We start from the raw sequence: 56,597 nt of genomic DNA, 5'->3' as shown, positions 1-56,597 counted from the left end.
CGAGCCGTCGACCTGGGCCAGCGTGTAGCTGACCTGGTCGCCGGCCTTGCGCACGTCGAGGCCCTCGCCGACGCACACGATCGGGGTCATCCCTGCCGCCAGCGCCTTGTGCGCCTTGGCGTTGACGACCTCGTCGGTCTCGGCGTGGTACTCACGCCGCTCCGAGTGCCCCACGACGACGTAGGAGCAGCCGAGCTTCGAGAGCATGCCCGCCGAGATCTCGCCCGTGTAGGCGCCACTGTCGTGGAAGGAGACGTCCTGCGCGCCGTAGCCGATCGAGAGCCGGTCGCCGTCCACCAGGGTCTGCACCGAGCGGATGTCGGTGAACGGCGGCAGGACGACGACCTCGACCTTGCCGTAGTCGTGCCGCTTGTCGGACAGCGTCCACGCGAGCTTCTGGACCAGCACCACCGCTTCCTGGTGGTTGAGGTTCATCTTCCAGTTGCCCGCCATCAGCGGCGTGCGGGTCGAACCCATGGATCAGTCCCTTTCGAGTACGGCGATGCCGGGCAGTTCCTTGCCCTCGAGGTATTCCAGCGACGCGCCGCCGCCCGTGGAGATGTGGCCGAAGGCCGACTCCTCGAAGCCGAGCTGGCGCACCGCGGCAGCGGAGTCGCCACCACCCACGACCGAGAGGCCGTCGACCTTGGTCAGCGCCTCGGCGACGACGCGGGTGCCGCCGGCGAACGCCGGGACCTCGAAGACGCCCATCGGACCGTTCCAGAAGACCGTGCGGGCATCCGCGAGCGCTGCCGCGAAGGCCTGCGCCGACTCGGGCCCGATGTCGAGGCCCAGGGCCTCGGCCGGGATCTCCGAGGCAGGTACGACGCGGGCCGAGGCCTCGTCGCCGAAGCTGTCGGCCACCACGATGTCGGTGGGCAGCACGATCTCCACGCCCCGCTCCTTCGCCTCGGCGACGTAGCGGGTGCAGGTCTCGAGCTGGTCTTCCTCGAGCAGGCTCTTCCCGACCTCGAGGCCCTGGGCCTTGAGGAAGGTGAACACCATGCCGCCGCCGATGAGCAGCTTGTCGGCCTTCTCCAGCAGGTTGTCGATCACGCCGAGCTTGTCGGAGACCTTCGAGCCGCCGAGCACGACCACGTAGGGCCGGTCGGGGTCCACGGTCAGCCGACGGAGCACGTCGATCTCGGTGGCCACGAGGCCGCCCATCGCGCTCGGCAGCCTCAGCGCCACGTCGTACACGCTGGCCTGCTTGCGGTGGACGACGCCGAAGCCGTCGGAGACGAAGGCGTCCGCGAGCTGCGCGAGCTGGTCGGCGAAGGAGGCGCGCACCGCGTCGTCCTTGCTCGTCTCGCCGGAGTTGAAGCGGACGTTCTCCAGCACGGCGACGTCGCCCTCACCCAGGCCCTCGACCGTCGCCGAGGCGCTCTCCCCCACCGTGTCGGTGGCGAACGCGACGTCCCGGCCGAGCAGCTCGCCGAGGCGCGCGGCCACCGGGGCCAGGCTGTACGCCGGGTCCGGCGCGCCGTCGGGACGGCCCAGGTGGGCGGTCACGACGACGCGGGCGCCGGCCTCGGAGAGCTGCCTGATCGTCGGGACGCTCGCACGGATGCGGCCGTCATCAGTGATCACGGGGGTGCCGGCGTCCCATTCGAGGGGCACGTTGAGGTCCGAGCGGACCAGGACGCGCTTGCCCTTCAGGTCGCCCAGCGACTCGATGGTGCTCATCGAGCTCAGAGCGTCGTGCCGATGTGGTTGATCAGGTCGGCGAGGCGGTTGGAGTAGCCCCACTCGTTGTCGTACCAGCCGACGACCTTGACCTGGTTGCCGATGACCTTGGTCAGCGGCGCGTCGAAGATGCACGAGGCCGGGTCGGTGACGATGTCGGAGGACACGATCGGGTCCTCGGAGTAGCGCAGGAAGCGGCCGTCGGCAGCCGCCTTGATCGCCGCGTTGACCTCCTCGACGCTGGTCTCGCGGCCCGCCTCGAAGGTCAGGTCGGTGGCGGAGCCGGTCGGCACCGGGACGCGCAGGGCGTAGCCGTCGAGCTTGCCCTTGAGCTCCGGCAGCACCAGGCCGATGGCCTTGGCCGCGCCGGTCGAGGTGGGCACGATGTTGAGCGCGGCCGCGCGGGCACGACGCAGATCCTTGTGGATGTTGTCCTGGAGGTTCTGGTCGGCGGTGTAGGCGTGGATGGTGGTCATCAGGCCCTTGACGATGCCGAACTCGTCGTTGAGCGCCTTGGCCATCGGAGCAAGGCAGTTGGTCGTGCACGACGCGTTGGAGATCACGGTGTGCGCGGCCGCGTCGTAGAGCTCGTGGTTGACGCCCATGACGATGGTGATGTCCTCGTTGGAGGCGGGCGCGGAGATGATGACCTTCTTGGCGCCGGCGTCCACGTGGGCGCGCGCCTTGGTGGCGTCGGTGAAGAAGCCGGTGGACTCGACGACGACGTCGACGCCGAGGTCGCCCCACTTGAGGGCCGACGGGTCACGCTCGGCGAACGCGGCGATCGTCTGGTCGCCGACCTGGATCGAGGTCTCGTCCGAGCTCACCTCGGCGTCGAGGCGGCCGAGGATCGAGTCGAACTTCAGCAGGTGGGCGAGCGAGGCGTTGTCGGTCAGGTCGTTGACGCCGACGATCTCGATGTCGGCGCCCGACGCGCGCACGGCGCGGAAGAAGTTGCGGCCGATGCGGCCGAAGCCGTTGATACCTACGCGAACGGTCACTGCAGCTCCTGAGGTGATGGGCGGATACGTGGGCGACCCTACCCCGTGGCCGTTTGGCCCTCCCAGCGCGTCCCGAGGTACGTGCAGGTAACCCTTGAACGTTCCAAGAACGCTCGGGTCAGGCGTCCTCGGCCAGCATGTCCGGCGTCAGCGAGGCCTCGGTGTCGGGGATGCCGAGCTCCTCGGCGCGCTTGTCGGCCATCGCCAGCAGGCGGCGGATGCGGCCCGCGATCGCGTCCTTGGTCAGCACCGGGTCGTGCAGCTGGCCGAGCTCCTCGAGCGAGGCCTGCTTGTGCTCGAGGCGCAGGTCGCCGGCGAGGCGGAGGTGGTCGGGGACCTCGTCGCCGAGGATCTCCAGGGCGCGCTCGACGCGCGCCCCTGCCGCCACGGCGGCGCGGGCGGAACGGCGGAGGTTGGCGTCGTCGAAGTTGGCCAGCCGGTTGGCCGTGGCCCGGACCTCGCGGCGCATCCGCCGCTCCTCCCAGGCCATCAGCGACTCATGGGCGCCGAGACGCGTCAACAGGGCGCCGATGGCGTCGCCGTCGCGGATGACGACGCGGTCGACGCCGCGCACCTCACGCGCCTTGGCCGAGATGCCGAGGCGCCGGGCGACGCCGACCAGGGCCAGCGCGGCCTCGGGACCGGGGCAGGTCACCTCCATGGCGGAGGAGCGACCAGGCTCGGTGAGCGAGCCGTGGGCGAGGAAGGCGCCCCGCCAGGCGGCGACGGCATCGCAGCCGCCGCCCGAGACGACGGCCGGCGGAAGGCCGCGCACGGGTCGGCCGCGGTTGTCCAGCAGGCCGGTCTGACGGGCCAGCGCCTCGCCGTCCTTGATGACGCGCACGATGTAGCGGCTGCCCTTACGGATGCCGTTGCCCTGCACCATGACCACGTCGCACTGGTGGCCGTAGACCTCGGCGATGTCCTTGCGCAGGCGACGCGCCGCGGCCCCGGTGTCGAGCTCGGCTTCGACCACGATGCGGCCGCTCACGATGTGAAGACCACCCGCGAAGCGCAGCATCGAGGCGACCTCGGCCTTGCGGCAGCAGGTCTTGGTGATCTGGGTGTTGGCGAGCTCCGCCTTCACCTGAGCCGTCATCGCCATGCGGCTGATCCTGCCATGGGGGTCAACAACGCCTGTAGGGCTGGGGTATCTCGACGCCGCGGCCTCAGGCGCCCAGCATGATCCGGCGGAAGGCGTCGGCGAGCAGGTCGGCGTCGTGCCGCGCCGAGTCGCCGCTGGCCGCGACGTCACAGACCAGGAGCTCGGCGCCGGCGGAGGCCACCACCTGGTGGAGGAGGTCGCGGTCGCGCACCGTGCCGGAGTCGGCCAGCACCGTGTGCACCTTCAGGTCGGGCGCGTGCTCGAACAGTGCACCGAGGTGGTCCTCCGGGCCGTAGCCCATGGTCTCCCCCGCCTGCGGCTCGAGGTTGAGGACCACGACCAGCCGGGCTTGTGTGGCCTCCAGGGCGCGACGCAGCCGCGGCACCATCAGGTGCGGGATCACGGAGGTGAACCACGACCCCGGACCGAGCACCACCCAGTCGGCCGACGCGAGCGCCTCGAGCGCCTCGGCGCACGGCTCGGGGTCCGCCGGGTCCAGGCTCACCGACACGATCTCGCCGTCGGTCGTCGCGACCTCCACCTGCCCGCGCACGGAGGTCAGCCGGGCAGGATCGGCCGGGTCGAGGCCGCGCACCTCGGCCGTGATGTCCATCGGCGTCACCGCCATGGGGAGGACCCGGCCCTGGGCGCCGAGCAGGCGGCCGACCCAGTCGAGCGCCCGGACGTGGTCGCCCATCAGCTCCCACAGGCCGACGATGAGCAGGTTGCCGACGACGTGGCCCCGCATCTCGCCGTCCCCGTCGAAGCGGTGCTGCAGCACCTGGGCCCAGGTCTGGCCCCACTCGTCGTCGCCACACAGCGCGGCGAGCGCCATCCGGAGGTCTCCGGGCGGCAGCACCCCGAACTCGCCGCGCAGGCGGCCGGAGGAACCGCCGTTGTCGGCGACCGTGACCACCGCCGTGACGTCGGAGGCCACCTGGCGCAGGGCGCTGAGCGAGGCGTGCAGCCCGTGCCCTCCACCGAGGGCGACGACCCGCACGCTCACTCCCTTCCCAGGTCGCGATGGGTGGCCCGGGTGTCGTAGCCACGGGCGCGCAGCCGCGCCGCGATCTCCTCGGTCATCGCCACGCTGCGGTGCTTGCCTCCCGTGCACCCGACGGCGACGGTGAGGAACCGCTTGCCCTCGTTGAGGTAGCCCTTGGCCGCCGTCTCCAGGACAGGGAGGTACTGGTCGAGGAAGTCCTGGGCGCCAGGGCGCTCCTTGACGTACGACGCGACCTCCTCGTCGCGTCCGGTCATGGGACGAAGCTCGGGGACCCAGTGGGGGTTGGGCAGGAAGCGCATGTCGGCCACGAAGTCGGAGTCGACCGGGATGCCGTACTTGAAGCCGAAGCTCACCACGGTGACCTTGAGCCGTGTGGTCTGCGGCGTGCCGAAGTTTTCGGCGATCCGGTCCGTCAACTGGTGCACGTTGAGGTTGGAGGTGTCGATCACCACGTCGGCGTCGCCGCGCAGGTCGGCCAGCACCTCGCGCTCGCGCTGGAGTCCGTGCAGCAGCCGGCCACTGCCCTGGAGCGGGTGCGGCCGCCGCGCGGCCTCCTGGCGGCGTACGAGAACGTCGTCGACCGCCTCGAGGAAGAGCAGCGTCGTGGGACGCCCGGTCACCCCCTGGTGCCGGTTGGCCTGCAGGGAGTCGAAGAACGAGCCCGAGCGCACGTCGACGACCACGGCGATCGGCTGGTTGACACCGCGGCTGTCGTCGACGAGCCGCACCACGTCGCGGACCAGGGTGGGCGGGAGGTTGTCGACCACGAAGAAGCCGAGGTCCTCGAGCTCCTTGGCGGCAGTGCTGCGGCCGGCGCCCGTCATGCCCGTCACGATCACGAGCTCAGCCGGCTGGGACGGCTCGACTGGCATCGCCTGGTCCATCAGTCCTCCTCGATGATCTCGCCGGTCGCGGTGTTGACCCGCGGGGAGACAGTCTTGCGCGTCGCGTCCGACGCCGCGACGGCCTGCTTGATCGCGGCCGCCGTGCGCGGACCGATCCCAGGCACCAGCGCGATCTCCTCCACCTCCGCCGCGCGCAGCTTGCGCAGCGACCCGAAGTGCTTCATCAGGGTCTTGCGGCGCACCTCGCCGAGCCCGGGCACGTCGTCGAGGAGGCTCTCGACCATCGACTTCGACCTCCGGGAACGGTGGTGCGCGATGGCGAAGCGGTGGGCCTCGTCGCGGACCCTCTGGAGGAGGTAGAGGCCCTCTGAGGTGCGCGGCAGGATCACCGGGTCCTCCTGCCGCGGCAGCCACACCTCCTCGAGGCGCTTCGCCAGCCCGCAGACCGGGATGTCGTCGATGCCGAGCTCGTCGAGCGCCTGCTGTGCGGCGGCGACCTGCGGCGGGCCGCCGTCGACCACCACGAGTCCGGGCGAGTAGGCGAACTTCCGGGGCCGTCCTGTCTCCGGATCGACGAGCATCGGACCGTCCTCGGTGACCCGCTGCTCGGAGCGGGCCTGCTCGTCGAGCAGGCGGCGGAACCGCCGGGTGATCACCTCGTGCATGGACGCGACGTCGTTCTGGCCGTCGACACCACGGATCACGAAGCGCCGGTATTCGCCCTTGCGGGCCAGCCCGTCCTCGAAGACCACCATCGAGGCGACCACCTCGGTGCCCTGCAGGTTGGAGATGTCATAGCACTCGATGCGCAGCGGCACCTCGTCGAGGCCGAGCGCCTGCTGGATCTCCTCGAGCGCCCGGTTGCGGGTGGTGAGGTCGCTGGCCCGCTTGGTCTTGTGCAGCGCCAGCGCCTGGCCGGCGTTGTTGGCCACCGTCTGCTGGAGGTCGAGCTTGGCGCCGCGCTGCGGCACTCGGATCGTCACCCTGCTCCCCCGCAGGTCGCCGAGCAGCTCTTCCAGGACGTCGGCGTCCGGCGGCAGCGCCGGGACGAGGACCTCGCGCGGGATGGACTCGGGGTCCCCGGCGTACATCTGGAGCACGAAGTCCTGCACCAGCTCGGGCGTGCCGCCCTCGTCGGTGCGGTCGGCGACCCAGCCGCGCTGGCCGCGGATGCGTCCACCGCGGACGTGGAAGATCTGGACGGCGACCTCGAGCGGGTCCTCCGCGAGGGCGATGATGTCGGCGTCGGTGCCGTCGGGCAGGACGACGGCCTGCTTCTCGAGTGCCTTGTGCATGGCGGCCAGGTCATCGCGCAGCCGGGCGGCCTTCTCGAAGTCGAGCGCCTCGGAGGCGGCGTACATCTCCCGCTCGATGCGCTTGACGAAGGCGCTGGTGTTGCCGGCCATGAAGTCGCAGAAGTCGTCGACGATGCGGCGGTGCTCCTCGGCCGTCACGTTGCCGACGCAGGGGGCGACACACTTGTCGATGTAGCCCAGCAGGCACGGCCGGCCGATCTGGCGGGAGCGGGTGAAGACGCCGTTGCTGCACGAGCGCATCGGGAACACGCGCAGCAGCAGGTCGACGGTCTCCCGGATCGCCCAGGCGTGGCTGTAGGGCCCGAAGTAGCGGGTGCCGCGCTTCTTCGCGCCGCGGCCCACCATGACCCGGGGAAACTCCTCCCCCACGGTCACCGCGAGCCAGGGGTAGGACTTGTCGTCGCGGTACTTCACGTTGAACCGCGGGTCGAACTCCTTGATCCAGCTGTACTCCAGCTGGAGCGCCTCGACCTCCGTCTTCACCACGGTCCACTCGACGCTTGCACCGGTGGTCACCATCGAGGCGGTGCGCGGGTGCAGGCCGCCGACGTCCTGGAAGTAGGACGACAGCCGGGCTCGCAGGTTCTTCGCCTTGCCGACGTAGATGACCCGGCCCTTGGCGTCGCGGAAGCGGTAGACCCCGGGCTGCGTGGGGATCGACCCGGGCGCGGGTCGATAGCTGCTCGGTGACGCCACGTCCCCACCCTACGGGCGGCCGGGGACAGCGTCCCCGCCGGTGAGGCGCCGGGCGAGCACAGCTCAGGCGAGGGTGATGCTCTCGCCCCTCACCTTGATCGCGACCTCGCCGAGCGGCGAGGTCGCCGGGCCTGTGATCACCGAGCCGTCCACGAGCGAGAAGCGGCTGCCGTGGCAGTTGCACGGGATGTCGCCGTCGCTGGAGGAGCTCACCGAGCACCCCTGGTGCGTGCACGTGGCGCTGAACGCCTTGAAGTCGCCCTCGGTCGGCTGGGTGACGACGACGCTCTCGCCCTCGAAGACGGCGCAGCCGCCGACCGGGATGTCGGCCGTGCTCGCCAGGGCCGCGCCCGCGGACCCGCCGCTCCCGGTCCCGCCGGTCCGGGAGGAGGACGGGCTCCTCGTGCCGGTCGCGGTGTCAGCACCGTTGCCGGACGAGTCGCTGCCGCAGGCGGCCACTACCGGAAGCCCGAGGGTGACGGCGGCGGCCCCGGTCAGGGCCCGGCGGCGGCCGAGAGATGCGCTCATGCGAGGAGACTAGCCAACCACCGGGTGTTGTTGGGCTGCTCGCGGTCGCGGCGGGCCGTGGCTTCGCAGCGCCCCCAGCTCCGCGAGGGGAGGACATGGAGACCGGGAGCACTGCGAGCCACCCACCTCCCCGCGTCGACGCGCGCGGTGCGTCCGCGTGGGGAGCCGCCGCCCTGGGCGACCGCGGGTCTAGGAGCCTCCTCCTCTGCCGGCCGAGAAGTGCGTGGCCACCGTGCTGGCCGAGGGTGCGTGCGGGTACACCGCCACCTCGTCGATGCTGCCGTTGAAGTAGCCCGTCGCGCTGCCACCGGCGCGCCCGATGCCCAGGATCGCGGTCGTGGTGTTGAGGGTTCCCGGCGCGGTCGAGGTGGCCACGAGGGCTCCGTTGACGAACATCGACAGGGTGCTTCCGCTGCGGGTGAAGACCAGGTGCGTCCAGGTGCCGAGGGCTGCAGACCCTGGTGCAGTCACCGCGTAGGCGCTGCTGCCGACGAACACCGTCCCTCGCCACTGCCCGCCCGACGTCATGGCGAGCCGGTACTGCCACACGCTGTAGCCGCTGGACCCGCCCTTGTGCACCACGACCCCGCTCTGCGAGGCGTTGGCCTTGGCCCACGCCTCGACGGTGAGGTCACCGGTGACGTTGAGCCCGGTCGAGCTCGGGATCGAGAGGTAGCCGGTCGAGCCGTCGAAGGCCCGGGCTGCATCGGTGTCGCCGACGAGCGCCCCGGCCGTGGAGGTCACCCCGCCCACTGCGTTGCCCGTAGGTCCCGCGACCGCGGAGACCGCCGTGCCGGAGTCACCGAGCCGCCAGTAGCCGACGGGAGCGTCCGCGGTCACGGTGTCCTGGTAGGCGCCGGCGGGCGGTGGGGGCTCCGAGGAACCGACCGTGATCAGCCCGGCGCGGCTCTCGGTGTCGCTGCCGTTGGCATTGGTCACCGTCAGCGACACGTCGTAGGTGCCCGGGGCGGCGTAGGTGTGGCTCGGGTTCTGCGCCGTCGACGTCGCGCCGTCTCCGAACGTCCACGCCCATGACGTGGGCGAACCGGTCGACTCGTCGGTGAAGGTCACCGGCAGCGGTGCCTCACCCGACCTCGGCGTGGCCGAGAAGGCCGCCACCGGCCCCGCCGGCGGCGGTGGTGGTGGTGAGCCCAGGGACATCGTGTTGTGGACGTAGCGTCCGGTCACCTGGTCAGACGCGAGGACGACCAGGCCGCTGGCTGCGGTGAGGTTCTGCTTCGTCGAGGTCGGGTTGTTGATGTTCTTGTCCGAGGCGAGGCGGATGAAGGGCTCGCCGCGCCCGTCACCGAAGGAGATGCTGCCCATCGGGGTGGCCTTCATGTAGATGACTCCACCGGTGTTCGGCCCAGCGGCGAAGACGCGGAGCATGCTGTTCTGGTTGTCGACCAGCACGATGGGTCTCGTCAGCCCGTCCCGCACCCGACTGTGCACGTACTGCCGCCACACCTCGTCCGTACCGAGGACGAGCAGCCTGATCAGCGGTGCGCTCGCATTGTCGGAGACGTCGTCCTGGCCGGTCTTGACAGCTACGAAGAGCTTGCCGGCGGCATTGCCCGCGACGCTCGCGATGTTGATGTGGTCGTCGGCCTCGTTTGGACCGGCGATCACCTTCTTCGCCCCGACCCACGTCGCGGGGGGCGACGAGTCGAGGTGGGTGGCGGCATAGACCGAGTCGTCGATCTGGTTGCTCCAGACCACGCTGATCCGCCCGTCGTACGCCGCCACGCTGGAGATGTCGTCCGTCGTGACTGACACACCGGGGACGGTCGGGCTGAACGGTGTGCCCCAGCTCAGGCCACCCGGCTGGCCGACGACCACTTGCACCTTGTTGCTCTGCGTGAAGGTGACCCAGAGCTTTCCCGTGCTGTCCCTGGCGATGACCGCGGCCTCCACACCACCGCTGTTGATGGTGACCGGGAAGCCTGCGTCCCGACTCCAGGAGCCGTTGTCGAAGCTGTAGCGCGTCACCTGGACGCCGCTGCTGACCGACGAGCCGGACGCGAGGTGCGAGGCGACATACAGGTTGGAACCGTCCCACAGTGTGTCGGCCCGGCTGCCGTTGCGGGAGTCGACCAGCACTCCGGTGTCGGCCCATCGCTGGGTGGACGTGTCGAGCGCGTGGATGCGGAAGTCGTTGGAGGCCGGGTCGTTGAGCACGCCCCACCACCGGCCGTGGGCGAACCACAGCTTGCTCTGCGGCTTGGACGCGGTGGGCGACAGGTCGGGGTCGACCCAACCCGACCCCGCCCCCGACCCGTAGGCGAAGCCGCGATAGCCGACGTCACCTTCCGCCGCCACCGCTGCTCGAGGGACGAGCAGCAGCGCCATCAGGATCGCTGCCAAGCACATGAAGTGCATGGCCAGGGAACCCTCCGATGCAAGAGTGCGAGTCTTGCTTGTCATGGGGCGTCTTTCTGCCTGATGCCTGTCGGGAGAGCCGGCCCTGACTCCGGTGCTGGGGCCGGGGCCGGCTCGTCTGGTCTGCCTACCTGCGGGAGACGGCGATGCCGTCGATGATCACTGGCCTGTGCCGGGACACGACCACGACGCGGTAGCGCGCGGTGGTGACCCGTTTGTGGGAAGCGATCGTGATGCGCTGCATGGTCCGGGTCTCCTTGCTGCTCAGCGAGACCCTCTTGACCAGGCGGTCGCCCTCGAACACCAGCACCCGCCCGCCGCCCGGGCGCCGGGTGACGAAGAGGGCCACCCGCTTTCCGGTGACGGTCCGGGCGAGCGTCGCGCCATGGTCACGCGTCGTCAGGGCCCTGTCCATGTAGTGCTGCTCGCCGGCGACTCCGCGCCACGCCCCGCTGCGCGACATCTTGCTGTCGTCGAGCGGCACCGCTGTGCAACGTGCCTTCGACCATGCCCCCTTCACACCGGCGACGTTGGTCGCCCGAACCCGGAGGCAGTACGTGAAGCCGCCACGACCCGGCACCCGGAGGCTGGTGTCCTGGTGGTCGAGCATGAGCCTGCTCGCCCACTTTGCACCACGGGCGGAGCTGATCTTCCGCACCAGCACGTCGTAGTCGTCCACCTCACCGGCGGGTGTCGTGGTGTGCCACGCGGCATCAACGTAGGGCGAGGTCGCGAAGGCGGTGGCCGGCTTGTCCACCACCACCACCGGGACCTTGGGCACCACGAGAGGCACCGCCGGGACCTCGGTCACCACGGGAAGCGCGGCGACCGTGATCGTGGCCGTCTTGATGCTCGACCCGGAGACGTTCGACGCGGTCAGCTTGACCGCGTAGCTCCCGGCCTTCGCGAAGACGTGCGTCGGGTGCTGGAGGGTCGATGTCCCGCCGTCCCCGAAGTCCCACGTCCAGCTCGACGGTGGCCCCGTCGACGTGTCGGTGAACTTCACCGCCAGCGGCGCAATCCCGGTCTGCGGGGTGAACGTGAAGTCCGCCACAGGCTTGGACGGATTCACCGTCACGTTGAGCGTCTTCGTGCTCGACCCGGAGACGTTCGACGCGGTCAGCTTGACCGCATAGATCCCGCCCTTCGCGAAGACGTGCGTCGGGTGCTGGAGGGTCGATGTCCCGCCGTCCCCGAAGTCCCACGCCCAGCTCGACGGCGGTCCTGTCGACGTGTCGGTGAACGCCACCGTCAACGGCGCAGGCCCGGTCTGCGGGGTGAACGTGAAGCCCGCCTCGGGCTTGGCCGGATTCACCGTCACGTTGAGCGTCTTCGTGCTCGACCCAGAGACGTTCGACGCGGTCAGCTTGACCGCATAGGTCCCGCCCTTCGTGAAGACGTGCGTCGGGTGCTGGAGGGTCGATGTCCCGCCGTCCCCGAAGTCCCACGCCCAGCTCGACGGCGGCCCCGTCGACGTGTCGGTGAACGTCACCTCCAGGGGTGAAGGTCCGGTCGGCGGATTGAACGTGAAGTTCGCGACAGGCTTGGCCGGGTGGACTGTGACGCTGACTGTCTTGGGGCTCGACGACCCGACGACGTTCGTCGCCGTGAGCGTGACCGTGTAGGTCCCCGGCGTCGCGAAGATGTGCGTCGGGTTCCGCTCGGCCGACGTGCCGCCGTCCCCGAAGTCCCACGCCCAGCTCGAGGGTGACTTCGTCGACGTGTCGGTGAACGTCACCGCCAGCGGAGCCGGCCCGGTCTGCGGGGTGAACGTGAAGTTCGCCGTCGGCACGGTGCCAGGCACGTAGTTGTGGACGTAGTGGCCCGTCTTCTGGTCCGACGCGAGCACGAGGATGCCTGAGTCGGCAGTCACGTTCTGCTTCATCGAAGTGGCGTTGTTGACGAAGCTGTGAGCAGCCAGCTTGATGAACGGCTCGCCCTTGCCGGTGGGGAAGGAAGGGCTGGCCATGGACGTGGTCTTGCGGTAGACGACTCCCCCCGCGACCGGGCTCGTGGCGAACACGTGGACCAGTCCCTTGCTCGGCTCCAGCAGGATGATGGGTCGGGTCATGTCGTCCCCGACGGTGCTGTGCACGTAGTTCTCCCAGACGCCGCTGGGCCGCAGCACCAGCAGTCGCACGAGGCCTTCGCTGTCGGGGGTGGGCTGGTTGTCCTGCGCCTCCTTGATCACCATGAAGACACTCCCGGACGCACTGCCCTCCACGCCGGACAGGCTGATGTGGTCGTCGGCGGCGTTGACCCCGGTGAAGATCTTCTGGGAGGTGCTCCAGCCATCCAGGGGTCCCGCCGTGTCAGGGTGCTGGGCAGCGTAGACGGCCGTGTGACCGGCCAGGTCGGCGTTCTGGTTGCTCCACACGACCGATACCTTGCCGTCGTGGGCGACAATCGTGGCGATGTCGTCGGCCGTGACGGCCGTCCCCTCCACGGGCGGGCTGAACGGCGTCCCGAAGGCCGTCGAGCCGGTGACCGCTGAACCGTTGCTGACTACGAGCCGCACATTCCGCCCGATGGCTGCGCTGGCGGTGTACGCGACCCACAGGCGACCGGTGGTGTCCTTGGCGATCACGGCTGCCTCGACACCCCCGCTGTTGAGCGCACCCGTAGCCAGACCGTCTGGGACGTACTTCCTCTGGGCCGTGTCGTAACGGAACCGCGACACGCGGATCCCGCTGGAGGTGCCGTCCCGGCCGGCGGACGCGACGAAGAGCTTGCCGTTGGCGGCGTCCCAGAGCACGTCGGCGTGGGTGGGCGCCGCTCGGTTGTCGATGACCACGCCGGTGTTGGTCCACTGGTGTGTGCTCTCGTTGAAGGAGTGGATGGTGGTCGTCGTCGTGTTGGGGACCTGGAGGACCCCCCACCACTGCCCCTGGGCGAACCAGAGCTTGCTCTGTGGCTTGGACGCCGTGGGTGACTTGTCCGGGTCGATGAAGTCGCCCGTCAGTCCCGCGCCGTACTTGAAGTCGGCGTAGCCGACGTCTCCGGGCGCGGCGTGCGCGGTGCCCGCTGTGGTGACAGGCATCAGCCCAGCGCCGATCACGGCCAGGACCAGGGTGACCAGGCGCGCGAGCGCGCCCTTCGAGTGTCGTGTCATCTCGTTTCTCTTTCCTGAATGAGCGTGGTCGCGAGAACCACGACGTTGTTCCTGACCCAACGTGGGTTGTGGGCGTGACCGGGCTCGCGGATCATGCGGTCGACATGGCGGAGCCAGTACCAGAGCAGCGCATCGCGCTCGGTCACGCCGACGTCGCAGAGGACCTCGTGGACTCCACTCCTCCGAAGAGCCGCGCGGAGCTCCGTCGCGTCATCACGGTCGGTGAGCAGACGCCGGAGGAGCAGCCCGAGGTCCTCCTTGCGCTCTTGGCTGAGCGGGTAGAGCGTGAGGTGCAGCAGGTCGTGCAGGGCCGCGTCGTGAAAGGACGCCTGGTCCCAGTCGATGATCCCTGGGACGGTGCCTGGTCGCAGGAGGATGTTGCCGGGCCACAGGTCGCCGTGCACCAGGACCACCCGGCACACGCTGCCCTCGATCGACATCGCGACATCGAAGGCCCACTGCGTGACCGCTTCAGCCGCCGGACGCTGGCCCCAGCGCCCGAGCAGGGTCGCCACCGTGGCCGAGGGGCCGAAGAACCACGGGTACAGCCAGTCGTCGGCCTCGACCTCGTGCGCCGTAGCGTGACGCATCTGCGCCACCTCGCCACGCACGCGCGCCATCACCCTCTCGTCGTGTGCCAGGGCCACCAGGGAGGGGCCGGGAAGCCGCTCCTCGACGACGGCGAAGCGGTCCAGGCTGTGGTACTCCCCCAGGGTGCCGGCAACCATCGGCCGCCAGGACGCCCAGGCCGGTCGTGCGTGGATGCAGGTGCGTACCGACAGGTCGCGGCGCAGTGCCGACTCGCCGTACGACGAGCGGGAGACCTTCACCACGCAGTCCTTGCGCACCCACGTCACCCGGTGCGCGTTCCAGACCCACTCGCCGCCGGTCGGTGACCGGCCACCCGCGGCCAGGTACGCCTCGCGGGCGGTCTGCACGATCTCCTCGCGCTCCGTACGTCGCCGCGGATGCTCCCGGATCCGCTCCAGGACGAAGGAGCCCGTGTCCAGGGCGCTCGATGCGGTTCTCATGGCTTCCCTCCAGTGTTCTTGCCCTGCAGTCGTTCGGCCGCCATCCCCCAGATGGCTGCCACGACCTCGTCGGCGACGGCGGACGGGCGCTGGGTCGCATCGACGACGAGCACTCGGGGACGGCCGGTGCGGCGGTGCACCGCCTGAACGTGGCGGGCGATCGCGTCCCGGTTGTCGTCGAGGACCTGGGGGCTCATCTCGCCCTTGCGCGCATAGAGCACCTCACCCGGGGCCTCAAGGAGCACCGCCACGTCCGGTGCGGGCACGCAGCGCAGCAGGATCCCGAAGTACAGGCGCTTGAGGCCCTGCAACCGCCCTCGGGGTGGCGCCGCCGCGTCGTACACGTAGCGGTCGAACAGCACCAGGCGGCCCCGCGCCCCGCCGAGCCAGCCGATGCCGTAGCGGCGGACGGCCCGGAGAGGGCGACGGAGCGGCCAGAGCGTCTTCACCACCGCCGACGAGCCGTACGCGTCGGGCCAGAGGCCGAAGTAGATGCGCTCGTGCGGCCAGGGCCAGGCGCGGCCGATGGCCTCGAGGAGCGTGGACTTGCCCGCGCCGTCAGGCCCGAGCACCGCCACCAGCAGGCCCCGCCGTCCACGCCACTGACGGAGCCGCTCCGTCGCCCGGAGCATGACCAGGGAGACGATCGGCCGCGCCGCACCTGCGTCGAGCACCTCCCGCAGGCACCGCCGGCGCACACCGGGCCGGAGAGTCCAGAGCGCCTCAGCCAACGCGCTCGAGTCGTGACGGGCACACGTACGGACGACGTCGAGGGGGCTGACCGAGCGGGGTAGCAGCGGCGACACCACGCGGTGCCAGGCCTCCACCGGGTCCTCCGCCACGGCCTCGGCGAGACCGGCGAGCCGGACGAGACGGTGCGATCCCCGCGGCTCGGTGCCGTCGTCGGCGAGCAGGTGCAGCAGCGTGACCCAGAACTCGTCGCGTGGGTCGAGCCGCGGCACGTCCTCGGCGCTCGCAGCGGCCCGGGCGAGGCAGGCCTGCGCCATCCCGGAGGACCACACCGACAGCGGCCCGAAGTCGAGCGACGTGACGAGGTCGAGCCGGACGAAGCTCCCGCCCTCGAGACCGACCAGGAACCGGTGGGTGCCGCGCCCGAAGGCCGGCTCCTCGACAAGCCCGCGGGATCGCAGCAGGCCGAGAGCCGGCTCCAGGTCATCCGCAGCGACCAGCACGTCGAGATCGTCACCGGCGCCGTGCGGCGGCCGCAGGACGGCGTAGCTGAGGCCGTGGCCATGCAGCACACCGAGGCTCTCGATACCCGGGGCGGTGCTCGCGCCGTGCGCTTCCGCGATCGTCACGCGATCACCCCCGCCCCCATGAGGACCGGGGCCGCGAGACCGAAGGCGACACCCCAGTGCGCGCACAGGGAGGCCTGCCAGCCGCCCCCGACCCGGACGTAGCCGAACGCGGCGCCGAGCAGCGTCCCGGCCAGCAGGCCCCACCACCCGAAGAGCGGAACCGTGGCGAGGCCCTGGGCGAGCGCGACGAGCACCACCCCCTGCCGGGAGACTCCGGCCACGTGCATCAGCAGCCCGCGGTAGAGCAGCTCGTACAGTGCTGGCACCAGCACCACGAGAGCCGTGATCGCCGACAGCTCGAGGACGGTCGCACGGGCCCCCAGAGGCATGACCGCCACGCCCACCGGGAGCGCCGTGCCGAACCCGCCGACCAGCCAGGCGAGGTCGCCCGGCTCGGGCCGACGTGGCCGGAGCGCGGCACGCGCGCTGGGGGAGGAGGCGAGGACCGCCGCCAGGGCGATCGCGGCGAACCCGGCGAGCACCAGCTGGTCCACAGCGGCCGGGAGGAGGACCGGGGTCGACACCGCCAGCACGAACGTGAGGGCGATCAGCGTCGAGGCATGACCGCAGACCCGTCGGGCGGTCGACCGGCACCCCGCCTCCCGGACACCCCAGAGAAGAAGCCCCCCAACCGGCACCACGCTCGCTGCGGGGAGGTCGACAAGCACCGCGGCGGCACCCGTACCGAGCAGCAGCAGCGGGACCGTCATCGGACTGGTCGTCGTGACCGGGGCGACCCTGGGCCGGATTGCGGCGATCATGCCAGCACCACGATCCGCTCGACGAAGACCACGACGAGGGCGGCCACCAGCACCGATGTGGATGCCCAGTGAAGCCGACGTGACTCCGCGTCCCGCTGGGGCCTGCGCCCGGAGTCCGTGCCCGTCGGCAGCTTCTCGCGCCAGTCGGCGCGGACCTGGTGGAGGGTCAGGACGACGATGACCAGGAGCCCCAGGGCCAGGCCGGCGGCCCCGGCCGGCTCCGGCGCCAGGCGCCCGGGCCAGACTGCGACGGTCCACACCACGGCGTTCACCGGACCCTCCTGACGAGCAGCGCGACGGCGCTTCGGTTCCTCCAGCTGCGCCAGACCACCGCGCCCACGACCAGCACCCAGGTCGCGCTGACGCCGACCTGGACGCGCCACCAGCCGGTCTCGCTCATAGCCGTGGCGATGCCGACTGCCAGTGCCATACCGAAGGAGAGCGCGAGGAGGGCGTGCAGCAGCCAGTGCTCGCGGCCGAAGAACGGGAGCACTGCGTAGCCGGGTGCGAGGAGCAGGTAGCCGACCACGAGGGCCGCCCGGGGCCCTGACGACATGTCGTCGGCGAAGCACATCAACGCGCTGGCGATGAGCAGGGCAGCGGCGGGGGCCGGGTGCAGGCGCTCAGCTCGGAGCATCGTCGGCCTCCTCAAGGAGGTACACCCGGGACGAACCGTCACGGTGCACGAGGCGGAAGTCATCGGAGAACTCGAGATCGGCCAGCAGTTCGGTCTCCCATCCCTTGGGCAGGCCACTGATCTGGTTGCCGTAGGCGTACTGGCTCTGGCTCAGCACCAGGAAGCTCCGGCCCTCGTGCTCGGCCATCAGGAGCCGCACGCTCATGAGGTTGCCGGTCTGGAACCTGTCCAGTGCGGGGGCGTAGTCGACCTCGCCGATTCGGCGCTCACGGAGGTAGCCCGCGGGTGCGATGCTCACCACCATGTCGCCGGGGCGGGCGTGGGCGTGCACCCACGCCGCAGCCCGCCTCTCGCTGGCGGACACGGACTCGTAGGACTCGCCACCGTACTTCGCGAGCATCGAGAGCGGGATGAGCCCCACCAGCACCACTGCCGTGGCCACCATGGCCAGGCCGCGGGTGACCGGCCGGCGGCCGGCAAGCAGCAGAAAGGCAGCGGCACCGGCCAGAAGCGGCAGCATGAACAGGAAGACGCGGATCAGCCCCTCACCGCCATAGCTCTGCAGCAGCAGGGCTCCCACCGGCGCCCCGGCCAGGACGACGACGCGCACATCCAGCCGTCGCCGTCGCCACGCGAGGAGGAAGCCGAGACCCGCCAGCCCGGCGGCGAGCGCGCTGATCGCCATGCGGGAGTAGATGACCCGCTCGTGCGCAGCGTTGCCCGCGAGGCGCTCGGAGACGTTGTCCTCGACGGTGCTGGACACCTGGCCGGCGTCGTCGAGCAGGCCGTGGATGTGTCCCGCCCAGTAGTCCGAGGTGCCGAAGCTGAACCAGACGAGGAAGACCACGCCGAACAGCACCCACAGGGACCTCGCACGGGTCAGGCCGAGTACACCGAGGAGACCGGCAGCCGAGATCACCATGAACGGGGTCAGCTGGTGGCTGACGACGAGGGCCGCGTAGGAGACGACGGCGACCGCCACCGCCGCTCGGCCGCTCGGCCCCGGTCGCTCCCTAGGGTCCATGGCCACGACGAGGACCGCGACGCAGACCAGGTAGACGAAGACGCCCAGGGCCTGCGGTGAGTAGTAGGACTGGCCACTCCACTCCACCATCTGGAAGATCCAGAGCGCGAGCCAGCACACCGCCACGTCGTGGAAGAGTCGGCGCAGCACCACCCACATAGCGGCGAGCCACAGCGCCTTGACGATGAACGGGAACCACACGGCCAGGGGCATGGTGTCGGACAGGCCCGCGGCCTCGCTGAGGTAGCCGAAGAGGGCGAAGAAGCCCGGCCACGAGAACCGCGCGTCAAGCAACGGGAAGGTCTCGCCGCTCCGCATGATGGCCTCGGCGAACCCCGCGTGCAGGTAGGTGACCTGGAACCGGGGCTGTCCCTCGATCAGGAGCGGGGCCGCGTCGACGAGCACGATGAGCCCGCCGAGGTAGAGGACGCCCAGTGAAGGCATGGCGTGCGCCCGCGTCAGGTAGGCGACGAAGGAGAGGCTGAGCACGCCCAGCGCGATGAAGTAGCTGGCGTCGAGCGCCTGGATCAGGCCGTAGTCACCGATGTCCTGGGCGGAGCTCACCCGCAGGCTCAGCAGGCCGAGGGTCAGCCCGGCGCCGAACCCGACGCCGAGCCCCACGCCGCTCGACGCCGCCGAAACGACCCCTGCCAGCAACCGTGAGAACCACCCCAGCCGTGTGCGGTCCGACACGTTGCCACCGGCAGCGTCGGGGGCGCCTGGCCGCGGGTTGCGGGCGCGCTGGATGCGGGTCCATCGCGGACGCCGTCCGCGGTGGACCTTCGTGTCAGCCTCCCGCTGCAGGACGTCGGCGGTCACGTCACGTCACGACATCGAGGAGTGGTTGCGCGACCGTGCGAAGCCGAGCGGGGCCGAGACGATCCCGGCGATTTCTGCCATCCGGAGGGAGGCGGGATAGGCCTCTCCTCGGATCCGCGCGTTCTTCGGCGAGGACCTGCCCAGCAGGTACCGCACGCCCTCCGGCACGCGATGGGCCAGCTCCCTTCTGGTCTCCCGACCGGCGGTCTGCTTCCAGAGGACCGCACCGAGACCAAGCCCATACCCGAAGACCGCACTCCGCAGGTCCACGTCGGTCGCCCGGTGGTGGTGCAGGACCATCGCCTGGGGCTCGTAGGCGAGCATGTGGCCCCCGAGGACGGTGCGCATGAGCAGGTCGATGTCCTCGCCGCCGCGCGTCGCCGTGCCCGGTCCGAGCCGCTCGTCGAAGCCACCGAGCGCGACGAAGACCTCGCGACGCATCGCGAAGTTGGCGCCCGACCCGTAAATGCCGGGAAGGTAGGGGTAGAGCGGGTGAGGGGCGGCGTGCTCAGCAAGGTCGAAGAGCCGGGGGGTGGCGCCCTTGTCGAAGCCACCGAACTGCTGGATGCGCACCTGGGCCGGGAAGTCGAGCGACGCGGGCATGATCAGCCCGGTCACGCACCGCACCCGGCTGTCTCGCCCGAACCCGCGGAGCAGCCCCCCGAGCCACCCCGGGTCCACGGCCACGTCGTCGTCGAGGAAGGCCACCACGGGCGTCTCGGCCACGGCGGCGCCCACGTTGCGCGCGTGCGCCGCACCACGACGACCGGCGGCCACGACGAGCACGGGCTCGTCGGCGAACTCCCGCTCCAGCCGCGGCCCCACGAAGCGCCCTGCCGGGTCGTTGTCAACGACCACGATCGCGGCCGGCCTCGTCGGGAGGGCCAGGAGGCTCCTCACCAGGTCACCGAGCACCGGTGACGTGCCCACCGTCGGGATCACGACCGTGACGTCGTCGCCGGCGAGACCCGCCGTCGAGAAGCGCTGGCAGGCCGGTCCCCGACCGTTCGTGTCGTTCCCCAGGCCCTGCCACGGATCGAGCATCGTCACCTCCGCGAGTCCGTCCTCGCGCAGGTGAGTGTTGACCTCGTTCGCGATGCTGGGCCACAGCAGCGCGGCCAGTAGTGCCGCAGGTGTAGCCACGCCGGGCGTCACCTTGACCTGAGCGACCGCGACCGGCGCTCCGTGAAGCCTGGCCGTCACGAGCGCCGTACGATAACGAGCCCCGGCTGTGGTCCGGTCCGGCAGTGCCGGCAGCGGTCGGTCGAGGTCGATCTGCATGACCAGCACCGGCCACGGCCCGGCGGGTGGTTCCGTGTTTCCCATCGTGTCTCCCCTGATGTGGGCACCTACGCGTTATGCGGTGCCGATGAACGCCGCTCTCGCGCGACGCACCTGCCTCCAGCCCGTCGTCCTCAGCCGCTCCCTGTGGGGGGCGGTCCGTGGCGTGGGCTGGTCCAGCGTCATTTCCAGCCAGTTCGCCGTCATCCCACGCTCGACCGTGATCCGCGCGATCCCGTATCGGTCGTCGTGAGCGTGCGTATGGGCGTTCTTCACGCCGACGGCGTGTCCGAAGCCGGCCTCGCGCACGAGGTGCTGGACGTGCCTGTCGTGGTAGCCGTAGGGATAGGCGAAGCTGGTCGTCGCTGCCCCGAGCGCGTCCTCGACCAAGTGCTTGCTGTCGCCGATGTCCCGCGACGCCGTCGATCGGGACACCGCGTCCAGGGCGACGTGACGGTGGCCGTGGACGCCGACCTCCCAGCCATTGACCATGATCTCGGGAAGTTGTCGCGGGGCCAGCATGCGTCCCGGCGCACCGCTGTCGTCCCCGGGCCGACCACGCAGCCACCCGCTCGTGACGTAGACGGTGCCGACCATGCCGTCCATCGCGGGCATCGCTCGGGTCAGCACGTCCTCGAACCCGTCGTCGAAGGTGACCGCCACGCAACGGTCCGGCAGCGCTGCACCGGCGTCGGTCAGCCTGACCAGGTCGGTCAGGGTGATGGTGCTCCAGCCGCCGTGCCGGAGCACCGCCATGTGCTCGGCGAACTGCTGGGGCGTGACCGACCACCGGGCCACGTCGGGGTGCGGCTCGTCGTCCACGGAGTGGTAGAGCAGGATCGGCAGGGGCCTCATCCCACGAACCTCCCTCGGGCGTAGCCCGCAGAGGTGATACCGAGCCCGGCCAGGATCGCCGCAGAGCGGCCGAGACCGCTCAACTCCCCAGCGACCGCCGCCCGCAGGCCGCGGCCGAACCCCCGGGGCAGGGTGCGCCGGGTGTACTCCCACTCGGTGCTCAGGGCGTCCTGCTGGCCGACGAGAGCGGAGACACGGGCCTTGGAGCGGCCCTCCGCGTAGCAGCGCCGCGCGAAGTACGACCACGAGCACCGGTTCGACGGCACCCGGTGCCGAACCACGGCCTCCGGCTCGAGCACGATGGCCACCCCCGGCCAGAGCCGGTGCACCTGGATGCAGAGCTCCGTCTCCTCGCACCCGGCTGTGTCGTTCCCGGTCCGCCCGACCGCCGGGGAGAACCGCAAGCCGGCCTTGAACACATCCCGACGGATGGCCATGTTGCAGCCCATGACGTTGCGCACCGCCGTTCGGCGGACAGGGAGCCCGACATAGCTGCAGCCGACCACCCAGTCGAACTCCGGCGGGAACCAGCCCGGACGGAGGCGCGGCCAGGCCGGGGCGGCCGCACCACCCACGACGGCCACCTTGCCGTCGGCGAAGGGTTCCATCAGCGCGCGCAGCCAGCCCGGTCCAGGGACGGCGTCGTCGTCGAGGAAGACGAGCACTTCCCCTGACGCGTGTTCGACCGCGGTGTTGCGGGCCCCGGAGAGTCCTCGCTCGTGGATGTTCTCGATGACGGTCGCGCGCGGAAGCTCCTCCCGCGCACGCTCGAGGAGGGCGTCGTTGTGGTCGACGCACACGACGATCTCCGCCCTGCCACCGGCCTGGCGGTCCACTTCGGCCACTGCCTCCACCAGGTCGGGCCAGCGCTCCATCGTGTAGCAGCAGATGACGACGCTCGTGGGTGCCTGCCGAGCGTCAGTGAACATGTTCCGCTCCGGAGGCCGGCTCGAAGGGCTCCTCCGGCGGAATCGCCACAAGGGGCACGAACTCCGCCCCCCTCGGCTTGGGGATGACCGCCCACGGCTGGCTGGGCCCGCCGAGGGACGTTTCGACGGGGGCGGTCGGCAGGATGCCCTCCAACATGCCGGTCGGACACCCGCTGGGCCGCGCCCGTCGCGACGCTCTCCCGGGGCTCTCCCGCCACAGCGTCCGCACGATGCGCAAGCCGTCCCGTACGGCGTGCAGGTTGCTGGAGCCGTGCAGGCGCCGGCACTCGTAGCTCGGTACCTCCCAGACGACCAGTCCGCCCTTGACCGAGCGCACGTTGATGACGGTTTCCACCTCGAAGCCGGTGCCGTAGTCGGCCGCGTCGTCCCCGCCGAACCACGGCCAGGGGCTGCTCAGGAAGTCGATGCAGTCGACCCAGAAGGCGTTGTAGCCGTAGCAGAGGTCGGTGAAGTGGGCGCCGTAGGCGTGGTTCGCCACCGCGCAGAGCGCCTTGTTGCCGAGGGATCGGATTGCGGTGATGTCGGCGCTGCCGCCGCCCTGTAGGAACCGGGACCCCTTGGCGAAGTCGGCGCCAGCGACCAGCACTGCCACGAACCGGGGGATCTCCGCGGCATCTGCGGAGCCGTCGGCGTCGAGGGTCACGATGATGTCGCCCGTGGCGTGCAGGAAGCCGAGGGCCAACGCGTCACCCTTGCCCTTGCCCGTCTGCCTGATGATCCGGACGTCGGGGCGCAGGGTGCGCGCCACCTCGACGGTGCCGTCGGTCGATCGGCCGTCGACGACGATGATCTCGTGCAGGTCATGGGGCAGGCGGCTGAACACGAGCGGCAGGTTGCTCGCCTCGTTGCGTGTCGGAACCACGACGCTGACCCGCGGTGCTACGCGATCGCGCCGGGCGCGGCGTGCTGCCATGACGTCCCGAACGCCGAGCACACGAGGACTGTCGCCGTTCGTGTCTCTGGTCGATTCCACAATGCCTCCCCTCGTCTCATCCCCACGCCTGCCTTGGTCTTCTCGTCGCGATGCCTCATGCGTCGCGCACCGGGGGACCAGGAGGTGTCTGGGCGTTTCGATGCTCACACGCAGCGTGTTGGCCGGAAGTTCACCTAAAGTGCAGATGCCCCATATTGGGGAGACCGGCTCTCCTGGGCCTCCGGCTTCCCTGAAGCGGTGGCGAGAACCCGGTCCCGCGTGCAGGATTCGGACATGACCGGGGAGCAGACGATGTTCCGCAACGCGTATGCGTTGATGGCTGCGACCGTGCTCACGTCGGCTCTCGGAGTGGGGTTCTGGGCGGTTGCCGCGCGGCTGTACGACACCGAGACGGTCGGCCGTGCCTCGGCGGCGATCGCCGCGATGCTGTTGATGTGCAACGCCTCCCAGCTCAACCTCTCGGTCGGGCTGATGCGTTTCCTCCCCGTGTCGCGAGGCAGCGAGCGGCGGGTGATCCTCATCAGCTACGCGGTGGCCGGAGTGGCAGGCCTCCTGACAGGGGCGGCCTTCCTCCTCATCGCGCCGCAGGTGTCCGGCGAGGTCTCGTTCCTACAGGACGGTGGCATCTCGGCGTTGTTCCTGGTCGGCGTCGTGACGTGGGTGGTGTTCTCGCTGCAGGACGCAGCCCTGACCGGGATCCGCGCGACCATGTGGGTGCCGATCGAGAACGTGGTGTTCGGCCTGCTCAAGCTCGCGCTGCTCGTGGTCCTGGCCTCGACGCTTGCGGACTACGGCATCCTCACGGCGTGGGTCGTCTCGATGTTGATCATGCTGGTCCCGGTCAACTGGCTGATCTTTGCGAAGCTGCTGCTCCGAGGTGGCCCCCCTGTCCGCGACCCCAAGATGCCCGCGGTCCGGGAGATGGCCAGGTTCGTGGGCGGCGACTACGTCGGGACGCTGCTCTCACACGCATCCACCACGGCACTGCCGCTGCTCGTCATCGCCGCAGTAGGACCGGCAGAGAGCGCGGTGTTCTTCGTGGCCTGGACGGTCGGCACCGCCCTGGACTTCATCGCCACCGGCACCGCGTCCTCGTTCCTGGTCGAGGGGGCAAGCCGCCAGGACCTGGCGCACAGCTACCGCCGCGCGGCCGCGAGACGCGGGCTCCTCCTCCTCCTGCCCGCCGTCGCCGCCACCTGCCTGCTCGCAGACCTCCTGCTGTCGATCTTCGGCGCGGAGTACCGCGAGGCCCGGTGGGCGCTGGTGGTGTTCAGCCTGGCGGCCGTGCCCCGGATGCTCCTGCTGCTCCGACTGGCCTACCTACGGGTCGAGCGAAGGATCGCGACAGTCGTCGCGCTCCAGGCGCTGGCGTGCGTCTCGATGCTCGGAATGTCGGCGCTGTGGCTCCAGATGGGCGGCGGCTCGCTCGCCGTGGCGACGAGCTGGCTGCTGACCGAGACCCTGGTGCTGGGAGTGGCCGAGGTCACGATCCGGCTGGGCCCGACGCCCAGCCCCGTAGCGGGACCAGGACCTGCCCCGCACTCTCCCGGAGCAGAGAACGCCACGCCGGCTCGATCGCGTACTCGTGACTGACTTTGAGCTCGGCGCCGAAACCGCTCTTGAAGCGGGCCAGGCCTGACCCGGGGGCTGTGAGACCCATGGCGTAGCGGTCCCCTCCGGATCCCCTGGCGTGCTCGATCGCCGACACTTGGAGGAGGTCGTTGGCACGGACGGGACCGGCCCGCTCGACATCCATCGCACCACGCCAGTAGGCATGCTCGCCGCCGTGCGAGAGCACGACCAGGGCGGCGACCACCGCACCCGCGTGGTGCGCCAGCCAGACGCCGCAGTCGTCGCCCATGTGGGAGAGCACCGCGCGGTACTTGCCCAGCGGCTCCGCGCGCATCGCCCGCACCTGCACGACTCGGTCGGGCAGCCTGGTCTCTCCCGCCCAGCGCAGGACGGACAGGCGGTACAACCGGTGGAACTCCTCGACCGCCTCCATGTCACTACGCCTCTCGACAATCACCCCCGACTTCTCGGCCTTGCGGACCGCGCGGCGGACCGACGACGCGAACGCGGCCGACACTGCCTCCCGGCCCCGCCTCAGGTCGATCTCGTAGGAGTGGTTCTCGCGCACCAGGCTCCACGACACACCTGAACCCGCGAAGGCCGCATCCTGCTCCGGCGGCGGCCGCAGGCGGGCCAGTCGAACGCCCCGGCGACCCAGCTCGTCCACGACCGCCCTGACGTCTGCGCCGGTCGGACCCCCTCCGGGCGCGACGATGCCACCGAAACCCCAACCCAGCGGCAGCGAAGCGGTCGCCCGCATTGGTCCTCGCCGTCGCAGAGCCGGCAGGACCAGCTCGCGCCCGGCACCGTCGGTCACCACGGTCGCGTCGACGAAGAGACCGGTGGCGGCCGCGGCGGCGCGCCAGGCCGGTGTCTGGAAGGGCGTCGTGGGCACCACCGCAGTGTGGAGGCTGCGCTGGCGACCGTCCACCGGAACGGCGAATTACGCCCGGGCCTTCCTGGCTGCACGGCTCCGAGCGGTCGCGGTGGGCTTCACCGTCCCCGCCGCCGACCTGGTCACCTTCTTCGCTGCCCCACGCGGCTCCGCCGCCGCGGGCGTGGCTCGCCTCGAGGGCTGGCGGGCGGCCCGGCCCACGAGGATCGGAGCCAGGAACCGACCCGTGTGGCTGTCCGGGTTGGCGGCGACCTCCTCGGGCGTGCCCTCGGCGACCACCACGCCGCCGCGCGACCCACCCTCGGGACCCATGTCGACCAGCCAGTCGGCGGTCTTGATGACGTCGAGGTTGTGCTCGATCACCAGGACCGTGTTGCCCTTGTCGACCAGGCTGGAGAGCACGCCGAGCAGCTTGCGGATGTCCTCGAAGTGCAGGCCGGTGGTCGGCTCGTCGAGCACGTAGACCGTGCGGCCCGTGGACCGCTTCTGCAGCTCGCTGGCCAGCTTCACGCGCTGGGCCTCGCCGCCCGACAGCGTCGTCGCCGGCTGGCCCAGACGGACGTAGCCCAGGCCGACCTCGCACAGCGTCTGCATGTGGCGGGCGATCGGCGGCACCGCCGCGAAGAAGTCGGCCGCCTCCTCGATCGGCATGTCGAGGACCTCGGCGATCGTCTTGCCCTTGTAGTGCACCTCGAGCGTCTCGCGGTTGTAGCGGGCGCCGTGGCAGACCTCGCACGGGACGTAGACGTCCGGCAGGAAGTTCATCTCGATCTTGATCGTGCCGTCGCCGGAGCAGGCCTCGCAGCGGCCGCCCTTGACGTTGAACGAGAAGCGACCCTGGAGGTAGCCGCGCATCTTCGCCTCGGGCGTCGAGGCGAAGAGCTTGCGGATGTGGTCGAAGACCCCGGTGTAGGTCGCGGGGTTGCTGCGCGGGGTGCGGCCGATCGGCGACTGGTCGACGTGGATCACCTTGTCGACGTGCTCCACCCCGGTGATCTTGGTGTGCCGCCCCGGCACCGTCCGGGCGTTGTAGATCTGCTTGGCCAGCGACGTGTAGAGGATGTCGTTGACCAGGGTCGACTTGCCCGAGCCGGAGACGCCCGTGACGGCGCAGAAGACGCCCAGCGGGAAGGCGACGTCGACGTTGCGCAGGTTGTGCTCGCGCGCGCCGATCACCTTCAGCTCGCGACCGGCGGTGCGCGGGCGGCGTACGGCCGGGATCGGGATCTCGCGGCGACCCGAGAGGTATTGCCCCGTCATCGAGTCGGGATGCGTCAGCAGGTCCTCGACGCTGCCCGAGTGGACCACCTGGCCGCCGTGCTCGCCGGCACCGGGGCCGATGTCCACCACCCAGTCGGCCGTGCGGATGGTGTCCTCGTCGTGCTCGACCACGATCAGCGTGTTGCCGAGGTCCTTGAGGCGCAGCAGCGTCTCGATGAGCCGGTGGTTGTCGCGCTGGTGCAGGCCGATCGACGGCTCGTCGAGGACGTAGAGGACGCCGACCAGGCCGGCGCCGATCTGGGTGGCCAGCCGGATGCGCTGGGCCTCGCCGCCCGAGAGCGACCCCGAGGGCCGGTCGAGGGAGAGGTAGTCGAGGCCCACGTCGAGCAGGAAGTTGAGCCGCTCCTGGATCTCCTTGAGCACCCGCTCCCCGATCTGGCGCTCGCGCACCGACAGGTCGAGGTTGCGGAGGTAGTCGGCGGCCTCGTTGATCGGCAGCGCGCAGACCTCGGCGATGTTCTTGCCGCCGTTCTCCTTGGGACCCAGGGTCACCGAGACGGAGACCGGCTTGAGGCGGCTGCCCTGGCAGGCCGGGCACGGCACTTCGCGCATGAAGCCCTCGAAGCGCTCCCGGCTGGTGTCGGACTCCGCCTCGCGGTGACGGCGCTCGATGTAGGGGCGGACGCCCTCGAACGCGGCGTAGTAGGCCCGCTGGCGGCCGTAGCGGTTCTTCGTGACCACGTGGACCTTGGTCTTGTGGCCCTCGAGGATCGAGGTGCGCGCCTTCGGGGACAGCTCGTCCCAGGGGGTGTTGAGGTCGAAGCCGAGCTCCTCGCCGAGCGCGTGCATCAGGCGGAGGAAGTAGTCGGCCACGTGGGCCGAGCTCCACGGCGAGATCGCGCCCTCGCCGAGGGTCGCCTTCGGGTCGGGCACCACGAGCTCGGGGTCGACCTCCATCCGGGTGCCGAGGCCGTGACACTGCGGGCAGGCGCCGAACGGGGAGTTGAACGAGAACGAGCGCGGCTCCAGCTCGTCGGTGTCGAGGGTGTGCTCGTTGGGGCAGGCCATCTTCTCGGAGAACCGGAGCTCGCGGCCGGGGTCCTTCGCATCGAGGTCGACGAAGTCGAAGAGCACGAGGCCGCCGGCGAGGTTGAGCGCCGTCTCGACCGAGTCGGTGAGCCGCCGCTTGGACGACTCCTTCACCGCAAGGCGGTCGACGACGACCTCGATGGTGTGCTTCTTCTGCTTGTCCAGCCGGGGCGGGTCGTCGAGCGTGTGCGTCTCGCCGTTGACACGCGCCCGGGAGAAGCCCTGCGCCTGCAGCTGGCGGAACAGCTCGACGTACTCGCCCTTGCGGCCGCGGATGACCGGCGCCAGCACCTGGAAGCGGGCGCCCTCCTCGAGCGCGAGGATGCGGTCGACGATCTGCTGGGGGGTCTGGCGCTCGATGGGCGCGCCGCAGACCGGGCAGTGGGGGCGGCCGGCGCGGGCGTAGAGGAGGCGGAGGTAGTCGTAGACCTCGGTGATCGTGCCGACGGTGGAGCGCGGGTTCTTCGACGTGGACTTCTGGTCGATCGACACGGCCGGTGACAGGCCCTCGATGAAGTCGACGTCGGGCTTGTCCATCTGGCCGAGGAACTGCCGCGCGTAGGCCGACAGCGACTCGACGTAGCGCCGCTGGCCCTCCGCGAAGATCGTGTCGAACGCCAGGCTCGACTTGCCGGAGCCCGAGAGGCCGGTGAACACGATCAGGGAGTCGCGCGGGAGATCGAGCGAGATGTCCTTGAGGTTGTGCTCCCGGGCGCCCCGGATGATGAGCTGGTCGGCCACGATGGTCCTTGCTGGGTCTGCGGGCAGTGGTTCGAACAAGTGTTCGTCACGGTGGCTCCCGGCGCAACTCGCCGCGCCCGACGATGAGGAGGGGCGGAGCCGCAGTCGATCCTACGGGGCTGCACCGACACCGGACTTGTGTGTTGAATGGACCACATGCTCGACCTGCTCGCCGACGCCGATCGGCTCCTCGTCAGGACGGTGGACTCGCTGAGCGACGACGAGCTCGCCAGCCCCAGCCTGTTGCCCGGGTGGACGCGGGCCCACGTGGTCGCCCACCTCGCCCTCAATGGGGAGGGCCTGGCCCGTGCGCTCACCGGCGTGGTCACCGATGAGCCGGCGCCGATGTACGACTCGCAGGAGGCCCGCGACGCCGACATCGAGCAGCTCTCCCAGGCCTCCCCCACGGAGCTGCGCGAGCGGCTGATGGGGGCCGTGACCCTCTACACCGAGTCGGCGACCGCGCTGCCGGAGTCCAGGCAGGCCACGCGGATCGAGCGCACGCCCGGGGGCCCGACCTTCCCCGCCGGCGACACGGTGGTCATGCGGCTGCGCGAGGTCGAGGTGCACCACGCCGACCTCGGTGCGGGCTACTCCCCCGCCGACTGGTCCCACGGGTTCTGCGCCGTGCTGCTGGAGTCCATGCGACAGCGCCGCTGGCCCACGTCCTTCCAGGTGCACGCCACCGACATGCAGGGCACCTGGGAGTACGGCGAGGGGCCGGGCGGTCCGCTCGTGACCGGCGCCGCCGGTGACCTCGGCTGGTGGCTGACCGGCCGCGGAGACGGCTCCCGGCTCAAGGTCGAGGGCGGCGAGCTGCCGGAGGCCCCGGCATGGTGAGCGACTACACCGGCGACGTGACGCCCGGCGGCGAGCCCGACGTCCGCAGGCTCCGCGACCTCACGATCACGAAGGTCGCCGTCGACCCGCAGATGTCCAACAACTGCTACCTCCTCCACTGCGGCACGACCGACGAGGTCATCCTGATCGACGCCGCCGACGACGCACCACGGCTGCTGTCGCTCATCGGGGACCGCAGCCTGACGACCGTCGTCACCACGCACCAGCACTGGGACCACCACCGCGCCCTCGCCGAGGTGGTGGCAGCGACCGGCGCAGCGGTCGTGGCCGGAGCCCCCGACGCGGATGCGATCACGGATCAGACGGGCATCCCGGTGACCCGTCGCGTCGGGGAGGGCGACCGGGTCGCCGCCGGCACCTGCGACCTCACGGTGATCCCGGTCGCCGGCCACACCCCCGGCTCGATCTGCCTCTACTTCGACGACGGCGAGTCGAAGCACCTCTTCACCGGTGACTCGCTCTTCCCCGGAGGCGTCGGCTCGACCTTCGGCAACGCCGACGCCTTCGCCCAGCTGATCGACGAGGTGGAGACGAAGATCTTCGGCCGGCTCGACGACGACGTGTGGTTCTACCCCGGCCACGGTGGCGACTCGACGCTCGGCGCCGAGCGGCCGCACCTGGCCGAGTGGCGGGCGCGCGGCTGGTAGCCCCCGTCGCCATACGCAGTAGGTTCGGAGGCACCACTCTGACTGGGGGTCCCATCGTGATCGAGCTGACCAAGGGCCAGGAGATCGTGCTGGCCACCGAGGACGACGAGCCGCTGACCAGGCTGCGGATCGGCCTCGGCTGGGACAAGGAGCGGACCGCCGGCTTCATCGGCAGCGGTGCCCCCGACGTCGACCTCGACGTGACGGCGGTGCAGTTCGCCGGGCGACAGGTCTTCGACCTCGCGATGTACAACAACCTCGCGACCCGCGACGGGTCGACGGTGCACCTCGGTGACAACCTCACCGGCCGGGGCGAGGGTGACGACGAGGTCGTCACCGTGGACCTCGGTCGCGTCTACGGGCGGGTCGACACGATCGTCTTCATGGTGACCAGCTATCAAGGCCACACCCTGGAGTGGATCCGCAACGCCTACTGCCGGCTGGCCGACGACCAGGACCACGAGCTCGCGCGCTTCACGCTGACCGGCGGCCTGCCCACGACCGGCGTGGTGATGGCCAAGATCTTCCGCGACGGCGAGACGTGGCGGATGCGGGCCCTCGGCGAGGGGATCGCGGTCAAGATCCCGACCGACGCGCTCGACGCCCTGCAGCCCTTCCTCTGAGGACGCGGCGACCGAACCCGTCCCGGATGCCGTGGTTGCCGGGAGGGGTCACCATGGGGGGCATGACGACTGCGATGACCGGAGAGCTCGGCAGCGAGACGCGGCCGGTCGCGGCGAGCGCCGTGGACCTGACCAAGGTCTACGGCTCGGGCGAGTCGGAGGTGCGCGCCCTCGACGGGGTGACCCTCGACCTGTACGCCGGGGAGTTCACCGCCGTGATGGGGCCGTCGGGCTCGGGCAAGTCCACCCTCATGCACTGCCTGGCGGCCCTGGACACCCCGACCTCCGGCGAGGCGGTCGTCGCCGGCACGTCGCTGCACCGGCTCAGGGACCGGGCGCTGACCGACCTGCGGCGCGAGCGGATCGGCTTCGTCTTCCAGGCGTTCAACCTGGTCCCGACCCTGACCGCGCAGGAGAACATCCTGCTGTCCCTGTCCCTCTCCGGGCGCAAGCCCGAGCCCGGCTGGTTCGACCAGGTCGTCGACACCATCGGCCTGCGCAGCCGGCTCTCCCACCGGCCCAGCGAGCTCTCTGGTGGCCAGCAGCAGCGGGTGGCGTGCGCGCGGGCGCTGGTCAGCAGGCCGTCGATCGTGTTCGCCGACGAGCCCACCGGCAACCTCGACAGCACGTCGGGGGCCGAGGTGCTGTCCTTCCTGCGGCGCAGCGTCGACGACTTCGGCCAGACCGTCGTGATGGTGACCCACGACCCGGTGGCGGCGTCGTACTGCGACCGGGTGGTCTTCCTGGCCGACGGCCGCGTCGTGGACGAGCTTCGCCAGCCTGACCGGGAGACCATCCTGGCGAGGATGGCGCACCTCCAGGACGTCGCGCTCGCCCGGGCGGCCCGGCTCGAGGACCGGGTCGGGGACCACTGAGATGTGGCGACTGACCTGGCGCAACCTCGCCGCGCGCAAGGTGCGCCTGGTCATGAGCACGCTGGCGATCGTGCTCGGCGTGGCGTTCCTGGCCGGGGTGCTGACGTTCAGCCACGGGCTGTCCGCCACCTTCGACAGCATCGTGAAGGGCTCGACTCCGGACGGCGTGGTCCGGCCGGCCAGCTCCTCGGCGTTCGACGACGGGATGGCCGGCGTCAACGTGGCGACGCTCTCGCCCGCCGACGTCCGGGCACTCGACGCGCTGCCGGAGACCGCGGAGGTGGCCGGCAACGTGGACGGCTTCGGGATGAGCCTGCTCGACACCGACGGCAAGCTCGTCGGCGGCCAGGGAGCCCCGACGATCGTCACCAGCCACCACGAGATCGAGAACGTGCTCGGCGAGCCCACCATGACCCTGTCCACCGGCGAGTGGCCGGACCAGCCGGGAGAGGTCACCCTGGACGCCCGCTCGGCCCGGATCGCCGGCTACGAGCTGGGCGAGGAGGTCGACATGATCGCTCCCACCGGCGTGCTGCGCCGGCAGGCGACCCTGGTCGGCACCGCGGACTTCTACGGCGGAGGTACGGCGGGCGCGACGCTGCTGATCATGAGCGTCGAGGGCGCGCAGCAGACATTCCTCGGCGGGCGTGACGCCTTCACCGGGGCGTCACTCACCGCGGCCCCGGGCGTGACCCAGCAACAGCTCGCGGACGCCGCCCAGGCGGTGCTCCCGGCGGACTTCAAGGCGCTCACCGGCGACAAGGTGATCGAGGAGTCGGAGGACGCCATCGGCGAGTTCCTCGACATCATCTCGACGTTCCTGCTGGTCTTCGCCGTCATCGCGGTCGTGGTCGGGGCCTTCATCATCGTCAACACCTTCTCGATCCTCGTCGCCCAGCGGATGCGCGACCTGGCGCTCCTGCGCGCCCTGGGAGCCAGCCGCCGCCAGGTGAGCCGGTCGGTGCTGCTGGAGGCCCTGGTGATGTCGCTGGTCGCCTGCGTGGTCGGCGTCCTGGTCGGCTGGGGACTGGCGCTCGGCCTGGCCGCACTGTTCCGCTTCGTCGGGCTGGACATCGCCTCCTCCGCCCTGGTGCTGACGCCGGGGACCGTCCTGGTCAGCTTCGCCGTGGGCGTGGCGGTGACGATGGTGGCCGCCTATGTGCCCGCCCGGAGGGCCGGACGGGTCTCCCCCGTGGCAGCGATGCGAGACGACGTGCAGGTCCGCGGCACGTCCCTGCATCGGCGAACGGTCATCGGGGCCGCCTTCCTGGTGCTCGGTGCAGCCGCAGCGGCGTACGGCGTCGCGGGAGCCCCCGGCAACGACGCGGCGTGGATCGGCGCCGGCGCCCTGGTCTGGGTGCTCACCGTGGCCGCGATCTCGTCGGTGATCGGCAGGCCGGTGCTGCTGGGCTGCCGGGCCCTGTTCCGCCGGCTCTTCGGCACGCCGGGGCTGCTCGCCAGCGAGAACGCCTTGCGCGACCCCCGGCGCACCGGCGCCACGGCCTCGGCGCTGATGATCGGGCTGGCCCTCGTCTCCACGATCGGCGTGCTGGCGGGCTCCTTCAGCAAGTCGGTCACCGACGTCGTGGACGAGGAGTTCACCAGCGACTTCCTGGTGGTCGGGTCGACCTACCAGCCGTTCTCCACCAGGATCGGCGACGAGATGGCGGCCGTGGACGGCGTCGGCGTGGTCTCGCGCCAGCAGAACGTGGGCGTCGGTGACGCGTCCATCACCAGCGAGTCGTCACTCGTCAACGCCGTCGACGACGCGTTCCACCAGATCTACGAGCTCGACATGGTGGCGGGACGGCAGCACCTCGACGGCCACGAGGTGATCATCGACGCGGACGTGGCGGCGGACCGCGGGCTCGGGGTGGGCGACCCGATGACGCTCGACTTCCGCGCCGGCGCGCCGCAGGAGGTCACCGTGGTGGGCATCTTCGAGCCGACCCTGCTGACCAACCCCGTCACCACCCACCTCTCGGTCGTCGAGGCTGCCGGGATCCAGCGCCAGGACTCCAGCCTGAGCATCAACGTCGCCAGCGGCGCCGACGTCGCAGCCGTGCACGCGACGCTCGACGAGGTGGTCGCGGACCTGCCGCTCGTGTCGGTGCAGGACAAGGCGGAGCTCGCCGACAGCATCCGCGGCCAGGTCAACCAGCTGCTCTACATGGTCTACGGGCTGCTGGCGCTCGCCATCGTCATCGCGGTGATCGGCATCATCAACACCCTGGGGCTCTCCGTGATCGAACGGACCCGCGAGCTCGGCCTGCTGCGTGCGGTCGGCCTGACCCGGCCCCAGCTCCGGCGGATGGTCACCCTGGAGTCGGTGACGATCGCGGTGCTCGGCGCGGTGCTCGGACTCGTGCTCGGGCTGGTCTTCGGCGCGCTGCTGCGCTATGCGCTGCGCGACGACCTCACCTCTCTCGCGCTGCCCGTGGGCCAGCTGACCGGCTTCCTGGTGCTCGCCGTGGTGGTCGGCGTGCTGGCCGCCATCCTGCCGGCCGTCCGGGCGTCGCGGCTTGACGTGCTGAAGGCGATCGCGACGGAGTGAGGCCCGCGCGGTCAGCGGAACTCGTAGCCGTAGGCCTCGATGTCCTCGGCGTAGACCTCGGCGATCCGGGCCCGCGACGCGGCCGTGTAGGCCTCCTGCCACGGACCCTTGCTCCATGAGTTGCGCCGCGGCGGGGCGACGACGGGCAGGCCGAGGTGCTCCTGGACGACCGCCAGGTCGCGGGCGAGGTGCTCGGTGCGGCCGGTGAAGTCGGCCTCCTTGCCGCCGGCATGCAGGAACGAGCGCTGCGTCATCGCCAGTCGCGGGATCTCCTCGGTGCCGCGCAGCACGAACTCCTCGAAGTCGGCGTACTCCGCGACCGCGCGCCACAGCCTGTTGCCGGCGCGGGTGCCGTCGGTCTCCGTCTGCGGCTTGCCGGAGGCGGGGCCGAGCCGCCGGTTCCAGCGGTCGATCATCGACCACCACGACCACATCCGCGCCCAGGGGTTGCGGACGAACCCGAACGTCCAGTACGGCGCGAGGCCGGGGTCGAGCTGGAGCGCACGACGCAGCCGGGGGTGTCTCTCCTTGCCGACCGTCCGTGCGTCGGGGAGGGTCTCGCGGAGCACCTGCTCGACGGAGGCGCCGCCGGTCTTGGGGATGTGGATGAAGAGCGCGCGGCGCTCGTCGGAGACGATCACCGCTCGAGCGGCCAGCCGCGCTGTGCCCAGCCCTGAGTGCCGTCGCTGACGTTGACCGCGTCGATGCCCTGGGCCTGCAGGTAGTCGACGACCTGGCGGCTGCGGCCACCTACCGCGCAGATGACGTGCACCTGCTGCCCCTGCGGCAGGTCGGCCAGGCGGGCGGGCACCTCGTTCATCGGGACGTGCACGGCGCCGGGCACGTGGCCGGCGGCGAACTCGTCGGCCTCGCGCACGTCGAGGACGAAGGCGCCGCTCGCGTGCGCGGCGGCGAAGTCGTCGAGCCCGATCTCGTCCGGGTGGTCCTGGGCGTGCGCGATCTGGCGGCGTACGTCGTCCATGTCCAGGCCCTTGACGCCCTCGATGACCTGCTCGAGCGCCTGCGGCGGCAGGGCGCCGGGCTGGCTGAAGACGAGGATCCCGTCGCGGAAGGCCATCAGGGTCGGGATCGAGGTGATCTGGGCCATCGCCGCGAGCTCGCGCTCGGCCTCGGTGTCGACCTTGGCGAAGACCACGTCCTCGTGCCGCTCCGATGCGGCCTCGAAGACCGGGGCGAACTGGCGGCAGGGGCCGCACCAGGACGCCCAGAAGTCGACGAGGACGACACCCTCCCCGGTGACCGTGGACTCGAAGGTATCGAGGGTCAGCTCACGCGTGCTCATGCGGCCAGCCTGCCACGGCCGCCTGCAGGACCGCCCGCAGGCCGGACCCCGGACAGTGGGTTACCGGCCGGTTCGCCACACTGTGCGCATGTCAGCTGAGGATTCCCACCTGCTTCTCGTCGCCGACGTGGTGCCGGAGACCGACGACGCCGTGTCCGTCGTCTTCGAGGTCCCCGACGACGTGTCGGAGGCGTTCTCGTGGCGGCCGGGACAGTTCCTCACGCTCGGCATCCCCTCGGACCGGACCGGCCTGGCCGCGCGCTGCTACTCGATCTGCACCCGCCCCGGCGAGTCGCTCACGGTGACCGTGAAGCGCACCGCGGACGGTTTCGCCTCCAACTGGGTCAACGACCAGCTCAAGCCGGGCGACACCCTGCGGGTGCTCCCACCGGGCGGCATCTTCACGCCGAAGAGCCTCGACGACGATCTCCTGCTCCTCGCGGGCGGCTCGGGCATCACGCCGATCGTGTCGATCCTGCGTACGGCGCTCGCGGAGGGGTCGGGGCGGATCGTGCTCTTCTACGCCAACCGCGACGAGCGGTCGGTGATCTTCGGCCGGCTGCTCACCGAGCTGGCGGCGGAGCACCCGGACCGGCTGCAGGTCTTCCACTGGCTCGAGTCGGTGCAGGGCCTGCCGAGCGAGGACCAGCTGCGCGCCTTCGCCTCGGCGTACGGCGAGTGGACGGCGTTCTGCTGCGGTCCGGCGCCGTTCATGAAGTCGGTCTCCAACGCGCTGCGGGCGCTGGACTTCCCCCGCGCACGGCGGCACCAGGAGAAGTTCGCCTCGCTGGGGGGCAACCCGTTCGGCGACGTCGAGGAGATCCGGGCCGTGAAGGCCTCGCTGGCGGAGCTCGACGACCCGGACGACTAGAGTCCCCACGTGCTCGTCTCCCATGCCCATCGCATGCTGTTCGTGCACGTGCAGAAGACGGGCGGCAGCTCGGTCGACCGGCTGCTGAGCGAGCACGTCGCGGACGTCCAGCGGGTCCAGGGCCTGCCCGGCGCCCGGCACGCCAAGCTGCGCGTCGCACTGAGGCAGCATCCCGAGCTGCGCGACTACTTCGTCTTCGGGTTCGTGCGCAACCCGTGGGCCAGGCTGCTGTCCTGGCACTCGATGATCGTCCGGCGCAGCGAGGCGGCCGAGGCGAACGACTTCGTCGCCCAGCGGCTCGCCGCCAACAACTTCTGGCTCCGCGTCGCCTCCGACTTCCCCGACTTCGAGGACTTCGTGCTGCGCGGGACGCGCGAGATCCCGCGCCTGGCCGTGCCACAGCTGGACTGGCTACGCGCGCCGGCGCGGGACGCCGACTTCATCGGCCGCACCGAGCACCTCGACCGCGACCTGGCGGCGGCGCTGGGACGTGCCGGCCTCGACCTCGGCCCCGCCGTCCGCCTGGACCAGCGCAACGCCGGTCCCAGCCGTGACTACCGGAGCGCCTACACGCCCCAGATGCGCGACCGGGTGGCCGAGGTCTGCGCCGACGACATCGCGGCGTTCGGCTACGAGTTCTGAAGTAGCCTGCCCGCGTGCTGATCTCGGACGCCCACCGCTTCGTCTTCGTCCACGTGCCGAAGACGGGCGGCGACTCCATCGACAAGCTGCTGCGGCAGCAGGTCCCGGACGCCCGCAAGCTCGACGGCACGCGCCACGCCGGGCTGGACAGCATCCTCGACCGCGAGCCCGCGCTCGCGGCGTACTGGTCCTTCGGCCTCGTCCGCAACCCGTGGGCGCGGATGGTGTCGTGGTGGTCGATGATCGACAAGTGGAACCACGCCTGGGGTCCCGCGTCCGGCAAGCCGCAGGTCACGCGCGGGGGCATGAAGGACGGCAACCAGATGTGGCGCAAGGTCGCGACGTACGACGGCTTCGAGGAGTTCGTCCTGCGCGGGACCGCGGAGATCCCGCGACTCGCGAAGCCGCAGGTCGCCTACCTCACGGCGGGTGAGCGGCGCGTCGACTTCGTCGGGCGCACGGAGCGACTGGCCGAGGAGGTCGCCGCCGTGCAGCGCCACCTCGGCCTGCCCGACGTGCCGGTGCCGCACCACAACAAGTCGGGCGGCGGGCACTACGTCGACTACTACTCCCCCGCGAGCCGGCGGCGCGTCGAAGAGGTCTACGCCGCCGACCTCGCGGAGTTCGGCTACACGTTCGGCTGAGGACTGCGTCAGCCGGCGCGGTACTCCAGCCAGCCGTCGCTCATCCGGGCAGCCTGGCCCGGGGTGAACATGAACATGCAGGAGTCCTGCGTGTAGTCCATGAAGTTGTGGATCGGGTCGAGCCCCGGGGCGTCACAGGTGTCCGCGCCGATCGGGCAGTTGAACTGCGGCCACTTCTCGGCCGGGGTGTCCTCGACGCCGTCGCCCTTGGCGCTGCAGCCGCCGTCGAAGGTGTGCTCGAGGACCAGCCAGTGGCCGACCTCGTGGGTGAGGGTGTCGCCCTCGGAGTACTTGCCGGCCGTGCCGCCGGGCATCGACTCGTCGAGGATCACGACGCCGTCGAGCCACGCCTTGTTGGCGTCGGCGGACTCCGGGAAGTAGGCCCAGCCCAGCAGCCCGCCGCCGATGTCGGCGGCGTAGACGTTCAGGGTGCCTGCATCGCCCTCGTGGAGGGCCTGCTTCGGGTCGCGCTCGCCCGGCCCGGGGGTGAGGTGGGCCCACTCGGCGTTGACCGTCCAGGTCGTCTTGGTCAGCTCGAAGCGGAAGGCCGTGTCGGCGGCGCCCGGCCCGGTGAGGCCGGCGAACGAGTCGTTGAGCACTTCCATCTGGTCCTCGACCATCTTCTGCTTGCGGGCGCTCTCGCGGCGGCTCAGCGGCGCCTCGGAGATCACGTGGAAGACGGTCGGGACGGTGACGGAGCCGGCCGGGAGCGTCGGGGAGTCGGCGAGCTCGGCGAACTCGTCGGCCTTCTTCGCGGAGTAGAGCGCGGGCTCCGCGCCCTTGGCGCCGGCCTTCACGCGGGCAGCCGAGCTGTCGTCGGCGCAGGCCTCGACCGCGGCGGATCCCGCCGGGACGAGGGCGGAGGCCGGCACCGCGGCGAGCGCGGTGGAGGCGATCACGAACACCCCGGCCAGGGCGGCGGTTCGGGTGAGGGGCGACCTGGTCATGGGTGGACTCCTGGATGCCTGGTGAGTGGGATCACACAATGTATGAGACAGGTGTGGCCTCAGTCACGAGTTGTGACATATCGACCTCGGTGGTAGAGCAGGGGCGCCCGCTCGTCGCCCGCGTCGAGGCCGACCACCCGGCCCACCACGATGACGTGGTCCCCCGCCTCGTGCACGGCGTCGAGCCTGCAGTCGACGTGGCCGACCGCCCCGTCGAGCACCGGCGACCCGGTGCCCACGGTCGGGCGCCACTCCAGCCCGGCGAACTTGTCCTCCCCGGGGCCGGCGAGCTGGTCGGAGATCTCCGACTGCTCGGCGGCCAGGAAGCTCACGCAGAAGATGCCGGTCTCCTCGATCGCGGCGAACGTCCGCGACTCCCGCGTCGGCAGGAACGCGACCAGCGGCGGCTCGAGGGAGACGCTCATGAACGACTGGCAGGTCATGCCCACGGGCTCCCCGTCGACCACCGTGGCCACCACCGTGACTCCCGACGCGTAGTGCCCGAGGACGTCGCGGAACCGCTCCGCCCGTCGCTCGGCCGCCCGGGCCTCCGCCGCTGGCATCCGGCCGGGGTGCACCTCGAAGTCGTAGCGCGGCGGGCACTCCTCGGGGCCGTGCGGGTCGGGGTCGTGCTGGGGCTCGCTCACGCGCCCATCCTCGCCCATCCCGCTCGTATGCTGTCGGCGTGCTCCCTCACGTGGTCGAGTCACTGCTGCACTTCGGCCCGCTCTGGGTCTACGCAGCCATCATGCTGCTCGTGCTCGCGGAGTCGGCTCTCTTCGTGGGGTTCGTCCTGCCGGGCGAGGCCTCGGTGCTGCTGGGCGGCATGCTCGCCTCCCTCGGGCGCCTGGACCTCGCCGTACTCGTGCCGCTAGTGATCGCGGCGGCCGTCACCGGCGACGCGATCGGGTTCTGGGTGGGCCGGCGGTGCGGGCCGTGGCTGCTGGAGCGACCCCTGATGCGGCGGCACGCCGACCGCGTGGAGCGCCTGCGCGACTTCATCCGCCGTCGGGGCGGCTGGGCGATCCTGACCGGCCGCTTCACCGCACTGATCCGGGCGATGACACCGCTGGTGGCGGGGATGAGCGGCCTCGGGTGGCGCACGTTCCTGGTGTACGACGTCGTCGGCGGCGTCGCGTGGGCCGGCGGCGTCGCCCTCCTCGGGTATGCGGCCGGGCAGTCCTATACGCAGGTCGCCGACCGGATCGGCCAGGCCGGCGCCGCCGTCGTCGCTCTGCTCGTCGCCGGCGGCGGCATCATGTGGTGGCGCTCCCGCGGCCGGGCCGCCGGGATCGGCGGTTGAGGAGCTGCGTTCACGGCGGGTTCACCGCGCCGCCCTAGCGTCCGCGCCATGGCCCCGTCGGTCCGGACCCAGTGCGCGGTTGCGGCCGTGTGCTGGCTGGCGGTGCTGCTCTACGTCCATGCCCGCGGCGGCGTGCTGCTGGACCTGGACGTCTATCTCGCCGGCGTACGACGCATGTGGGACGGGCACTCGCTCTACGGCCAGCCGCCGGGCGACCTCCCGTTCACCTATCCCCCGTTCGCGGCGCTCGTGCTGGCCCCGCTCGCCCTCCTGCCGACCTGGGTGGCGTACGCCGTGTGGTCGGCGGTGTCCTGCGCGGCGCTCGTGGCGATCGGCCGCGCCGCCGGCCTGAGCGGCCGCAGGTGGTGGCTCGTCCCGGCGGCGCTGGCGCTGGAGCCGGTCTGGATGACCCTCCACTTCGGCCAGGTCAACCTCGTGCTGGCCGCCCTCGTGATCGCAGACCTCGTGCACCGTGACCACCGGGGGCGCGGGATCGCCACCGGCGTGGCGGCCGGCATAAAGCTCACTCCCCTCGTCTTCCTCGCATTCCTCGTGGTGACCCGGCAGTGGCGGACGCTGCGCGCTGCGGCAGCCGCCTTCGCCGCGACGGTCTCCCTGCCGTTCCTCGTCGTGCCCGGCGAAGCGGCCCGCTTCTGGACCGACGTGCTCCCGGACGCGAGCCGGATCGGCGCGCCGTGGTACGCCGCCAACCAGGGCGTGATGGGCGTGCTCGCCAGGCTCGGGCACGACGAGACGTGGGTGCGGCCGGTGTGGCTCGTCCTGGCCACGGCCACCGCGCTGGGCGCCCTCGCGCTGTCCCGCGGGCTCTGGACCCGTGGTGATGGGGTCGCGGCCGTCGCGGCCACCGGGCTGGCGGGCCTGCTGGCCTCCCCGGTGAGCTGGAGCCACCATTGGGTCTGGGTCGTCCCCCTCGCGCCGGTCCTGTGGCGGTGGCGCGGTCCGGCCGTGGCGGCGGTGTGGACCGCTGGCTTCGTGCTGGCTCCGTTCCTGTGGCTGCCGCGCGGCCACCACCGTGAGGTTGCCTGGACGTGGGAGCACCTGCCCGGCGACCTCTACGTCTGGCTGGGACTGGCGTGGCTGGCGCTGGTTGCGAGCGCCCTGCGTGGCTTCGACGCCTTCTCCGCTCGCACCTCCACCACCGAGCAGAGCGCGCCGGTCAGGGCAGCCGCGCCGACTTCATCAGCAACGACGCGTACACGTTCGTGATCCGCACACCGTCCAGCCAGGCGGTGAGCCGGGCGGCCTCGGCGTCCAGCAGCGCCTGCCCCTCCGGGTCGACCGGACGGCGCAGCAGCGTCCGCACGGTGCCCACCTCGTCCTGCACCCAGGCCCCGACGATGCGGCCGTCGAGCCACGCCGTGGTGCCGCCGTTGCCGTTGGTGTCGTAGAGGTGCGGGGTGTCGTCAGCGTCCAGGTGGAAGCCGCGGCCGCGCCAGCCCATCGTCGTGGGGTCCAGCACCGGCAGCAGCGCGGCCCACCGGCCCGGGTCGGCGACCGGCTCGAGGTCGTCGGCCAGCAGCCAGCCCACCCCCCCGGTGTCGAGCGAGACCTGCACGGCACCCACGTCGGCGAGCGCACGGCGTACGGCGCCCTTGGTGGCCCCCAGCCACCAGACCAGGTCGGCCTCCGTGCCCGGCCCGAACGTCCACAGCCAGCGGCGCGCCAGCCCGGCGTAGCCCTCGGCCTCGGGCAGCGGCACGGCCGGCTCGCCCAGCCAGTGCTTCATCCGCGCCCAGGCCGGGCGGGAGATGCGCCAGTGCCCGGTGTTGGCCCCGCGCACGATGTCGGCGCGCGCACCCAGCCAGTTCAGGACACGCGGCGCGATCGGGATGGGGGCACCCCACTTCGAGGTGGACGACGTGCCGACCTTGACGTCGAGCATCGGCACCGCCTCGCGGATGTCCGCGGCGGACAGGCCGTCGCTGTCACCGAGGACGGCGAACACCTCCTCTCGCGCCTCCTCCAGCCAGGCCTCGCCGTCGCCGGCGAGGCCGGCGGCCACCACGTTGGCCGCGATCTTCCGCCGCTCCTGCTCGGCCACGCGCGCGCTCGCCGAGCCCCACGCGGCCGGGAGCAGGTCGCGGGAGAAGACGAAGAGCGTGCGGCGCATCGCGAGCTGCTTGACCACGGCCCGGGAGTCGTAGAGGGCCGCGTCGACGGCGGCCGCTGTGACGCCGTCGGCCCTGGCCTGGACGGACAGGTGGACGGTGGAGGGCTCGGTCGCGTGCAGCACGGTCATCGCGCGCGTGACAGCGACGGGGTCGGGGAGGCGGTGGGCGGGATGCAGGCCGTGGCGCACCGCGAGGCGGGCGCGGCGCTCGGCGTCGGGGACATGTCGCACGCGCACCAGCATCGCGGATCGTGGGCTACCTGCGCCTGGCACTGGCGGACGACGCGCCGGCCGGGACCGGTGAGCCCTCGCCGCGCCGCGGATTAGTGTCTGGCCCCGTGACCGCCATGCCCGCCGACCTGCTCGCCCACGCGCTGGCCGCCAAGGGCTTCATGCCCGAGGACGAGGGACTGCTGCTCCACCGCTGGGCCCGCGAGCAGCTCCCCCACGGCCCGATCCTGGAGATCGGCACCTACTGCGGCAAGTCAGCGGTCTATCTCGGGGCAGCCGCCCGCGAGGTCGGCGGCACCGTCTTCACCGTCGACCACCACCACGGGTCGGAGGAGAACCAGGCCGGCTGGGAGCACCACGACCCCGAGCTCGTCGACCCGCGCACGGGCCGGATGGACACGCTGCCGTTCTTCCGCCGCACGATCGAGGACGCCGGCCTCGAGGACTACGTGATCGCGATCGTCGGCCAGTCCATGTTCGTCTCCCTCCACTGGCGCACGCCGCTGTCGATGCTCTTCATCGACGGGGGCCACGGCGACGAGCCCGCGAAGACCGACTATGTGGGCTGGGCGCCCTGGGTGCAGGCGGGCGGCCTGCTCGTCATCCACGACGTGTTCCCGGACCCGGCAGACGGCGGGCGACCGCCGTACGACGTCTATCTCCGCGCCCTCGAGAGCGGCGCCTTCACCGAGATCGAGGCCCTCGGCTCGATGCGGGTGCTGCGGCGGACGTCAGGAGACGCCGGCCAGGTCGGCGTCGGGTGACGGGCAACCGCACTCGAGGGCGATCTCGGCGAAGTCGGGCGCGAGGCTGGTGCCCCGCATGATGTCCGCCCCGGCCGTGCCCTGCGCGAGCGCGTCCGCGGCCAGCACGACCGCAGCAGCGGTGTACGTCGTGTGCTCGACCGGCCAGTTCACCTGGTCGGGGTAGACGTAGCCGGTCCAGTACCTGCCCTCCTCGGCCCGCAGGTGCTGCATCTCGGCGAACAGCCGCAGCGCCCGGTCGCGGGCGCCGATCGCGTCGAGCGCCATCACCAGCTCACAGGTCTCGGCGCCGGTCACCCACGGGTTGGTGGAGACGCACCGGATGCCGAGCCCGGGCACCACGAAGGTGTCCCACTCCGACGCGATCAGCTCATGGGCCCGCTCGCCCCGCACGGCGCCGCCGAGGACCGGGTAGTACCAGTCCATCGAGAACTGCGACTTGTCGAGGAACAGGTCCCGGTGCTCGCGCACCGCGTGCCCGAGCCGGCCACCTGCGAGCTCCCACTCCGGCTGCGGCTCGTCGACCAGGTCGGCCAGGGCCACGCCGGCCCGCAGGCTCTGGTAGATGCTCGAGGACCCGGCGACCAGCGCCTCGGCGTTGACCCGGCCGGGCCGCCCGTCGGCGTACTCCTGCGACCAGGCTATGCCGCCGAACGGCAGCTGCAGGGAGACCACCCAGTCCAGGCCGCGGCGCACCGTCGGCCACATCCGTTGCACGAAGGCCAGGTCCCGGCGCAGCAGCCAGTGGTGCCAGACGCCGACCGCGAGGTAGGCCGACATGTTCGACTCGCCGCTGGCGTCCTCGACGGCCCCGGCGACGAACTTCATCGGCCACGATCCGTCCTCGCGCTGCGTCGCGCGGGCCCACTCGTAGGCGCGCTCGGCCGCCTCGACCCGACCGCCGACGAGGAGCGCCATCGCGCCCTCGACGTGGTTCCAGACGTCCGTGTGCTCGCCGATGGTCCACGGGATCGCACCCGACGGCTCCTGCATGGCCGCGATGGACGCAGCCGTCTCCCGGACCTGCGCTGAGGTCAGGACGCCGTCGACGTGTGGGAGCCCCTGCCCGGCCTGCATCCGGTCAGGCAGCATCGGGCTTGCGGAAGTAGAGCACCATGCTCTTGCCGATGAGCGGGTCGAGCACCTTGCCGGCCAGCCGCAGCACGGGCGGGTTCTTCATGATCTCCCACACCAGGAGCCTGTGGTACGCCTTGGCGAGCGGGTGGTCGTCGTTCTTCACGCCCACGGCGCACTTGATCCACCAGTACGGCGAGTGGAGGCCGTGTGCGTAGTCCTTGCCGACCAGCTCGAGCCCTGCCCTGGTCACCTTGTAGGCGAGCTCCTTGTCCGTGTAGATCCGGATGTGGCCGCCCGGCACGTTGTGGTAGTCCTCCGAGAGCCGCCAGTTGATGACCTCCGGCAGCCAGCGGGGGACGCTCACGGCCAGCGTGCCGCCGGGCCGCAGCACGCGCGCCAGCTCCTGGATCGCCTGGATGTCGGCGGGGATGTGCTCGAGCACCTCGGCGGCGACGATGCGGTCGAACTCGCCGTCCGCGAAGGGCAGCGACAGCGCGTCTCCCTCCTTGACGTCGGCCTCGGCACCCACGGGCACCTCACCGGCCTCGTTCATGGCCACGAACAGGTCGCGCACGCCGGACAGCTCGTCGGCGTCCTGGTCGAACGCGACGACGTCGGCGCCGCGGCGGTACATCTCGAAGGCGTGGCGCCCCGCGCCGCAGCCCATGTCGAGCACCCGCTCGCCGGCGCGCAGCCCCAGGCGGTCGAAGTCAACGGTCAGCACGGTTCTTCTCCTTCGCGGTGGCCGCGGTGCGGTCGGCACGATAGTCGTCGATCGTCTCCTGGTACGCCGCGGCGGTGGCCTCGGCGACCGCCCGCCAGCTGAACAGCTCGTCCACGCGGCGGCGGCCCGCGCGTCCCATCCGCTCGCGCCGTTCCGGGTCGTCGAGCAGGGCCGCGAGCCGGAGCTCGAGCTCGCCCACGTCACCGGGGGTGAACAGGTCGGCGCACTCGCCGTCGGGTCCGACCACCTCGGGAATGGCGCCGGCCCGCGAGACCACCAGCGGGGTGGCGCACGCCATCAGCTCGGCGGTGGGCAGCGAGAAGCCCTCGTAGAGGGACGGGACGCAGGCGACCTCGGCGGAGCCCATCACCCGGACGAGCTCCTCGTCGCTGACGCCGTGGACGAACGTGACGGAGTCGGCGATGCCCAGCCGGTCGATCAGCCGCTCCGTGCGGCCCCCGGGCTCGGCGCGGCAGACGAGGAGCAGCTCCACGTCCCGCTCCGTGCGGAGCTTGGCGAAGGCCTCCAGCAGCGTCGCGATGCCCTTCATCGGCGCATCGGCGCTGGCCATGGCCACGATCCGTCCCGGGACACGGGGCTCCGTGGGCGACCGGAAGCCCTCGTCGACGCCCAGCTGGATCGTCGTCAGCCGGGCGGGGTCGACCCCGAAGTCACGCGTGATGTCGCGGGCCGAGGAGTCGCTGGGAGTGAGCACCCGCCGCACCTGGCGCGCGACCTTGCCCTGCATCCGGAGGAAGCCGTACCAGCGGCGCAGGGTCAGCTTCTTGCGCCACGTGGGCGCGTTGGCCAGGTCGATCCTGCGGTCCACCGTGATCGGGTGGTGGATCGTGGCGACGAGCGGAAGGCCCATCTTCTCGATCTCGAGCATCCCGTAGCCCAGGACCTGGTTGTCGTGGACGACGTCGAAGTCGTCGACCCGGTCGCGCAGCAGCCGCGCGACACGCTTGGAGAACGTCCTGGGCTCGGGGAAGCCGGCGGTCCACATCGTGAGGACCTCCTCGACGTCGATGAGGTCGCGGTACTCCCCTGGGCGCGGCGTACGGAACGGGTCGGGCTCACGGTAGAGGTCGAGGCTGGGCACCTTGGTCAGGCGCACGCCCTCGTCGAGCTCGGGGTAGGGCTGACCGGAGAAGACCTCGACCTCGTGACCGAGGGCGACGAGCTCGCGGCTGAGGTGGCGGAGATAGATCCCCTGGCCGCCGCAGTGCGGCTTGCTCCGGTAGGACAGCAGGGCGATGCGCACGTGCCGACCCTTTCTGAAGGTGAGACGCGGGACCAGAGGGACGTCCCGGTGAGACAACGTCTCACACGTGACCAACTGTCACATGCGGGGCGGTGTTCCGGGCGTCCCGAGTGCCCTACCTCACAGGGTGCGGCTACGCCTCGCTGGAGTGGCCCGGGAACACGTGGGCCGTCGGGTCGATGGCGACCGCGGCGTTGTTGACGGCAGTGGCCGCCTCACCGAAGCCCACGGCGATCAACCGCACCTTGCCGGGATACTGGGTGATGTCCCCGGCCGCGAAGACCCGGGGCAGGTTGGTGCGCATCGCGGAGTCGACGACGACGTGCCGGTGGTCGGTCTCGAGCCCCCAGGTCTGCAGGGCGCCGAGGTCGGCGATGAACCCGAGCGCCGCCACGACGGCCTGGGCGGGCCGGACCAGCGGCTGCTGCCCGTCGACGGTGATCTCGACCTCCTCGACCGTGCCGTTGCCACGCAGGGCGGTGACCTGGGCCCGGGTCACGATCTCGACGGAGGACGCCCGCACGGCCTCGACGGTGCGCTCGTGCGCGCGGAAGGCGTCGCGGCGGTGCACCAGCGTCACGGTGCGGGCCACCGGCTCGAGGTGCTGCGCCCAGTCGAAGGCGCTGTCGCCGCCGCCCACGATGACGACGTCCTTGCCGGCGTACGGGGCGAAGCTGGGCACGAAGAACTCCAGCCCGCGGCCCAGCCAGCCCTCTCCGGCAGGCAGCGGGCGGGGGCTGAACTTGCCGATGCCGGCCGTGACCAGCACGGCGCCCGCGGTGATCCGGGTGCCGTCGTCGAGGATCACCGCCACCCGGTCGTCGCCGTGCTCGAGCGTCGTCGCCGTGCGGTCCAGGAAGTAGGCCGGGTCGGCGCTGGCCGCCTGCTCGACGAGCCCCGCGACCAGGTCCCGGCCCTTGACGGAGGGGAACCCGGCGACGTCGAAGATCGCCTTCTCGGGATACATGGCCGTGATCTGGCCGCCCAGCTCGGGCAGGGAGTCGACCACGCCGACGCTCAGTCCCCGGAAGCCGGCGTAGTAGGCGGAGAACAGCCCCGTCGGTCCGGCACCGATCACGAGCAGGTCGACGGAGGTGTCTTGGGTCACGTCCGTGATCCTGCTCCAGTGGGGGCCCGGCCTCAAGGCCCCTCGCCGTCGCGCTCCCTACGATGCCTCCATGAGCTTCGCGGCACACCAGTGGCAGACGCTGCGCGACCACCCTTCCGCCGTGCTCCTGGCCGGCCAGCTGCTCGTGGTGCTGGCCTACCCGTTCCTGGAGCCCTATACCTTCGGCCGGGCGGCCATCGGGGTCGGCCAGATGCTGCTCGTGTCGGTCGCGGTGTGGGCCGTCCGCAGCACCCCGGTGCTGAGCTGGGTGGCCGTGCTCTTCGGCGTTCCCGCGATGCTCTTCGCCGTCGTGGAGGCCGTGCAGCCCGACATCGGCTGGGTCGTGCTGGTCTCTGCGGCCCTGCACGTGCCGTTCTACTTCTTCGTCTCCTACGCGATGATCCGCTACTGCTTCGCCGACAACATCGTCACCCGAGACGAGCTCTACGCCACCGGAGCGGCGTTCACCGTCGTGGCCTGGGCCTTCGCCTACCTGTACGCCGCGGCGCAGGCCGTCTGGCCCGGCTCGTTCGGCGACGAGCGCGAGTGGTTCGACCTGCTGTTCCTGTCCTTCACCACGCTCACCAGCGTGGGGCTGTCGGACATCGTGCCCGTCACGGGGCACACCCGGTCGTTCATGATGCTGGAGCAGGTCGCCGGCGTCTTCTACCTGGCCCTCGTGGTCGCCCGGCTCATCGCGCTGGGCCGGCCGGCCGTCAGGGAGTGACGGCGCTCAGACCTCGTCCCAGCCGTCGGGCCGCACCTTCTTCGGCAGCCCGCTGACCACCAGCCGGTAGGACTCGTGGACCGCCTCGAGGATCTCGTCGTCGGGGATGGCGCCACCGATGGCGAGGGTGTTCCACCCGGATCGGCCGATGTAGGCCATCACGGTGGCGTGACCGGGATAGCGGTGCAGCCACTCGTCGGCGACGTCGCGGGTCGCACCCGCCTTCACGCCGACCCCGTCTGCGCCGAGGAAGGCGAAGATCTTGCCCCGCTCCCCCTCGCCCACCTTGAAGACCGGGTGCTCGTGGCCCCACGGGTTGTCCGGCCAGGCGCCCGGCAGCGACTCGCAGTGGGCCTCCAGCGCCTCGACGTCCACGCTCACTCCCACTCCTCCCCGGAGTCGAGCAGCCCCTCCCGCTCAGCGGCCGCGACGATCGCCCGGACCTGCTCGAGCGACGCGCAGCCCTGCGCGAGCAGCTCGTTGCGTCGGGCCGCGAACGCGGCACCCAGCTCGGCCCGCGCCTGCGGGCCGACCTCGTCGCGGGCGGGGTTGAGGATCGTCAGCTCCTCCTCCGCCAGGTGATGGTTGACCGCCTTGCAGAGCGCCTCCACCGCGTCGTCGAACGCCTGGGTGTCGGTGCCCTTGAGCTCGAGGAGCGCCAGCAGCGCCTCGTTGCCCTCGGCGTGCTCCTCCTCGCCATGCTCGGCCGCGTGGTCAGTGATGGCGTCCCTGCGGCGCAGCCGCGGGTAGACCAGCTCCTCCTCGGCCGTCGCGTGCGCGACGTGCAGCTCGGCGAAGGCCTGCCGCACCGCCTCGCGGTCGGAGCTGCTGTCGCGCAGCTGGCGCATCAGCGCCTCGAAGCGCACGTGGTCGGCGAGGATCAGGTCGACGACGTCCCCCGAGACCAGGTGTCCCACGTCGATCACGGTCATCGAGTTGCCTCCGCTCGCTTTCTCACTTCGTCGCCGGCGCTCGCTGCGCTCGCGCTGCTCCCGCGCTCGCGGCCAGCACTCGAGCTCGTTCCTCGCTCGGCGCTGCCGCTCACTTGGTCGCTTCCATCATCTGCCGGAGCTCCTTCTTCAGGTCACTGATCTCGTCACGCAGCCGGGCGGCCACCTCGAACTGCAGCTCGGCGGCCGCGCCCTTCATCTGCTCGGTCAGCTGCTGGATCAGCTCGGCGAGGTCGGCCGACGGGATGCCCGCGGTGTCCGGGGCCTGCTCGTGGATGCGGCTCAGCGCCGGCACGGGCGCCTTGGCCGACTTCACGCCACCGGCACGGCCCTTCTCGCCGACGTCGGCCCAGGTGCGGAGCAGCTCCTGGGTCGTCTCGTCCTCGCGCGCCAGCATCTCGGTGATGTCCGCGATCTTCTTGCGCAGCGGCGTGGGGTCGATGCCGTGGGCGGTGTTGTAGGCCACCTGGATGGCCCGGCGCCGGTTGGTCTCGTCGATCGCCGACTCCATCGACGGCGTGATCTTGTCGGCGTACATGTGCACCTGGCCCGACACGTTGCGGGCGGCGCGTCCGATGGTCTGGATCAGCGACTTGTCGGACCGCAGGAAGCCCTCCTTGTCGGCGTCGAGGATCGCGACCAGCGACACCTCGGGCAGGTCGAGGCCCTCGCGCAGCAGGTTGATGCCGACCAGGACGTCGTACTCCCCCAGCCGCAGGTCACGCAGCAGCTCGATGCGCTTGAGGGTGTCGACCTCGGAGTGGAGGTAGCGGGTGCGGATGCCGGCGTCGAGGAGGTAGTCGGTCAGGTCCTCGGACATCTTCTTGGTGAGCGTGGTGACGAGCACCCGCTCGCTCTTCTCGGTGCGCTCGCGGATCTCGTGGATGAGGTCGTCGATCTGCCCCTTGGTCGGCTTGACGACGACCTCGGGGTCCACCAGCCCGGTCGGCCGGATGATCTGCTGGACGGAGTGGTCGATGCCGCCGACCCGGTCGAGCTCGTAGTTGCCCGGGGTCGCCGAGAGATAGATCGTCTGGCCGATGCGCTCGAGGAACTCCTCCCACTTGAGCGGCCGGTTGTCCATCGCGCTCGGCAGGCGGAAGCCGTGGTCGACGAGGTTGCGCTTGCGGGACATGTCGCCCTCGTACATGCCGCCGATCTGGGGGATCGCGACGTGCGACTCGTCGACCACGAGCACGAAGTCCTCGGGGAAGTAGTCGAGCAGGCAGTTGGGGGCACTGCCGCGCGTGCGACCGTCGATGTGCATCGAGTAGTTCTCGATGCCCGAGCAGGACCCGACCTGCCGCATCATCTCGACGTCGTACGTCGTGCGCATCCGGAGCCGCTGCGCCTCGAGCAGCTTGCCCTGCCGCTCGAAGGTCGCGAGCTGGTCCTCGAGCTCGAGCTCGATGCCGCGGATCGCCCGCTCCATCCGCTCCGGGCCGGCGACATAGTGGGTGGCCGGGAAGACGTAGAGCTCCTCGTCCTCGGTGATCACCTCGCCGGTGATCGGGTGGAGCGTCATCAGCCGCTCGACCTCGTCGCCGAAGAACTCGATGCGGACGGCGAGCTCCTCGTAGACCGGGAAGATCTCGAGGGTGTCGCCACGCACCCGGAACGTGCCGCGGGTGAACGTCATGTCGTTGCGGGTGTATTGGATCTCGACGAGGCGGCGCAGGATCGAGTCGCGGTCGTGCTCCTCCCCGACCTTCAGCCGCAGCATCCGGTCGACGTACTCCTGCGGGGTGCCGAGGCCGTAGATGCAGGAGACGGTGGAGACCACGATGACGTCGCGCCGGGTGAGCAGCGAGTTGGTCGCCGAGTGGCGCAGCCGCTCGACCTCCTCGTTGATCGAGGAGTCCTTCTCGATGTAGGTGTCGGTCTGGGGGACGTAGGCCTCGGGCTGGTAGTAGTCGTAGTAGGAGACGAAGTATTCGACCGCGTTGTCGGGGAAGAGCTGGCGCAGCTCGTTGGCGAACTGGGCGGCGAGCGTCTTGTTGGGCTGGAGCACCAGCATCGGCCGCTGGAGCTGCTCGGCGACCCAGGCGATCGTGGCGGTCTTGCCGGTGCCGGTGGCGCCCAGGAGCACGACGTCCTTGACCCCGTCGCGGATCCGCTGCGAGATCTCGGCGATGGCGGCAGGCTGGTCACCGGACGGCTGGTAGTCGGAGACCACCGTGAAGGGCGCGACGCGGCGCTCGAGATCAGTCACGGGACGCATGCCGCGAGCCTACGACCCGCCGCCGACATCGCCGCCGGGTCCGTGGCCGGCTCGCTAGATTGACCGCGTGACACGCCCTCGTGCCCTGACCGTCGTGCGGTGGCTGCGCCACGCCCTCCTCGGCCTGCTCGGGCTGCAGGTGGCCCTGGCCGTCGGCCTGTCCCTCGTCGACTCCTACCGCCGGCGCGGCAAGAAGCCCCGGCCGTTCCCGGTCACCGCGCCGCGCACCGTCTCGGTCGGAGGCGGCACGCTCACGACGTACACCTTCGGCCAGGACCTCTACGACGACATGCTCACCGCCATCGAGGGCGCCCGGAAGCAGGTGCTCTTCGAGACCTACATCTGGAAGGGCGACGAGGTCGGCGAGCGGTTCAAGGCGGCGCTCGCGCGCGCGGCCGACCGCGGCGTGGAGGTCTACTGCATCTACGACGGCTTCGCCAACCTGGTCGTGGCGCCGACCTTCAAGCGCTTCCCGCCGGGGATGAAGGTGCTGCGCTACCCCGTCTACAACGCCGGCCTGCGGCCCTGGGACCTGCGGCGCTACGGGCGCGACCACCGCAAGATCCTGGTCGTGGACGAGGAGGTCGGGTTCGTCGGCGGCTACAACGTCGGCTCGTCGTACGCCACCGAGTGGCGGGACACGCACGTGCGCATCACCGGGCCCGGCGTGTGGGACCTCAAGCGCACGTTCGCGGACTTCTGGAACCTCAACCGCCGCAAGCGGCTCGGCCGCAGCGAGCGTCCCCTGCTGCTGGAGACCGCGTCGGTGTGGGAGCCCCGCATCCGGTTCGCCCGCAACGTGCCGCGGCTGTGGATGTTCCCCATCCGGTCGATGTACCTCGAGGCGATCAACCGGGCCACGAGCAACATCTGGATGACCCACGCCTACTTCATCCCCGACCAGGACTTCGTGGACGCCCTCAAGGACGCCGCGCGGCGCGGCGTCGACGTGCGGATCCTGCTGCCTCACAAGTCCAACCACATCGTCGCCGACTGGATCTCGCGCGGATACTTCGCGCAGCTGCTGCACGCCGGCGTGCGCATCCTGCGCTACCGCGACGCCATGGTGCACGCCAAGACGGCGACCATCGACGGCAACTGGTCGACGGTCGGGACGGCCAACGTCGACCGGCTGAGCCTGCAGGGCAACTACGAGATCAACGTCGAGGTCATCGACGAGTCGATGGCCGCCGTCCTCGAGGAGATCTTCCTGACCGACCAGGGCCACTCCCTCGAGCTCACCCTCGGCGAGTGGGAGGCGCGCGACCTCCACCGCAAGTTCACCGAGGCGGTCCTGGCCCCGCTGCGTCCGCTCCTCTGAGGCGCGCCGGGAGGTGGGTGCGCGGGGCCAGCCGGGGCCCCCGCCGCGGCCGGCGGAGCCCGGCCAACACCACCAGGGCCTGGACCCGTCCGCGGTGCGGTCGCCAGGGCTCGAGCAGCTCCTCGAGGGCGGCGTCGTCCACGGGGGCACCGGTGAGCGCCCAGCCGATGTCCTTGGCGACGTGGTAGTCGCCGAAGCTGACGGCGTCGGCGTCGCCGTGCGAGCGCTGGCGCACCTCCGCGCTGGTCCACACGCCGACTCCGGGCAGGCTGCGCAGCCGGCGGTCGACGACGTCGGCCGGCTGGTCGGCGCTGCGCTCGACGGCGGCGGCGACCCGTGCCGCACTCACGATCGCCCGAGACCGGGCGGGGTCGATGTGCAGCGCCAGCCACTCCCAGCTCGCGATCGTCCTGAGCGTCTCGGGCGCGGGCTGCACCCACACCCCCAGCTCGCGGCCAGGGCCCGGCGCGGGCTCGCCGAAGCGCCGCACGAGGCTGCGGAACCCGGCGAAGGCCTCCTGTCCGGTCACCTTCTGCTCGACGATGGCGGGGACGAGCGCCTCCATCACCAGGCCGGACCGACCCAGCCGCCAGTGGCCGTGGCGCCGCCAGGCCTCGACCAGGACCGGGTGGCGGGGCTCGAACCCGGACACGTCGTCGGCGGCTCCCAGCAGCTCCGGGAGCCCGGCGAGCACCCATTCCGCCCCCGGCCCCCACGCCTCGCCCCGGACGTCGCCGAGCGCGGGCCGCACCTCGACGAGGAGGGTCGCGGGACCTTCCGGAGTGCGGATCCCCCGCCAGTGCCGCCCCGTCGCGTCGATGCGGTAGGTCGGGTCTCCGCCGCCGCGCCGGTGCCGCAGCAGGATCGAGGCCGCCGGGCAGGGCCACGACGGCCGCCACTGCCTCACCAGCCCGTCCACACGGCGACGCTAACCGACGGCCCCGACAAGCGTCGTACGGACCTCCTGGTCGTTAGGTTGGGGGCATGGCCGACAGGGAGCACAGGCGCGAGATCGAGGCGGGGATCGAGCAGGACTTCAGCAGGCAGATGTCCTACGCCGACTACCTGCGCCTCGACGTGCTGCTCTCGGCCCAGCGGCCGCTCTCCGACCCGCCCCAGCACGACGAGCTGCTCTTCATCGTCCAGCACCAGACGAGCGAGCTGTGGCTCAAGCTGATGGTGCACGAGCTGCGATCGGCACGCGACCTGCTCAGCCGCGACGACCTCGCCCAGGCGCTCAAGCGGCTGGCCCGGGTCAAGCACATCCAGCACACGCTCACCGACCAGTGGGCGGTCCTGGCGACCCTGACGCCGAGTGAGTACGCCGAGATCCGGCCGTTCCTCGCGACGTCGTCGGGCTTCCAGTCGGCGCAGTACCGCGAGGTCGAGTTCCTGCTCGGCAACAAGGACGCCGACATGGTCAAGGTGTTCGCCCACGACCCGGCCACCCGGGACGAGCTCGACCGGCTGCTCCACGAGCCGTCGCTCTACGACGAGTTCCTGGCCTACCTGTCGCGCCGCGGCTTCGCCGTGCCCGCCGACCGCCTCGACCGCGACTTCTCGCAGCCCTACCGCTCCTCCCCCGCGCTGGTCGACGTCTTCGCCGGCGTCTACGCCGAGCCCACCGCGCACTGGGGCGTCTACGAAACGTGCGAGGAGCTGGTCGACGTCGAGGACAACTTCCAGGAGTGGCGCTTCCGCCACCTCCAGGTCGTGCAGCGCACCATCGGCCACAAAACCGGCACCGGCGGCTCCTCGGGCGTCGACTTCCTGCGCCGGGCGCTGGACCTCACCTTCTTCCCCGAGCTCTACGAGGTGCGCACCCGCATCGGCTGAGCCGGTGTCGGTGGCCCCGGATTGGATGTGTCCCATGCTGCTCGCTGATGTCGTGGCCACGTCCCGGACGGTCGCGGCCACCCGGTCGCGCAAGGAGAAGGTGACCGCGCTCGCCCAGCTGCTCCGGCGGGCTATGGGCGCCGGTCCCGACGAGGCGGAGATCGTGGTCTCCTACCTCGGCGGCACCCTGCGGCAGCGGCGCACCGGCCTGGGCTGGCGCGGTGTCAGCACGCTGCCCCCACCGGCAGCCGAGCCGAGCCTGACCGTGGCGGAGGTGGACCAGGCCTTCGAGGCGCTGTCCCGGCTGTCCGGCGCGGGCTCGCAGGCGGCGCGCCGGGAGGCGGTGGAGTCGCTCTTCGGGAGGGCGACCGCCGAGGAGCAGGCCTGGCTGCAGGGCGTGGTGACCGGCAACCTCCGGCAGGGCGCGCTCGACGCGCTGGTCCAGGAGGCCGTCGCCGAGGTCACCGCCATCCCGCTCCGCGACGTACGCCGCGCCGCGATGCTGTCGGGCAGCACGCTCACCGCCGCAGTGACCGCCTTCCACGGCGGCCAGGGCGCGCTCGCCACCGTCGGGCTCGAGGTGGGCCGCCCGATCCTGCCCATGCTCGCCTCCAGCGCGCCGGACATCGAGGCCGCCCTGGCCAAGGCGGCCGGCGGCGGCCCGGTGGCCGTCGACGCCAAGCTCGACGGCATTCGCATCCAGGTGCACCGCGACGGAGACGACGTCCTCGTGGTGACCCGGAGCCTCGACGACATCACCGCACGGCTGCCCGAGGTGGTGGAGGTGGTCCGCGGCCTCCCGGCCCAGCGGCTGGTGCTCGACGGGGAGGCCCTCGCGCTCGACGAGGACGGGCGGCCGCGGCCCTTCCAGGAGACGGCCTCCCGCACCGCCCAGGCGTCCGGCACGGTCGTGACACCGCACTTCTTCGACGTGCTGCACGTCGACGGCCGCGACCTGCTCGACTCACCCGGCCACGAGCGGATGGCCGTGCTCGACGAGCTCGTCCCGCAGTCCTGGCGGGTCGGCCGACTGGTCACCGACGACCCGGTGCGCGCCGCCGACTACGTCAGGGAGACGCTGGCCGCCGGCCACGAGGGCGTCGTCGTCAAGGACCTCGCCGCGCCGTACGAAGCGGGTCGCCGCGGCTCGGCCTGGGTGAAGGTCAAGCCGGTGCACACCTTCGACCTGGTCGTGCTCGCCGTCGAGTGGGGCAGCGGGCGGCGCCAGGGGTTCCTCTCCAACATCCACCTCGGCGCCCGCGACCCCGAGGGCGGCTTCGTGATGCTCGGGAAGACCTTCAAGGGGATGACCGACCAGATGCTGGCCTGGCAGACCGAGCGCTTCCTCTCCCTCGAGGCCCGGCGCGAGGGCCACGTCGTACACCTCCGGCCCGAGCAGGTCGTCGAGATCGCCTTCGACGGCCTCCAGCGCTCCAGCCGCTATCCCGGAGGCGTGGCGCTGCGGTTCGCGAGGGTGGTGCGCTACCGCGACGACAAGACCGCCGCCGACGCCGACACCCTCGAGGACGTGCTCCGCCTGGCGCGGTCCTGAGCCGCGGACTCCTTGTCGCACGCGTGCAACTGCAGGTTGCACACCATTTACACTTCCGGCATGGCCACCCTGGAGACCCCACGCGACCGCGGCGACGGGCGCAGGTCCGCGGCGGCCTCGCGCCGGCGCCAGCGCGAGAAGGAGATCATCGACGCGACCCGCCAGCTCTTCGACGAGCGCGGCGTCCGCGACGCCCAGATCGAGGACATCGCGCAGGCCGTCGGCATCAACCGCGCGATCGTCTACCGCCACTTCACCGGCAAGGAGGAGCTCTTCGCGCTCACCCTGGTCGGCTACCTCGAGGAGCTCCGCGGCGTGCTCGCCGAGGCCATCGCGAGCGAGGGCTCGGCCCGCGACCGGATGCGCGCGATCGTCGAGGCGTTCGTCGACTACGGCATCGAGCACCCCGCCTTCGTCGACTGTGCCCAGACGCTGATGCGCCGCACCGGGCCCGAGCTGCTCGAGGAGATCAGCGAGAGCGCGATGTTCCGCCTCGGCCGCGGCATCACCGGCTGCCTCACGCTGCTGACCGAGGCGATCGAGGCGGGCGTGGAGGCCGGCGACTTCAAGGTCGCCGATCCCAGGCTGCTCGCCAACACGCTCTACGCCAGCGGCCTC

At 71.2% G+C, this 56,597-nt stretch carries 52 protein-coding genes and 1 pseudogene (2 of these 53 only partly in view); 17 read left to right on the top strand and 36 right to left on the bottom strand.

Features of this window, described 5'->3' with window-relative positions:
- From tpiA to DDE18_RS11295, 20 genes are all read right to left on the bottom strand, one after another.
- Nucleotides 1-477 carry the 5' portion of a triose-phosphate isomerase gene (tpiA, locus tag DDE18_RS11390; RefSeq protein WP_116572369.1) on the bottom strand. It extends 318 nt beyond the left edge of the window, so only the first 477 of its 795 coding nucleotides appear in the window; the start codon lies at nucleotides 475-477; its stop codon lies off the left edge, out of view.
- A gap of 3 nt (nucleotides 478-480) precedes the next feature.
- The gene (locus DDE18_RS11385) at nucleotides 481-1,686 is read right to left on the bottom strand and encodes a phosphoglycerate kinase (RefSeq protein WP_116572368.1); all 1,206 of its coding nucleotides are present in this window, start codon (nucleotides 1,684-1,686) and stop codon (nucleotides 481-483) included.
- Nucleotides 1,687-1,691: 5 nt separating this feature from the next.
- Complete coding sequence (gap, locus tag DDE18_RS11380) at nucleotides 1,692-2,687, bottom strand: type I glyceraldehyde-3-phosphate dehydrogenase (RefSeq protein ID WP_116572367.1); 996 nt, start codon at nucleotides 2,685-2,687, stop codon at nucleotides 1,692-1,694.
- A 118-nt stretch (nucleotides 2,688-2,805) separates the two neighbouring features.
- Entirely contained in the window at nucleotides 2,806-3,792 is a 987-nt protein-coding gene (gene whiA / locus DDE18_RS11375; protein ID WP_116572366.1) for a DNA-binding protein WhiA, read from the bottom strand.
- A 64-nt stretch (nucleotides 3,793-3,856) separates the two neighbouring features.
- Entirely contained in the window at nucleotides 3,857-4,798 is a 942-nt protein-coding gene (locus tag DDE18_RS11370) for a gluconeogenesis factor YvcK family protein (protein ID WP_116572365.1), read from the bottom strand.
- Nucleotides 4,795-5,682 (bottom strand): RNase adapter RapZ, encoded by an 888-nt coding sequence (gene rapZ, locus DDE18_RS11365; protein WP_116572364.1) that lies wholly within the window; start codon nucleotides 5,680-5,682, stop codon nucleotides 4,795-4,797. The genes DDE18_RS11370 and rapZ overlap by 4 nt, the downstream gene beginning before the upstream one ends.
- Nucleotides 5,682-7,655, bottom strand: coding sequence for an excinuclease ABC subunit UvrC (uvrC, locus tag DDE18_RS11360; RefSeq protein ID WP_116572363.1), 1,974 nt, complete (start codon nucleotides 7,653-7,655; stop codon nucleotides 5,682-5,684). Before uvrC ends, rapZ begins: the two co-directional genes overlap by 1 nt.
- 63 nt (nucleotides 7,656-7,718) lie before the next feature.
- The gene (locus DDE18_RS11355) at nucleotides 7,719-8,183 is read right to left on the bottom strand and encodes a QcrA and Rieske domain-containing protein (protein WP_116572362.1); all 465 of its coding nucleotides are present in this window, start codon (nucleotides 8,181-8,183) and stop codon (nucleotides 7,719-7,721) included.
- Between the two features lie 189 nt (nucleotides 8,184-8,372).
- Nucleotides 8,373-10,607, bottom strand: a complete 2,235-nt coding sequence (locus DDE18_RS11350; protein ID WP_165821127.1) for a LamG-like jellyroll fold domain-containing protein — start codon at nucleotides 10,605-10,607, stop codon at nucleotides 8,373-8,375.
- An 82-nt stretch (nucleotides 10,608-10,689) separates the two neighbouring features.
- Entirely contained in the window at nucleotides 10,690-13,674 is a 2,985-nt protein-coding gene (locus tag DDE18_RS24005) for a PKD domain-containing protein (RefSeq protein WP_116572361.1), read from the bottom strand.
- Entirely contained in the window at nucleotides 13,671-14,705 is a 1,035-nt protein-coding gene (locus DDE18_RS11340; protein ID WP_116572360.1) for an aminoglycoside phosphotransferase family protein, read from the bottom strand. The genes DDE18_RS24005 and DDE18_RS11340 overlap by 4 nt, the downstream gene beginning before the upstream one ends.
- Nucleotides 14,702-16,024 (bottom strand): nucleoside/nucleotide kinase family protein, encoded by a 1,323-nt coding sequence (locus tag DDE18_RS11335; protein ID WP_116572359.1) that lies wholly within the window; start codon nucleotides 16,022-16,024, stop codon nucleotides 14,702-14,704. The genes DDE18_RS11340 and DDE18_RS11335 overlap by 4 nt, the downstream gene beginning before the upstream one ends.
- Nucleotides 16,021-16,734: a hypothetical protein gene (locus tag DDE18_RS11330; protein WP_133241213.1), complete on the bottom strand. Its 714-nt coding sequence runs from the start codon at nucleotides 16,732-16,734 to the stop codon at nucleotides 16,021-16,023. Before DDE18_RS11330 ends, DDE18_RS11335 begins: the two co-directional genes overlap by 4 nt.
- A 47-nt stretch (nucleotides 16,735-16,781) precedes the next feature.
- The gene (locus DDE18_RS11325; protein WP_116572357.1) at nucleotides 16,782-17,057 is read right to left on the bottom strand and encodes a hypothetical protein; all 276 of its coding nucleotides are present in this window, start codon (nucleotides 17,055-17,057) and stop codon (nucleotides 16,782-16,784) included.
- The gene (locus DDE18_RS11320; protein WP_116572356.1) at nucleotides 17,054-17,422 is read right to left on the bottom strand and encodes a hypothetical protein; all 369 of its coding nucleotides are present in this window, start codon (nucleotides 17,420-17,422) and stop codon (nucleotides 17,054-17,056) included. The genes DDE18_RS11325 and DDE18_RS11320 overlap by 4 nt, the downstream gene beginning before the upstream one ends.
- A complete protein-coding gene (locus tag DDE18_RS11315; RefSeq protein ID WP_116572355.1) occupies nucleotides 17,409-19,265 on the bottom strand; it encodes a hypothetical protein in 1,857 nt (618 codons plus the stop codon). Before DDE18_RS11315 ends, DDE18_RS11320 begins: the two co-directional genes overlap by 14 nt.
- 6 nt (nucleotides 19,266-19,271) lie before the next feature.
- A complete protein-coding gene (locus DDE18_RS11310; protein WP_116572354.1) occupies nucleotides 19,272-20,591 on the bottom strand; it encodes a glycosyltransferase family 2 protein in 1,320 nt (439 codons plus the stop codon).
- Nucleotides 20,592-20,621: 30 nt separating this feature from the next.
- On the bottom strand, nucleotides 20,622-21,401 hold the full coding sequence (locus DDE18_RS11305) for a polysaccharide deacetylase family protein (RefSeq protein WP_116572353.1): 780 nt from the start codon (nucleotides 21,399-21,401) through the stop codon (nucleotides 20,622-20,624).
- Complete coding sequence (locus DDE18_RS11300; RefSeq protein ID WP_116572352.1) at nucleotides 21,398-22,330, bottom strand: glycosyltransferase family 2 protein; 933 nt, start codon at nucleotides 22,328-22,330, stop codon at nucleotides 21,398-21,400. Before DDE18_RS11300 ends, DDE18_RS11305 begins: the two co-directional genes overlap by 4 nt.
- Nucleotides 22,320-23,264, bottom strand: a complete 945-nt coding sequence (locus DDE18_RS11295; protein WP_116572485.1) for a glycosyltransferase family 2 protein — start codon at nucleotides 23,262-23,264, stop codon at nucleotides 22,320-22,322. Before DDE18_RS11295 ends, DDE18_RS11300 begins: the two co-directional genes overlap by 11 nt.
- A gap of 294 nt (nucleotides 23,265-23,558) precedes the next feature.
- On the opposite strand from DDE18_RS11295, the gene DDE18_RS11290 reads away from it, so the two are divergent.
- Nucleotides 23,559-24,878: a lipopolysaccharide biosynthesis protein gene (locus DDE18_RS11290; RefSeq protein ID WP_116572351.1), complete on the top strand. Its 1,320-nt coding sequence runs from the start codon at nucleotides 23,559-23,561 to the stop codon at nucleotides 24,876-24,878.
- Here the strand turns inward: DDE18_RS11290 and DDE18_RS11285 are convergent.
- On the bottom strand, nucleotides 24,769-25,752 hold the full coding sequence (locus DDE18_RS11285; protein WP_133241212.1) for a GNAT family N-acetyltransferase: 984 nt from the start codon (nucleotides 25,750-25,752) through the stop codon (nucleotides 24,769-24,771). The genes DDE18_RS11290 and DDE18_RS11285 overlap by 110 nt on opposite strands.
- A 48-nt stretch (nucleotides 25,753-25,800) precedes the next feature.
- Nucleotides 25,801-28,803 carry an excinuclease ABC subunit UvrA gene (gene uvrA, locus DDE18_RS11280; protein WP_116572349.1) on the bottom strand — a complete coding sequence of 1,001 codons (3,003 nt, stop codon included), beginning with the start codon at nucleotides 28,801-28,803 and terminating at the stop codon, nucleotides 25,801-25,803.
- A 156-nt stretch (nucleotides 28,804-28,959) separates the two neighbouring features.
- On the opposite strand from uvrA, the gene DDE18_RS11275 reads away from it, so the two are divergent.
- The 5 genes from DDE18_RS11275 (at nucleotide 28,960) to DDE18_RS11255 (ending at nucleotide 34,363) form a co-directional block, all read left to right on the top strand.
- A complete protein-coding gene (locus DDE18_RS11275; RefSeq protein WP_165821126.1) occupies nucleotides 28,960-29,643 on the top strand; it encodes a maleylpyruvate isomerase family mycothiol-dependent enzyme in 684 nt (227 codons plus the stop codon).
- A complete protein-coding gene (locus tag DDE18_RS11270) occupies nucleotides 29,637-30,311 on the top strand; it encodes an MBL fold metallo-hydrolase (protein WP_116572347.1) in 675 nt (224 codons plus the stop codon). Before DDE18_RS11275 ends, DDE18_RS11270 begins: the two co-directional genes overlap by 7 nt.
- Nucleotides 30,312-30,367: 56 nt before the next feature.
- Nucleotides 30,368-30,934, top strand: a complete 567-nt coding sequence (locus DDE18_RS11265; RefSeq protein ID WP_165821125.1) for a TerD family protein — start codon at nucleotides 30,368-30,370, stop codon at nucleotides 30,932-30,934.
- 62 nt (nucleotides 30,935-30,996) lie between these two features.
- Nucleotides 30,997-31,809 carry an ABC transporter ATP-binding protein gene (locus DDE18_RS11260; protein WP_245916610.1) on the top strand — a complete coding sequence of 271 codons (813 nt, stop codon included), beginning with the start codon at nucleotides 30,997-30,999 and terminating at the stop codon, nucleotides 31,807-31,809.
- 1 nt (nucleotide 31,810) lies between these two features.
- The gene (locus DDE18_RS11255) at nucleotides 31,811-34,363 is read left to right on the top strand and encodes an ABC transporter permease (RefSeq protein WP_116572344.1); all 2,553 of its coding nucleotides are present in this window, start codon (nucleotides 31,811-31,813) and stop codon (nucleotides 34,361-34,363) included.
- Nucleotides 34,364-34,374: 11 nt separating this feature from the next.
- On the opposite strand, the gene DDE18_RS11250 is transcribed toward DDE18_RS11255, so the two are convergent.
- The 3 genes and pseudogenes from DDE18_RS11250 to trxA all read right to left on the bottom strand — a co-directional run.
- The gene (locus DDE18_RS11250; protein ID WP_165821124.1) at nucleotides 34,375-35,004 is read right to left on the bottom strand and encodes a sulfotransferase family 2 domain-containing protein; all 630 of its coding nucleotides are present in this window, start codon (nucleotides 35,002-35,004) and stop codon (nucleotides 34,375-34,377) included.
- On the bottom strand, nucleotides 35,001-35,294 hold the full coding sequence (locus tag DDE18_RS23640; protein ID WP_281258370.1) for a rhodanese-like domain-containing protein: 294 nt from the start codon (nucleotides 35,292-35,294) through the stop codon (nucleotides 35,001-35,003). The genes DDE18_RS11250 and DDE18_RS23640 overlap by 4 nt, the downstream gene beginning before the upstream one ends.
- Nucleotides 35,295-35,309: 15 nt before the next feature.
- A pseudogene (gene trxA / locus DDE18_RS11245) lies at nucleotides 35,310-35,666 on the bottom strand (thioredoxin); the annotation flags it as partial.
- Between the two features lie 88 nt (nucleotides 35,667-35,754).
- Here trxA and DDE18_RS11240 point away from each other — a divergent pair.
- From DDE18_RS11240 to DDE18_RS11230, 3 genes are read left to right on the top strand one after another with little or no spacing between them, the layout of a single operon-like run.
- A complete protein-coding gene (locus tag DDE18_RS11240; protein ID WP_116572343.1) occupies nucleotides 35,755-36,537 on the top strand; it encodes a ferredoxin reductase domain-containing protein in 783 nt (260 codons plus the stop codon).
- Between the two features lie 9 nt (nucleotides 36,538-36,546).
- Nucleotides 36,547-37,179: a sulfotransferase family 2 domain-containing protein gene (locus DDE18_RS11235; protein WP_116572342.1), complete on the top strand. Its 633-nt coding sequence runs from the start codon at nucleotides 36,547-36,549 to the stop codon at nucleotides 37,177-37,179.
- 14 nt (nucleotides 37,180-37,193) lie between these two features.
- Nucleotides 37,194-37,823 (top strand): sulfotransferase family 2 domain-containing protein, encoded by a 630-nt coding sequence (locus DDE18_RS11230; protein WP_116572341.1) that lies wholly within the window; start codon nucleotides 37,194-37,196, stop codon nucleotides 37,821-37,823.
- Between the two features lie 8 nt (nucleotides 37,824-37,831).
- Here the strand turns inward: DDE18_RS11230 and DDE18_RS11225 are convergent, their stop codons facing one another.
- Together DDE18_RS11225 and DDE18_RS11220 are read right to left on the bottom strand one after the other, a co-directional pair.
- A complete protein-coding gene (locus DDE18_RS11225) occupies nucleotides 37,832-38,770 on the bottom strand; it encodes a zinc metalloprotease (RefSeq protein WP_116572340.1) in 939 nt (312 codons plus the stop codon).
- Nucleotides 38,771-38,829: 59 nt separating this feature from the next.
- Nucleotides 38,830-39,417 carry a flavin reductase family protein gene (locus DDE18_RS11220; protein WP_245916609.1) on the bottom strand — a complete coding sequence of 196 codons (588 nt, stop codon included), beginning with the start codon at nucleotides 39,415-39,417 and terminating at the stop codon, nucleotides 38,830-38,832.
- Between the two features lie 38 nt (nucleotides 39,418-39,455).
- Here DDE18_RS11220 and DDE18_RS11215 point away from each other — a divergent pair, with 38 nt between their 5' ends.
- Together DDE18_RS11215 and DDE18_RS11210 are read left to right on the top strand one after the other, a co-directional pair.
- A complete protein-coding gene (locus tag DDE18_RS11215) occupies nucleotides 39,456-40,073 on the top strand; it encodes a DedA family protein (RefSeq protein ID WP_133241211.1) in 618 nt (205 codons plus the stop codon).
- Between the two features lie 48 nt (nucleotides 40,074-40,121).
- Entirely contained in the window at nucleotides 40,122-41,300 is a 1,179-nt protein-coding gene (locus DDE18_RS11210; protein ID WP_116572338.1) for a glycosyltransferase 87 family protein, read from the top strand.
- On the opposite strand, the gene DDE18_RS11205 is transcribed toward DDE18_RS11210, so the two are convergent.
- Nucleotides 41,251-42,435, bottom strand: a complete 1,185-nt coding sequence (locus DDE18_RS11205) for a winged helix DNA-binding domain-containing protein (RefSeq protein ID WP_116572482.1) — start codon at nucleotides 42,433-42,435, stop codon at nucleotides 41,251-41,253. The genes DDE18_RS11210 and DDE18_RS11205 overlap by 50 nt on opposite strands.
- A 116-nt stretch (nucleotides 42,436-42,551) precedes the next feature.
- On the opposite strand from DDE18_RS11205, the gene DDE18_RS11200 reads away from it, so the two are divergent.
- Nucleotides 42,552-43,199, top strand: coding sequence for a class I SAM-dependent methyltransferase (locus DDE18_RS11200; RefSeq protein ID WP_170313276.1), 648 nt, complete (start codon nucleotides 42,552-42,554; stop codon nucleotides 43,197-43,199).
- Here the strand turns inward: DDE18_RS11200 and DDE18_RS11195 are convergent.
- From DDE18_RS11195 to DDE18_RS11180, 4 genes are all read right to left on the bottom strand, one after another.
- Nucleotides 43,167-44,291 (bottom strand): prenyltransferase/squalene oxidase repeat-containing protein, encoded by a 1,125-nt coding sequence (locus DDE18_RS11195; RefSeq protein WP_245916608.1) that lies wholly within the window; start codon nucleotides 44,289-44,291, stop codon nucleotides 43,167-43,169. The genes DDE18_RS11200 and DDE18_RS11195 overlap by 33 nt on opposite strands.
- Complete coding sequence (locus DDE18_RS11190) at nucleotides 44,281-45,000, bottom strand: class I SAM-dependent methyltransferase (protein ID WP_116572336.1); 720 nt, start codon at nucleotides 44,998-45,000, stop codon at nucleotides 44,281-44,283. Before DDE18_RS11190 ends, DDE18_RS11195 begins: the two co-directional genes overlap by 11 nt.
- Nucleotides 44,987-46,264, bottom strand: coding sequence for a glycosyltransferase family 4 protein (locus DDE18_RS11185; protein ID WP_116572335.1), 1,278 nt, complete (start codon nucleotides 46,262-46,264; stop codon nucleotides 44,987-44,989). The genes DDE18_RS11190 and DDE18_RS11185 overlap by 14 nt, the downstream gene beginning before the upstream one ends.
- A gap of 133 nt (nucleotides 46,265-46,397) precedes the next feature.
- Nucleotides 46,398-47,372: an NAD(P)/FAD-dependent oxidoreductase gene (locus DDE18_RS11180; protein ID WP_211754509.1), complete on the bottom strand. Its 975-nt coding sequence runs from the start codon at nucleotides 47,370-47,372 to the stop codon at nucleotides 46,398-46,400.
- A 70-nt stretch (nucleotides 47,373-47,442) separates the two neighbouring features.
- On the opposite strand from DDE18_RS11180, the gene DDE18_RS11175 reads away from it, so the two are divergent.
- Entirely contained in the window at nucleotides 47,443-48,099 is a 657-nt protein-coding gene (locus tag DDE18_RS11175; RefSeq protein ID WP_116572334.1) for a potassium channel family protein, read from the top strand.
- A gap of 6 nt (nucleotides 48,100-48,105) precedes the next feature.
- Here DDE18_RS11175 and DDE18_RS11170 read toward each other — a convergent pair whose 3' ends face one another.
- The 3 genes from DDE18_RS11170 to uvrB form a co-directional block, all read right to left on the bottom strand.
- Nucleotides 48,106-48,480 (bottom strand): MmcQ/YjbR family DNA-binding protein, encoded by a 375-nt coding sequence (locus tag DDE18_RS11170; RefSeq protein ID WP_245916607.1) that lies wholly within the window; start codon nucleotides 48,478-48,480, stop codon nucleotides 48,106-48,108.
- Nucleotides 48,477-49,031, bottom strand: coding sequence for a hemerythrin domain-containing protein (locus DDE18_RS11165; protein WP_116572333.1), 555 nt, complete (start codon nucleotides 49,029-49,031; stop codon nucleotides 48,477-48,479). Before DDE18_RS11165 ends, DDE18_RS11170 begins: the two co-directional genes overlap by 4 nt.
- 109 nt (nucleotides 49,032-49,140) lie before the next feature.
- Entirely contained in the window at nucleotides 49,141-51,270 is a 2,130-nt protein-coding gene (uvrB, locus tag DDE18_RS11160; protein ID WP_116572332.1) for an excinuclease ABC subunit UvrB, read from the bottom strand.
- Between the two features lie 67 nt (nucleotides 51,271-51,337).
- On the opposite strand from uvrB, the gene DDE18_RS11155 reads away from it, so the two are divergent.
- The gene (locus tag DDE18_RS11155) at nucleotides 51,338-52,591 is read left to right on the top strand and encodes a phospholipase D-like domain-containing protein (protein ID WP_245916605.1); all 1,254 of its coding nucleotides are present in this window, start codon (nucleotides 51,338-51,340) and stop codon (nucleotides 52,589-52,591) included.
- Here DDE18_RS11155 and DDE18_RS11150 read toward each other — a convergent pair.
- Nucleotides 52,551-53,510, bottom strand: coding sequence for a DNA-3-methyladenine glycosylase family protein (locus tag DDE18_RS11150; protein ID WP_116572331.1), 960 nt, complete (start codon nucleotides 53,508-53,510; stop codon nucleotides 52,551-52,553). The genes DDE18_RS11155 and DDE18_RS11150 overlap by 41 nt on opposite strands.
- Nucleotides 53,511-53,575: 65 nt before the next feature.
- On the opposite strand from DDE18_RS11150, the gene kynA reads away from it, so the two are divergent.
- The 3 genes in view from kynA to DDE18_RS11135 are tightly spaced (at most 60 nt apart) and all read left to right on the top strand, a layout consistent with a single transcriptional unit that may run on beyond the window.
- Complete coding sequence (gene kynA / locus DDE18_RS11145) at nucleotides 53,576-54,427, top strand: tryptophan 2,3-dioxygenase (RefSeq protein WP_116572330.1); 852 nt, start codon at nucleotides 53,576-53,578, stop codon at nucleotides 54,425-54,427.
- A 34-nt stretch (nucleotides 54,428-54,461) separates the two neighbouring features.
- On the top strand, nucleotides 54,462-55,979 hold the full coding sequence (locus DDE18_RS11140; protein ID WP_116572329.1) for an ATP-dependent DNA ligase: 1,518 nt from the start codon (nucleotides 54,462-54,464) through the stop codon (nucleotides 55,977-55,979).
- 60 nt (nucleotides 55,980-56,039) lie between these two features.
- Nucleotides 56,040-56,597 carry the 5' portion of a TetR/AcrR family transcriptional regulator gene (locus tag DDE18_RS11135; RefSeq protein WP_116572328.1) on the top strand. Its footprint extends 141 nt past the window's final position, so only the first 558 of its 699 coding nucleotides appear in the window; its start codon is at nucleotides 56,040-56,042; its stop codon lies beyond the right edge, outside the window.

It is taken from the genome of Nocardioides gansuensis (assembly GCF_003076135.1).
Lineage (GTDB): Bacteria > Actinomycetota > Actinomycetes > Propionibacteriales > Nocardioidaceae > Nocardioides > Nocardioides gansuensis.
This window is presented reverse-complemented; position numbering and strand designations above follow the sequence as displayed.

Bases quoted from the DNA above. Each gene is read 5' to 3' on its own strand.
- DDE18_RS11385 (WP_116572368.1), bottom strand. From the start codon at position 1,686: ATGAGCACCATCGAGTCGCTGGGCGACCTGAAGGGCAAGCGCGTCCTG.
- whiA (WP_116572366.1), bottom strand. From the start codon at position 3,792: ATGGCGATGACGGCTCAGGTGAAGGCGGAGCTCGCCAACACCCAGATC.
- rapZ (WP_116572364.1), bottom strand. From the start codon at position 5,682: ATGGACCAGGCGATGCCAGTCGAGCCGTCCCAGCCGGCTGAGCTCGTG.
- DDE18_RS11355 (WP_116572362.1), bottom strand. From the start codon at position 8,183: ATGAGCGCATCTCTCGGCCGCCGCCGGGCCCTGACCGGGGCCGCCGCC.
- DDE18_RS11350 (WP_165821127.1), bottom strand. From the start codon at position 10,607: ATGACAAGCAAGACTCGCACTCTTGCATCGGAGGGTTCCCTGGCCATG.
- DDE18_RS24005 (WP_116572361.1), bottom strand. From the start codon at position 13,674: ATGACACGACACTCGAAGGGCGCGCTCGCGCGCCTGGTCACCCTGGTC.
- DDE18_RS11340 (WP_116572360.1), bottom strand. From the start codon at position 14,705: ATGAGAACCGCATCGAGCGCCCTGGACACGGGCTCCTTCGTCCTGGAG.
- DDE18_RS11330 (WP_133241213.1), bottom strand. From the start codon at position 16,734: ATGACGGTCCCGCTGCTGCTGCTCGGTACGGGTGCCGCCGCGGTGCTT.
- DDE18_RS11320 (WP_116572356.1), bottom strand. From the start codon at position 17,422: ATGCTCCGAGCTGAGCGCCTGCACCCGGCCCCCGCCGCTGCCCTGCTC.
- DDE18_RS11310 (WP_116572354.1), bottom strand. From the start codon at position 20,591: ATGGGAAACACGGAACCACCCGCCGGGCCGTGGCCGGTGCTGGTCATG.
- DDE18_RS11305 (WP_116572353.1), bottom strand. From the start codon at position 21,401: ATGAGGCCCCTGCCGATCCTGCTCTACCACTCCGTGGACGACGAGCCG.
- DDE18_RS11300 (WP_116572352.1), bottom strand. From the start codon at position 22,330: ATGTTCACTGACGCTCGGCAGGCACCCACGAGCGTCGTCATCTGCTGC.
- DDE18_RS11295 (WP_116572485.1), bottom strand. From the start codon at position 23,264: ATGGCAGCACGCCGCGCCCGGCGCGATCGCGTAGCACCGCGGGTCAGC.
- DDE18_RS11290 (WP_116572351.1), top strand. From the start codon at position 23,559: ATGACCGGGGAGCAGACGATGTTCCGCAACGCGTATGCGTTGATGGCT.
- DDE18_RS11275 (WP_165821126.1), top strand. From the start codon at position 28,960: ATGCTCGACCTGCTCGCCGACGCCGATCGGCTCCTCGTCAGGACGGTG.
- DDE18_RS11270 (WP_116572347.1), top strand. From the start codon at position 29,637: ATGGTGAGCGACTACACCGGCGACGTGACGCCCGGCGGCGAGCCCGAC.
- DDE18_RS11260 (WP_245916610.1), top strand. From the start codon at position 30,997: ATGACGACTGCGATGACCGGAGAGCTCGGCAGCGAGACGCGGCCGGTC.
- DDE18_RS11255 (WP_116572344.1), top strand. From the start codon at position 31,811: ATGTGGCGACTGACCTGGCGCAACCTCGCCGCGCGCAAGGTGCGCCTG.
- DDE18_RS11240 (WP_116572343.1), top strand. From the start codon at position 35,755: ATGTCAGCTGAGGATTCCCACCTGCTTCTCGTCGCCGACGTGGTGCCG.
- DDE18_RS11225 (WP_116572340.1), bottom strand. From the start codon at position 38,770: ATGACCAGGTCGCCCCTCACCCGAACCGCCGCCCTGGCCGGGGTGTTC.
- DDE18_RS11210 (WP_116572338.1), top strand. From the start codon at position 40,122: ATGGCCCCGTCGGTCCGGACCCAGTGCGCGGTTGCGGCCGTGTGCTGG.
- DDE18_RS11200 (WP_170313276.1), top strand. From the start codon at position 42,552: ATGCCCGCCGACCTGCTCGCCCACGCGCTGGCCGCCAAGGGCTTCATG.
- DDE18_RS11195 (WP_245916608.1), bottom strand. From the start codon at position 44,291: ATGCTGCCTGACCGGATGCAGGCCGGGCAGGGGCTCCCACACGTCGAC.
- DDE18_RS11175 (WP_116572334.1), top strand. From the start codon at position 47,443: ATGAGCTTCGCGGCACACCAGTGGCAGACGCTGCGCGACCACCCTTCC.
- DDE18_RS11165 (WP_116572333.1), bottom strand. From the start codon at position 49,031: ATGACCGTGATCGACGTGGGACACCTGGTCTCGGGGGACGTCGTCGAC.
- uvrB (WP_116572332.1), bottom strand. From the start codon at position 51,270: ATGCGTCCCGTGACTGATCTCGAGCGCCGCGTCGCGCCCTTCACGGTG.
- kynA (WP_116572330.1), top strand. From the start codon at position 53,576: ATGGCCGACAGGGAGCACAGGCGCGAGATCGAGGCGGGGATCGAGCAG.
- DDE18_RS11140 (WP_116572329.1), top strand. From the start codon at position 54,462: ATGCTGCTCGCTGATGTCGTGGCCACGTCCCGGACGGTCGCGGCCACC.